The organism is Aquimarina sp. AD10 (assembly GCF_003443715.1).
Lineage (GTDB): Bacteria > Bacteroidota > Bacteroidia > Flavobacteriales > Flavobacteriaceae > Aquimarina > Aquimarina aggregata.
Genome location: NZ_CP031965.1, coordinates 230,685 through 288,355 on the forward strand (window position 1 = coordinate 230,685; position 57,671 = coordinate 288,355).

The window sequence follows — 57,671 nt, forward strand, 5'->3', positions numbered from 1 at the left end:
TATCTCATTGTAATATTCTAAATAAGAAAGAAAATTTAGTTCTTTAAGTCATACAAAATGAAAAGGAATCAATTTTCAAAAATAAATTTGGTACAAATAGGATAATTGTGTCATATTTGCATCATAATTAAGAATAAAAAACAAGTTTTAAACCTATGATATTATTTTTAACACATAAAAAGGACGCTGAAGAGCTGTTTTTAAATCACGATTATAGGTAGCAGAACTAGAATAAGATATAAAATCAGAAGCGTCCAAGAAATTGGGCGCTTTTTTTATGATCTTTTTTTAGAAAACTACTTGTATCTAATCAAATACCATTTGAGAGATAAGTTTAAGAGTAACAGTTGATTGTAGATTTAGAATATATTCGTAAAAATACGGATAGGGATTGTAGTGACTTTTTTTTAACATAAGTATTTGATTATCAGTAAAATAAATTTGTTTTTTATTTGTGTAATTCAAAAACTAGATTCATATTTGCACCGCAGTTCGAGAGTTGCCAAAAAATAAACCTTTAATAACCGAAGTATTATGACTTTTATAAAATTATATACGATTACTCCAAAAGGACAAGGTCTTTTTTTGAGTATGCTTCGGGACTTCACTTGTAAATAAGTTTCATTATATATGAAAAGAAGTCCGAAGCCTAACTAAAGTTTCGGATTTTTTTATTTATGCTTAAAAATTTCTGAAACCTAATATCAAACTTGATAAATGATATATTACATATAATCGTAATATATGGGTAAGAATAAAATTAAGTTTTTAAAAGAATAGTATACATGTGACTTTAAGTCATATAAAGAATAAGAAGATGAACAATTTATTAGATAAGTATTTATTTCAGGCATTAGATGCATATCCATATAGTTTAGAAGAAGCGGTAGAGTGTTTAAATTATGCATTGTCTTATGATGACAAGAATCCGATTGCGCTATGTTTAATGGGGCAGATATATGCAGAAAGCTTAAAAAACTATGAAACAGCAAAAGAGTATTATCAACAAGCATTAAGTGTGGATTTGTATGCTTTAGAGGTTTATCCAAAATATATAGATGTATTATTATGGAATGAAGATTATGAGGAAGCAGATAAATTAATTGATTTTGCATTAACAGTAAAAGGTACAGATAAAGCCGTTTTATATTTAAAAAAAGCAATTCTTTTTGAACAGAAGAAGAAGTATAAAAGCGCACTTGAGTTCCTGAAAATGGCAAAACAAAATGCCTACAACAATCAATTTATTAACGATTTAAAAGAAGAAAAGACAAGAATAAAAGAAAAGATGCCCAATAAAAAGAAGCATAAAACTTCTAAAACATCTTCTAAAAAATCAAAGAAAAAAGTATCATAGGATATTTGTAATTATGGACTAGTGAATTAATTTGGAAATTAATAAAAAATTCCTTATATTATATAGATATATATGAAACAAAATAAAACACATATCGAACCGAGATTCCTGTTAAATCAGTGTGATACTCGATGGGTAATAAAAATATCCATTCGAAGAGGGACGTATATTAGTTATCATCAATTTTTTAAATGATTATATTTAAAAGAACAAGATATACCTAAAAGGCGTCCAAGAAATTGGACGCCTTTTTTAATGATTTTAATTAGACTGAATACAAATGAGTGAATACATAAAAAGTAGTATAATTTTTGGGGAGTAAATATCTGAGACATAAATGATTACAAAGTGTCCAGAATTCGTGAAAAAACGAACAGGAATTCTTTTGCTTTATTTGTTTTTAACTACTTGATTTTCAGTAAAATAAATTCAAAATCATTTGTTAATTTCAAGAAAAATATTCATCTTTATATCATAATAACAAAACAATTTATCATCTCTTTTTTTCAACTACGTAAAAAGAATGCGTAGTACCCTAAGAGATTTGTATAACATTTAATTAATAAGTAACAAACAACTAACAAAATTAACAATGAAGTATCATCAATTTTATAACAAGGATCAGGAAGCTAAAAAGCACCTGTTGGCCGATGCATTCGGAAGCATCCTTGGAGTTGGGTTGCATACTTCGGTTGTTAACCCTCTTCCAAAAATGATATCCATAATACATGGTGTCAAAAAAAAGAAAAGAGCACTTTTATCCCTGTGTGAATACTCTCATGAAACTATACGTAAAAGTTATAGTACTTGTAATAAAGCTTTTATTTCATAAGCCTTTATTAAAGAGAATTACATAAAAGTTTAAGTACTCTAACAAAGATGGCCCTTTTTGAGTCATCGTAGTTATCAACTAACCAATATTTTCAACATTGATTTGCCTTTATAGGTTACTTTCATGATTTAAGAGCCCATTCTCTTGAAAAATGATACAGCTATAAATGCGTATAGTCCTCAAACATTTATTCTAGATGAATGCTTGAGTATAGACTAGAGTTCCAATAGAAAATATTAAAAGCTGATCCACCAAAAAAATCCAATAACAGCGCGCTATTATCCGAAAAGGGGAAAGTAGGGTAGGGCGACTGTATAGGATTTACTTTCCCAAAACGATCAATTATTTCCCATAGGAGTAGGATGTGTATTGCATATCTAACTGGGGTTTAATCCTATGGGCGTACCCCAAATTTAGGAAAACAAAAAAAACAAACAATCAATTATGAAAACTCTAAAATATGTATTACTAGCCGTTCTATTAGGAATCAACCTTATCTCTTGTGAAGCTCCTCCTCTAAATGAAGAGGTTGGTATCGAAAAAGTTGAAGTAGAGGCTTTTTTGACAGAAGATGAAGGAAATGAAGATATCCCTCCACTGGGTTAGGGCTATTGGAATATTTAACAAATAAAGGACAGTATTTTACTGTCCTTTCTATTTTAAAAAAAATAACTTTAGATTTTAGATATATATGTTGTTCTCCTTAAATTAGTAATTTTTATCCCTAATTAGTAAATGACTTATCAATTTTTTATAAAATTATTTTTTTTTGCTCTCGTATTTTCTATGGTGTCATGTAATAAAACTATAGAAAATAATAAACGCAGTAGCGAACAAAAAGAGGCGATTGATATATATATTAAGAAAGCTAAGAATAAACCAAAATCTCATAGATTAGTTGATATTAATACAGCTATGAAACTTTCAAAAAAACTAAAAAATGAGGAAGAAACAAAAGAGGTTTTGTCGGTTATAAGTTTGGAATATTATTATATGAAAGAATATGACCTGTTTAAAGATGCTAGTTTAGACATGTTACAACTATCCGTAAAGTCAAGAGATTCTATTAGGTTAGCGAAAGCTTACAGTAATCTTGGTTCATATTATAATAGAAAGAATACTCCAGATAGTGCATATTATAATTTTAACAAAGCAATTACTATATATAAAATGCTTGATAAAAAATATGAACTAGATTTAAATTCGACTAAATTTTTTGGAGCTGCATTATTTAATAGAGCCTTGATCAAACATCAATTTAAGGACTTTAATGGAGGAGAAGCTGGTTTAGTTCAGGCAATTGAACAATTTGAAAAAATCAAGGCTAATCTTTATTTATTTTTTTGTTATAATAATTTAGGGATAATATCAAAAGATTTGGGTAAAAGTAATGAAGCACTTGAAAATTATCAAAAAGCTTTAGGTTATGCTAAAAAAATAAATAATAATAAATATAGTGAGATACAAACTTTAAATAATATTGGGGTAGTTTATAAAAATCAGAAAAGATATAAGTTAGCTATTAAAACTTTTGAAGAAGCTTTAAATCATAAAATTATATTAAAAGAGAAACCACATACCGAGGCAACTTTAATAGACAATATGGCGTATGCCAAATTTCTATCAGGAGAGAGAAAGGATATTTTGAAAAGCTTTTTGAAAGCCTTAAAAATACGAGATAGTGTAAATGAAAAGTCAGATTTGATAACAAACAATATTCATATTGCAGAATACTACAAGTCAATTAATCAGGATAGTACAGCTATAAAATATGCCAAGGAGGCAAAAAGAATTGCAGAACTAACAGGGTCTATCAAAGAATTGCTAAAATCATTATTATTCTTAAAAGATTTTGAAGGGAATAAAGAAAGTTTAGATTTTGCAAATACTTATATCAAATTAAATGATAGTCTGCAAAATGAAGAAAGAATAAGTAAAGACAAATTTGCTAGAATACGTTTCGAAACCGATCAAAAAGAACAACAAATTATAGAGGTTCAAAATCAAAACACAATCTATCTTTTAGGGATGTTGCTTTTATTATCTGGGATAGGCTTTGCTATTTACTTTTTTAGACAGCGTACACAACATTTGGCACAACAAAATAAAATGGTGCAGTTTCAGGCCAGTTATGAGACAGAAACACGCATTTCTAAACGCTTACATGACGAACTAGGAAATGATATTTTTCAAGTAATGCTGCAATACCAAAATGATCCTCACGATCCCCAAATTAAAGAAAAACTGAATACCTCATATCTTAAAGCAAGAGACATCTCTAGAGAAAACAATGAGTTTGAAACAGATGAGACATTCTCTGAAGAATTAAACAATATGCTTCATAATTATACTCAAAATGGGATACAATTAATGGCAAGAGGTTTGGATAGAATAGATTGGGATCACATAAGTAAACCCATCAAAATAACAGTGTATAGAGTACTTCAAGAATTGATGACCAATATGCAAAAACACAGTAAAGCCAAGTTGGTGGTTTTAATTTTTTCTAATATCGATAACATATTACGTATCAAGTATTCTGATAATGGAGTGGGAGTTACCAAAGAACATCTTCAATCTAAAAATGGACTCCGAAATACAGAAAAGCGTATTCAAGCTATACAAGGAACACTTATCTTTGAATCCGAAAAAGATAAAGGTTTCAAAGCTGAAATTAAAATCCCTAATTAAAACGCTAGAAAAATGTTTACTAAAGTATTGGTTGCAGAAGACTATGAAATTGCCAATCAAGGAATTATAAGGATACTAAACGATCAAATTGGAATTCATAATATTCAAGAAGCCAAGTATTGTGATGATGCCTACCTTAAATTTCGAAAAGCTTATAATGATAACGATGCTTTCGAATTGTTAATTACAGATCTTTCCTTTAAACAAGACCATAAAGTACAAACAAGAACTTCGGGTATTGAACTTATACAAGATATTAGGAGTATACAACCTGATATTAAAGTGATTGTTTATTCTCAAGAAAACCGACCTGATAAAATTAATATGCTCTTCGAAAAATATCATATTAATGGGTATGTCTGCAAAGGTCAAAATGCTATTAAAGAGCTAATATCCTGTGTTAATGGCGTATATCAAAATCAAAAAATAGTACCGCCAGAGTTGAGTAATAATCCAGATTCTGGTAGTATGATTCATCTTGACGATTTGGATATGTTACTTTTAGAAGAATTGTCTTATGGATATACCAAAAAAGAAATTAGGTTAAAATTAATAGAACAAAACATTACACCTAACGGAGAAAGCTCAATAGATAAAAGAGTAAGTAGACTTTTTGACAATTTTAAAGCTAAAAACACTACACATTTAGTTGCAATTGTAAAGGATCTAGGGCTGTTATAGCATTTTAATACACGTATTTATACCGTACACCTTATAAAAATGTATTTGGATAAAGCATATCTGAAAGATTGTTGTATTGGGTTTTTTTTAAGAAAAAATTTAGTTTTTCTTAAAAAAGAATCCAAAATACAGAAATCTGTAAGGACATTTATGCTAGTCGATTTATGTTTGTACCGCGATAGAAAATGAGTGTTAGGAGACGATAAATTTATTCTTAATCAGGAAGAGATACAAACCAACTATAATGAAGCATAGTGATCAAATTATCCTAACTGGAATCATTGATGGAAATGAAAAGATATTAACTCGTTTTTATAAGGAAAATATACGATATGTTCAAGGGTATATCTTGCGCAATTATGGGAATACAGAAGATGTAGAAGATGTTTTTCAAGATGCTTTAGTGGTACTATTTCAAAAAATGAAATCAGGTTTATTAGAAATTCATGTACCACTAAAAACCTATTTTTACGGAATTTGTAAAAACCTATGGAGAAACCGGCTAAGGAAAAAGAAAAGGTTGATTATGGAAAATAATGAAATACTTTATGAAAATCAAAGACATTTAGAAGAAGGAGATAACGATACTATAGTAGCTGATATAGAAAATAATGATAGAGAACATCTATATAGAAAACATTTTCAGAAATTAAGTAATGATAATAGAAAGTTACTACATCTTTTTTTTGAGGGCAAATCAATGAAAGAAATATCAGTACTTACTGGATATACAGAAGCTTATACCAGAAAGAAAAAGTTTTTAGTTAAAAAACAGCTACTAGAAATGATTGAAGAAGATCCAATGTATGAAGAGTTAAGAGCTATCTGTTGATTGAACATTGATAAAAATTATTAATCATCTAGTATCGGAAACTTATTAAAAGAACTTTATCGAGTAACTCTGATTTAATAAACATTTTATTTACCATTAACATATAAATAACCAGATAACATTCTTGTTATTCCATTAAAATCCACATATCTAATTACATAAAAATAAGTGCCAGCGGGTAGTCCTCTTGAATCATTTATAGTTCCTCTTACTTCAGAAAAGCCTTTAAATGCATTGTCTTTGTTATTATATTGTTCCTTTTCATAAACTAACTGTCCCCATCTGTTAAAGATCTCAACTTTATTATCGGTATAACATTCTATACCTTCTACTCTAAAGATATCATTACTGCCATTCTCATCAGGGGATACTGCATTATATACCTTAATTTCGCACCCTCTAAGAATTGTTTCTGTTGGTGTATCTCCAAAATTATCTTCTCCATCTGATAAATCTTGTACAATATTACCTAAGCTGGTTGTGCCATAGACGGTGGCTTGATTGATTACTTGTTGATTCGAAATATCTTCTACAGTAATTGCATAGGTACCAGTAAAACTAATATCATCTGATTCTCCTGGTGCTAAGGTAATAGGAGTTCCAGAAAGAACTAGTCCAGGTAGATTATCTTCTATCATCACATCAAATAAAGTAACATTACCTGTATTTGTAATGGTAAAGTTATACGTTATAGTTTCTCCTATTTGTGAAATACTGTCTCCATTTTCGTCATTGAAACTAGCAGTTTTAATAAGAGCGATGTTCTCTGTTTGTACTAATTGGACTATCGTTGGATTGTCATCACCATCTTCAACAATACCATTATCAGAAATATCATCTACAGTTGTGTTTAATACTGTATCGATGGCAAATACAAAGGCTGTATTAGTGACATTACCGGCATTAATATCTTCTTGTGAAATTTGATAATCTCTTGAAATAGATATTTGTTCGCCAATTTGAAGTAAACCTTCTACTAGAATAGGATCGGCATCCAATAAAGGATCATTTATTTCGATAAAATCAAGAGCTACATTACCAGTATTACTAACTGTAAAGTTGTAAGTAATGGTATCATCTAACTCGCTATTTTCTTCTAAGTTAGCCGTTTTTATTAACTCAATAGCCGGATTTGGTATTTCATCGTCTTCTATTAGTATTGTTGCTTGATTTTGGGACCCGATGGTTAAAATATCTTCAACACTTTCTAATATAATTGTCATTGTTTCACCATTGTACTCTACAATGTTGTCGTCAATTATTTCTATTGGAATACTAATAGTGGTGGTATTGGCAGGAATGTTTATCGTTCCACTAAGTCCAACATAATCTAAATTTGAAGTTGCGACACCATCAACGATATAACTAACTATTGTGTTTATAGTAACAGGTTTATCAAGAAAAATTTCAAATTCCCCATTGATAGATGGCTCACTGCCGTTTGTAATAGCCCGAATATTTATTTCTGCCGTATCATTATCATTTATATTAACAGTAGCTTCATTAACGGTACCTATTAGTACTGCATTATTAGTACTCATTAGCGTTACAACTACGGATTCTATTCCTTCTACTTCTGTATCATCTAGAACGGCTACATCGATTGTTCCAGAAGTGTTTCCTGCAGCAATAGTTATGACTCCATTTAGAGCGGTAAAATCTTCATTGGAAACTGCGGTTCCAGATACGCTATAATTTATTGTCGTTGCAGTCGATACTGGGTTACTTAGGTTAATAGTAAATAATCCATCTGTATTTGGTTCGTTTGCTTGGCTAGTCGATAGTATACTAACTTCTGAACTATCATCATCAGATATTGTTACAATAGCTTCATCCATGGCACCAATAATTACAGAGTTGTCTGTTCCGGTTATTGTAACGATAACGGTTTCTTCTAATTCTAAAATAGTATCATCTAGTACAGGGACACTAATAAATCCTGAAACATCACCTGCTTCTATGGTAAGACTTCCACTTAATGCAGTATAGTCTTCATTCGGAATTGCTGTTCCAGAGATAATATAATTGATAGTAGTTGATGTAGAAATAGGGTTACTTAAGTTTATCGTAAATAGGCCATTAGTACTTGGTTCAGATGCTATGTTAGTTGTAATAATAGTTGCAATAGATCCGTCATTATCATTAATGGTACTAGTTGCAGTAGGAGTTGTAATAGTTGCTTGTTGTGCATTTGTATTAGTAATAGCTATAGTTCCTGTAAGTGTTTCTGTAGGCTCAACTATTACGTCTCCTAATATAGCTATAGGAAGATTCATAGTGGTATCTCCAGCAAGTATGGTATAGGATTGCGCTGTTTGTGTTGTATAATCTTCAGCTTCACTAGTTGTTATATGTGCTGTTGTGAGTGTAAAGGTAATATCTTCTTCAGCGGCTATGTTACTTGTTACAGTAAAGTTAGCAGTTTGTGTAGCTTCTGTTTCAGTGATTGTAAATCCGGCAATACTAAGTTCCAGACTATCATTATCAATTATTTCACCTTCTCCCTGATTGTCCAGAATAGTGATCCCCGTTTGTCCGTTTGTTACTAGATTGTCTAGATTAATAAAATATGTTTCGGTAGGTTCAGCGATGGTGTTTTCAAGAATAGTTACCTGAAAGGTTTGTGTATTATTATTGGTTCCCCCAAAGGTTAATGTAGTTGAGGGAATGGCTGTGTAATCACTACTAGCGATAGCTGTATTATTTGCTGTACTATAGTCTAGAGTAAAGTTATTTTGTACATTTCCTGTTAGTGACACCGTAAAAGTAGCCGTTCCATCCCCTTCATTTACACTTACATCATCGATACTTAAAGTAGCAGTGTCATTATCATTAATGGTACTAGTTGCGGTAGGAGTTGCAATAGTTACTTGTTGTGCATTAGCATTTGTAATAGCTATTGTTCCGGTAAACGTTTCTGTAGGTTCCACAATCACATCCCCTAATATGGCTACCGGAAGATTCATAGTTGTATCTCCAGCAAGTAGCGTATAGGATTGTATAGTTTGTGTTGTAAAGTCTGTTGCTTCAGTAGTTGTTATATGTGCAGTAGTAAGTGTAAATACAATATCTTCTTCAGCGGCTATGTTACTTGTTACGGTAAAGTTAGCAGTTTGTGTAGTTTCTGTTTCAGTGATTGTAAATCCAGCAATACTAAGCTCCAGACTATCATTATCATTAATAGTACTAGTTGCGGTAGGAGTTGCAATGGTTACTTGTTGCGCATTAGCATTTGTAATGGCTATTGTTCCGGTAAACGTTTCTGTAGGTTCAGCGATAAGATCTCCTAATATAGCTACAGGAAGATTCATAGTTGTATCCCCTGCAGATAAGGTATAGGATTGTGCAGTTTGTGTTGTAAAGTCTGTTGCCTCAGTAGTTGTTATATGTGCAGTGGTTAGTGTAAATACAATATCTTCTTCAGCAGCTATGTTACTTGTTACAGTAAAGTTAGCAGTTTGTGTGGCTTCTGTTTCAGTGATTGTAAATCCAGCAATACTAAGTTCTAGGCTATCATTATCATTAATAGTACTAGTTGCAGTAGGAGTTGCAATGGTTACTTGTTGTGCATTAGCATTTGTAATAGCTATTGTTCCGGTAAACGTTTCTGTAGGTTCAGCGATAAGATCTCCTAATATAGCTACCGGAAGATTCATAGATGTATCCCCTGCAGATAAGGTATAGGATTGTGCCGTTTGTGTTGTAAAGTCTGTTGCTTCAGTAGTTGTTATATGTGCAGTAGTAAGTGTAAATACAATATCTTCTTCAGCGGCTATGTTACTTGTTACAGTAAAGTTAGCAGTTTGTGTAGCTTCTGTTTCAGTGATTGTAAATCCGGCAATACTAAGTTCCAGACTATCATTATCATTAATGGTACTGGTTGCAGTAGGAGTTGCAATAGTTACTTGTTGCGCATTAGCATTAGTAATCGCTATAATTCCGGTAAACGTTTCTGTAGGTTCAGCAATAAGATCCCCTAATATAGTTACGGGAAGATTCATAGATGTATCCCCTGCAGATAGGGTATAGGATTGTGCAGTTTGTGTTGTAAAGTCCGTTGCTTCAGTAGTTGTTATATGTGCAGTAGTAAGTGTAAATACAATATCTTCTTCAGCGGCTATGTTACTTGTTACGGTAAAGTTAGCAGTTTGTGTGGTTTCTGTTTCAGTGATTGTAAATCCAGCAATACTAAGTTCCAGACTATCATTATCAATTATTTCACCTTCTCCCTGATTGTCCAGAATAGTGATCCCCGTTTGTCCGTTTGTTACTAGATTGTCTAGATTAATAAAATATGTTTCGGTAGGTTCTGCAATTGTATTTTCAAGAATAGTTACCTGAAAAGTTTGTGTATTATTATTGGTTCCCCCAAAGGTTAATGTAGTTGAGGGAATGGCTGTGTAATCACTACTAGCGATAGCTGTATTATTTGCTGTACTATAGTCTAGAGTAAAGTTATTTTGTACATTTCCTGTAAGAGAGACCGTAAAGGTAGCTGTACCATCCCCTTCATTTACACTTACATCATTAATACTTAAGGTCGCACTATCATTATCATTAATAGTACTAGTTGCGGTAGGAGTTGCAATGCTTACTTGTTGCGCATTAGCATTTGTAATAGCTATTGTTCCAGTAAACGTTTCTGTAGGTTCAGCGATAAGATCCCCTAATATAGCTACAGGAAGATTCATAGATGTATCCCCTGCAGATAGGGTATAGGATTGTGCAGTTTGTGTTGTAAAGTCTGTTGCTTCAGTAGTTGTTATATGTGCAGTAGTAAGTGTAAATACAATATCTTCTTCAGCGGCTATGTTACTTGTTACAGTAAAGTTGGCTGTTTGTGTAGTTTCTGTTTCAGTGATTGTAAATCCGGCAATACTTAAAATAGCAGTGTCATTATCATTAATGGTACTAGTTGCAGTAGGAGTTGCAATGGTTACTTGTTGCGCATTAGCATTTGTAATCGCGATTGTTCCGGTAAACGTTTCTGTAGGTTCAGCGATAAGATCTCCTAATATAGCTACGGGAAGATTCATAGTTGTATCTCCTGCAGATAAGGTATAGGATTGTACAGTTTGTGTTGTAAAGTCTGTTGCCTCAGTAGTTGTTATATGTGCAGTAGTAAGTGTAAATACAATATCTTCTTCAGCGGCTATGTTACTTGTTACGGTAAAGTTAGCAGTTTGTGTGGCTTCTGTTTCAGTGATTGTAAATCCAGCAATACTAAGTTCTAGGCTATCATTATCATTAATTGTACTAGTTGCGGTAGGAGTTGCAATGGTTACTTGTTGTGCATTAGCATTTGTAATGGCTATTGTTCCGGTAAACGTTTCTGTAGGTTCGGCGATAAGATCCCCTAGTATGGCTATTGGAAGATTCATAGATGTATCCCCTGCAGATAGTGTATAGGATTGTGCAGTTTGTGTTGTAAAGTCTGTTGCTTCAGTAGTTGTTATATGTGCAGTAGTAAGTGTAAATACGATATCTTCTTCAGCGGCTATGTTACTTGTTACGGTAAAGTTAGCAGTTTGTGTAGTTTCTGTTTCAGTGATTGTAAATCCGGCAATACTAAGTTCTAGGCTATCATTATCATTAATGGTACTGGTTGCCGTCGGAGTTGCAATGCTCACTTGTTGTGCATTAGCATTAGTAATCGCTATTGTTCCGGTAAATGTTTCTGTAGGTTCAGCAATTATATCCCCTAATATAGCTACGGGAAGATTCATAGTTGTATCCCCTGCAGATAAGGTATAGGATTGTGCAGTTTGTGTTGTAAAGTCTGTTGCCTCAGTAGTTGTTATATGTGCAGTGGTTAGTGTAAATACAATATCTTCTTCAGCGGCTATGTTACTTGTTACGGTAAAGTTAGCAGTTTGTGTAGCTTCTGTTTCAGTGATTGTAAATCCAGCAATACTAAGTTCTAGGCTATCATTATCATTAATTGTACTGGTTGCCGTCGGAGTTGCAATGGTTACTTGTTGTGCATTAGCATTTGTAATGGCTATTGTTCCGGTAAACGTTTCTGTAGGTTCGGCGATAAGATCCCCTAGTATGGCTACAGGAAGATTCATAGATGTATCCCCTGCAGATAAGGTATAGGATTGTGTCGTTTGTGTTGTAAAGTCTGTTGCTTCAGTAGTTGTTATATGTGCAGTAGTAAGTGTAAATACAATATCTTCTTCAGCGGCTATGTTACTTGTTACAGTAAAGTTAGCAGTTTGTGTAGTTTCTGTTTCAGTGATTGTAAATCCGGCAATACTAAGTTCCAGACTATCATTATCATTAATAGTACTAGTTTCTGTAGGAGTTGTAATAGTTACTTGCTGTGCATTAGCATTTGTAATGGCTATTGTTCCGGTAAACGTTTCTGTAGGTTCAGCAATAAGATCCCCTAATATAGCTACCGGAAGATTCATAGATGTATCCCCTGCAGATAGGGTATAGGATTGTGCCGTTTGTGTTGTAAAGTCTGTTGCCTCAGTAGTTGTTATATGTGCAGTAGTAAGTGTAAATACAATATCTTCTTCAGCAGCTATATTACTTGTTACAGTAAAGTTAGCAGTTTGTGTGGCTTCTGTTTCAGTGATTGTAAATCCAGCAATACTAAGTTCTAGGCTATCATTATCATTAATAGTACTAGTTGCAGTAGGAGTTGCAATGGTTACTTGTTGCGCATTAGCATTTGTAATAGCTATTGTTCCGGTAAACGTTTCTGTAGGTTCAGCGATAAGATCTCCTAATATAGCTACCGGAAGATTCATAGATGTATCCCCTGCAGATAAGGTATAGGATTGTGCCGTTTGTGTTGTAAAGTCTGTTGCTTCAGTAGTTGTTATATGTGCAGTAGTAAGTGTAAATACAATATCTTCTTCAGCAGCTATGTTACTTGTTACGGTAAAGTTAGCAGTTTGTGTAGTTTCTGTTTCAGTGATTGTAAATCCAGCAATACTAAGTTCTAGGCTATCATTATCATTAATAGTACTAGTTGCGGTAGGAGTTGCAATGGTTACTTGTTGCGCATTAGCATTTGTAATAGCTATTGTTCCGGTAAACGTTTCTGTAGGTTCAGCGATAAGATCTCCTAATATAGCTACCGGAAGATTCATAGATGTATCCCCTGCAGATAAGGTATAGGATTGTGCAGTTTGTGTTGTAAAGTCTGTTGCTTCAGTAGTTGTTATATGTGCAGTAGTAAGTGTAAATACAATATCTTCTTCAGCGGCTATGTTACTTGTTACAGTAAAGTTAGCAGTTTGTGTAGCTTCTGTTTCAGTGATTGTAAATCCGGCAATACTAAGTTCCAGACTATCATTATCATTAATAGTACTAGTTGCGGTAGGAGTTGCAATGGTTACTTGTTGTGCATTAGCATTTGTAATGGCTATTGTTCCAGTAAACGTTTCTGTAGGTTCAGCGATAAGATCCCCCAGTATGGCTACGGGAAGATCCATAGATGTATCTCCTGCAGATAGGGTATAGGATTGTGCGGTTTGTGTTGTAAAGTCTGTTGCTTCAGTAGTTGTTATATGTGCAGTGGTTAGTGTAAATACAATATCTTCTTCAGCGGCTATGTTACTTGTTACGGTAAAGTTAGCAGTTTGTGTAGTTTCTGTTTCAGTGATTGTAAATCCAGCAATACTAAGTTCTAGGCTATCATTATCAATTATTTCACCTTCTCCCTGATTGTCCAGAATAGTGATCCCCGTTTGTCCGTTTGTTACTAGATTGTCTAGATTAATAAAATAGGTTTCGGTAGGTTCTGCAATTGTATTTTCAAGAATAGTTACCTGAAAAGTTTGTGTATTATTATTAGTTCCACCAAAGGTTAATGTAGTTGAGGGAATGGCTGTGTAATCACTACTAGCGATAGCTGTATTATTTGCTGTACTATAGTCTAGAGTAAAGTTATTTTGTACATTTCCTGTTAGTGACACCGTAAAAGTAGCCGTACCATCACCTTCATTTACACTTATATCATCGATACTTAAGGTCGCACTATCATTATCATTAATTGTACTAGTTGCGGTAGGAGTTGCAATGGTTACTTGTTGCGCATTAGCATTTGTAATGGCTATTGTTCCGGTAAACGTTTCTGTAGGTTCGGCGATAAGATCCCCTAGTATGGCTACAGGAAGATTCATAGATGTATCCCCTGCAGATAAGGTATAGGATTGTATAGTTTGTGTTGTAAAGTCTGTTGCTTCAGTAGTTGTTATATGTGCAGTAGTAAGTGTAAAGGTGATATCTTCTTCAGCGGCTATGTTACTTGTTACGGTAAAGTTAGCAGTTTGTGTAGCTTCTGTTTCAGTGATTGTAAATCCGGCAATACTAAGTTCTAGGCTATCATTATCATTAATGGTACTGGTTGCAGTCGGAGTTGCAATGCTTACTTGTTGCGCATTAGCATTTGTAATGGCTATTGTTCCGGTAAACGTTTCTGTAGGTTCAGCGATAAGATCCCCTAGTATAGCTACAGGAAGATTCATAGATGTATCCCCTGCAGATAGGGTATAGGTTTGTGCAGTTTGTGTTGTAAAGTCTGTTGCTTCAGTAGTTGTTATATGTGCAGTAGTAAGTGTAAATACAATATCTTCTTCAGCGGCTATGTTACTTGTTACGGTAAAGTTAGCAGTTTGTGTAGCTTCTGTTTCAGTGATTGTAAATCCAGCAATACTAAGTTCTAGGCTATCATTATCATTAATAGTACTGGTTGCAGTTGGAGTTGCAATAGTTACTTGTTGCGCATTAGCATTTGTAATGGCTATTGTTCCGGTAAACGTTTCTGTAGGTTCGGCAATAAGATCCCCTAGTATGGCTACAGGAAGATTCATAGTTGTATCCCCTGCAGATAAGGTATAGGATTGTGCAGTTTGTGTTGTAAAGTCCGTTGCTTCAGTAGTTGTTATATGTGCAGTAGTAAGTGTAAATACAATATCTTCTTCAGCGGCTATGTTACTTGTTACGGTAAAGTTGGCTGTTTGTGTAGTTTCTGTTTCAGTGATTGTAAATCCAGCAATACTAAGTTCTAGGCTATCATTATCATTAATAGTACTAGTTGCGGTAGGAGTTGCAATGGTTACTTGTTGTGCATTAGCATTTGTAATAGCTATTGTTCCGGTAAACGTTTCTGTAGGTTCGGCGATAAGATCCCCTAGTATGGCTATTGGAAGATTCATAGATGTATCCCCTGCAGATAGGGTATAGGATTGTGCCGTTTGTGTTGTAAAGTCCGTTGCTTCAGTAGTTGTTATATGTGCTGTTGTAAGTGTAAAGGTTATATCTTCTTCCGCAGCAATAGTACTAGTTACAGTAAAGTTGGCTGTTTGTGTAGCTTCTGTTTCAGTGATTGTGAACCCTGCGATACTAAGTTCCAGACTATCATTGTCATTAATGGTACTGGTTGCCGTCGGAGTTGCAATGCTTACTTGTTGTGCGTTAGCATTAGTAATCGCTATTGTTCCGGTAAATGTTTCTGTAGGTTCGGCGATAAGATCCCCTAGTATGGCTACAGGAAGATTCATAGTTGTATCTCCTGCAGATAGGGTATAGGTTTGTGCGGTTTGTGTTGTAAAATCTGTTGCTTCAGTAGTTGTTATATGTGCAGTAGTAAGTGTAAATACAATATCTTCTTCAGCGGCTATGTTACTTGTTACAGTAAAGTTAGCAGTTTGTGTAGCTTCTGTTTCAGTGATTGTAAATCCGGCAATACTAAGTTCTAGGCTATCATTATCATTAATGGTACTGGTTGCAGTCGGAGTTGCAATGCTTACTTGTTGCGCATTAGCATTTGTAATGGCTATTGTTCCGGTAAACGTTTCTGTAGGTTCGGCGATAAGATCCCCTAGTATGGCTACAGGAAGATTCATAGTTGTATCCCCTGCAGATAGGGTATAGGATTGTGCAGTTTGTGTTGTAAAGTCTGTTGCTTCAGTAGTTGTTATATGTGCAGTAGTAAGTGTAAATACAATATCTTCTTCAGCAGCTATGTTACTTGTTACGGTAAAGTTAGCAGTTTGTGTAGTTTCTGTTTCAGTGATTGTAAATCCAGCAATACTAAGTTCTAGGCTATCATTATCAATTATTTCACCTTCTCCCTGATTGTCTAGAATAGTGATTCCCGTTTGTCCGTTTGTTACTAGATTGTCTAGATTAATAAAATATGTTTCGGTAGGTTCAGCGATGGTGTTTTCAAGAATAGTTACCTGAAAGGTTTGTGTATTATTATTGGTTCCCCCAAAGGTTAATGTAGTTGAGGGAATGGCTGTGTAATCACTACTAGCGATAGCTGTATTATTTGCTGTACTATAGTCTAGAGTAAAGTTATTTTGTACATTTCCTGTAAGAGAGACCGTAAAGGTAGCTGTACCATCCCCTTCATTTACACTTACATCATTAATACTTAAGGTCGCACTATCATTATCATTAATAGTACTAGTTGCGGTAGGAGTTGCAATGCTTACTTGTTGCGCATTAGCATTTGTAATAGCTATTGTTCCAGTAAACGTTTCTGTAGGTTCAGCGATAAGATCCCCTAATATAGCTACAGGAAGATTCATAGATGTATCCCCTGCAGATAGGGTATAGGATTGTGCAGTTTGTGTTGTAAAGTCTGTTGCTTCAGTAGTTGTTATATGTGCAGTAGTAAGTGTAAATACAATATCTTCTTCAGCGGCTATGTTACTTGTTACAGTAAAGTTGGCTGTTTGTGTAGTTTCTGTTTCAGTGATTGTAAATCCGGCAATACTTAAAATAGCAGTGTCATTATCATTAATGGTACTAGTTGCAGTAGGAGTTGCAATGGTTACTTGTTGCGCATTAGCATTTGTAATCGCGATTGTTCCGGTAAACGTTTCTGTAGGTTCAGCGATAAGATCTCCTAATATAGCTACGGGAAGATTCATAGTTGTATCCCCTGCAGATAGGGTATAGGATTGTGCCGTTTGTGTTGTAAAGTCCGTTGCTTCAGTAGTTGTTATATGTGCAGTAGTAAGTGTAAATACAATATCTTCTTCAGCGGCTATGTTACTTGTTACGGTAAAGTTAGCAGTTTGTGTGGTTTCTGTTTCAGTGATTGTAAATCCAGCAATACTAAGTTCTAGGCTATCATTATCAATTATTTCACCTTCTCCCTGATTGTCTAGAATAGTGATTCCCGTTTGTCCGTTTGTTACTAGATTGTCTAGATTAATAAAATATGTTTCGGTAGGTTCAGCGATGGTGTTTTCAAGAATAGTTACCTGAAAGGTTTGTGTATTATTATTGGTTCCCCCAAAGGTTAATGTAGTTGAGGGAATGGCTGTGTAATCACTACTAGCGATGGCTGTATTATTTGCTGTACTATAGTCTAGAGTAAAGTTATTTTGTACATTTCCTGTTAGTGACACCGTAAAAGTAGCCGTACCATCACCTTCATTTACACTTATATCATCGATACTTAAAGTAGCAGTGTCATTATCAATGATTTCTCCAATAGACGAAAGACTGCCGACACCACCATTTAAGATGATATCTTGACCATTCGTGATTAAGTTATTTATAATACCATTGAATGTTTCGGTAGGTTCAATTATGTTATCATTATTTATTGTAACACTAATAGTTTGGCTTTCAGCATTAATTCCTCCAAATGTTAATAGTGTAGTTGGTACCGCAGTATAATCCGATCCTGCAAGTGCCGAAATATCTGCAGTTGTGAATTCTAATGTAGTTTCGTTTTGTATTGGTTGGCTGGTTGAAATTGTAAAATTTGCGGTTCCAACATTTTCATTGACGCTAAAACCTGTAATAGAAATTGTAGCCTCATCATCATTAATAATCGTACCCGTAGCCGAGTTGTTACTAAAAGTAATTGATGAATTGGGAGCCGATACCGGAACTATATTGCTTAAGTTTATTGTAAAAGATTCGTCTAATTCAATGATTTCATCTCCATTAATAGTAATCTCAATAGTTTCTTGTTCGTTTGCTAAGCCATCAAAGGTTAACGTTCCTGAATTTGCAATATAATCAGAATTAGCAGTAGTTGCAGTTCCATCTACAGTGGTATAATCAATAGTTAAACCATCTTCAACCTCTCCGCTTAACTCTACAGTGAAAGTAAGTGTTGATGTTCCTGTATTTCCTTCTGAAATTGATGCGTCTAAAATAGAAACTGTAGTACTGTCATCATTGATAATAGTTCCAACGCCTGTCTTACCAGAAGGGTCAATAGTAATGTTTTTTCCTGGCGCAATAATACTATTAAGAACAACATTAAACCGTTCATTAATTTCTACTGCTGTATCTCCATTAACTGAAATAGTAATATTTTGAGTTTCACCTATTGCACCCGTTATAAAATCAATGCGACCTCCGTTTGCAGTAAAATCTGATGGAGCCCTGGCTTCAACATTAGAAGTAAAAAATGTAACACCATATCCACCAACAACTTCTGCTCCCGAATGAGTAATCGTAAATATATAGTCGATAGTTCCTGAGTTACCTTCTGTTTCTGTTACACTATCAATCGATAATGTAGCTGTGTCATCATCAGTATTGTTCACTGCTACGTCATCAGGATTTAATCCATCGTAATTATTATCTGTAGTCAAGGATGTGTCTATTGTATTTATAATAGAATAAGAAATACTACCATCAACAAGAATATCATCTACACCCGTTACCGTAACAGTTTGTGGATTATCCCAATCTGCAGCTGTAAAAGTTAAAGATGATGTATTTACGGTTCCTTCATTTGTATTGCTACTAACGACATTTACAACGACTACAAAATCTTGTGTATCTGTTGCTGGTTTACTGTCTAAAACTACTGTGAATGTTGCTGTTCCACCAGCTTCTGAAGTAGTTAACGAAGTAGGAGTAACTGTAACTCCGACATTATCGTTATCCTCGTTTATTATTGTAATATCATCAACAACTAATGACGTATATTTTGGATCTAGAGAAGAGGTATTACTAGTAACAATTGTATAGGTTACATCACCATCAACAATATCATCATCTTTACCGGTAACTGTTATAGTTTGGGGAATATCCCAATCTGTTGAAGTAAATGTTAATGATGTAGGAGTAAAAGTATCACTTTCGGATAGATCATTACTAGAAAGAGTAACTGTAACATTTTCTGTAGGTTCAGTATCAAGAACAATAGTAAAGGTGGCCGTACCATTATCTTCTGTAGTATTTCCAGAAATGGTGGATACGGTTACTCCAGCAATGTCATTGTCTAAGTTAATTGCTGTAACATCTGATGGATTAACATTTTCATACCCCGATAAATCATCGGTAGCAGCTTGATCAGTAGTAAGAATAATAGTATAACCAATATCATCATCATCTAAGTCATCATTTACTCCTGTTATAGTTACTGTTTGTGGAATATCCCAATTAGACGAATCAAAAGTTAATGTACTTGTAGATACGGTACCTTCGGTTAAATCATCACTAACAACATTAAAGACGACAGTACCCGATGGTTCAAAAGGTAGTACAACTGTAAAAGAATCTGTGGTTAAATCTTCTGAAGTTTGAATAGAAGTTTCCGAAACAATAACTGTATTATCAGGAAGGGCATTTACTGTAACTAAGAAATCGCACGTTTCTGTATTGCCTGCTGCGTCTTCAACAATGTAAGTAACAGTAGTTGTTCCTAAATTGAAATTACTACTACTTAATTCATTAATTCCAGAGACTTGAGGTGCTGCTATGGTGGCTCCAGAAAGCTCATATGTAAGTTTGGTAACCGCACAATTATCAGAGTATACCGGAGCAGAAATACCAGATACTGTAACTGATGAATCGCCGCCATTATCAACATCTTGAGTTATATTGCTAGGACATGAAATGGTTGGGTTCTCATTATCAGTGACAACAACATCAAAAGTTACTGTTCCTGTATTCGAGGGAGTAGCGTTATCAGATACCGTCCACGTAACGGTAGTCGTTCCTGGTTCGAACACTTGACCATCTAATGTGATATTGGATCCTGTGATCACAGTAGTGGCTCCCGATAATGTATAGGTAATGGTCGGTGTACTATCACAATTATCTGTAGGATTCCATGTATCATCCATATGTGTATATGTACAAATATTGGTATCCGTAACCACGTTTCTGTCAGTTACATCATCCAGAGTAGGAGATTGTGTGTCTTGGATTGTTATGATCGTACTGCATACATCTATCCGCCCAGAAGAGTCGGTAACTCGTAAATATGCCGTATTACTGCCTATTTCTGGACAAGTATATGTTAGAGAGGAACTAAATGAGATATTGTCTTTTGATATTTCATATGTTGAAATAGCACAATTATCAGTCGAACCATTATTAATATCGGTTGGGATTAAAGATACAGTACCATCTCTTTGTAATTGAAGAGTAACAGCTTGGCATATTGCTATTGGATCTTCGGTGTCGGTTACATTTATAGTATACGAACAACTATTAGTGTTACTTTCACTATCAGTAACATTCCATGTTACTGTGGTTATTCCTTGTTCAAAGATTTGACCATTTAGAGTTGTATTTACACCTGTAACTATTGTAGTTGCACCAGTAAGGCTATACGTTAACGATGGAGTTGAATCACAATTATCAGTTACTAATGGATTTAAACTATTATCTGTATGTGTATAAGTACATGCTCCATTATCTGTAACCACTGCTTGGTTTGATGGACATGAAGTGAATACAGGAGAGATATTGTCTTCAACTGTTACGATAGCATTACAAGTAGATTCATTTCCGTTATTATCTCTTACCGTTAAAACAACAGTATTAGGTCCCAAATTAGAGCAACCAAATGTATTTTCGTCAACTGTTAGGACATTTATTCCGCAAGAATCTGAAGAACCATTATCGATATCTTCAGCTAAGATACTGGCATCTCCAAATTCGTCTAATTGAATTGTAATATTTTTACAAAGTGCTATTGGTGGTGTGTTATCTTCGACGGTTACAGTAGTAGTACAACTATCTATATTACCTGCTATATCTGTGATTGTAAGTGTAACTGTATTTGTACCTACCATTGCACAATCAAATGAGTCCGGAGATACACTTGCAGTGAAGTTAGGACAATTATCAGATGAACCAAAGGCAATTGTATTTATATTTGAGTTTGATAATGTATAATTTCCAGTTGCATCTAACTGAATAGTAATTGGTGTACAGGAAGCTAATGGAGCTGTAGTATCCTCGACAGTTACCGTTGCATTATCTGTTGAAATATTTCCATTAGTATCTGTAACAGTTAAGGTAATAATATTAGAACCAAAATCTGCACAAGAGAAATCAGTTGTACTTATAACCAAACTTTGTATCGCACAATTATCGGTAGAACCATTATTGATATCATTTGCTGTAATACTTGCAGTGCCAGCAGCATCTAGCTGAATAGAAATATTTTGAGCGATTGCAATGGGAGGGGTATCGTCATTTACCGTAACTGTAAAAGAACATTGAGATGAAGTACCACTACCATCTATAGCAGTCCAAGTTACTGTGGTAACACCGCTATTAAAGAGTTGTCCATTAAGAGTAGTATTGATTGGATTATCCGCTAAAACAGTTGCTCCCGATAAACTGTAAGTTAGATTGTTTATAGCTACGCAACCATCTGATGCAGTAGCATCCCAATTAGTTCCGTTATGTGCATAACCGCATTTATCACTATCTGTTCCTACAATTTGTGATGTTGTGCAAGTTATAGTAGGAGCAATATCATCTTCAACAGTGACTAAAGCAGTTGCTGTAGCTACATTATTGTTCACATCGGTAACGGTAAGAGTTACTGTATTTGTTACTGGATTTGATCCTAAATTAGAACAGTCAAAACTGGTTTTATCTATATTAATAGTTGCAATACCACAACTATCAGAGGATCCATTATCTATATCTAGAGCTGTTATTGTAGCATTACCAGTAGTATCTAAGTTTATGGTAATATCTTGAGCGATGGCATTTGGCGGAATAGTATCTACTACTGTTACGCTAGCTGTACAAGTATCCGAATTCCCAGCGCTGTCTGTAACAGTTAACGTTATCATATTAGAACCAATATCTGTACAGTCAAATGAACTTTTACTTAACGCTCTAGTTAATGTACCTTGACAATTATCAAAAGAACCGTTATCAACATCTAATCCTGTTATACTTGCATTACCCGTTACATCTAATGAGACTGTAATATTTTGACAGACTGCAACGGGATTAATATCATCTAGAATTGTAACTGTAGCATCACAAGTACTACTATTTCCATTTATATCAGTAACGGTAAGAGTTACAGTGTTGATTCCTAGATTAGTACAATCAAAAGTAGTTTTATTGGCACTCAAACTTACTGATCCGCAAGTGTCTGACGATCCATTATCGATATCTTGAGGAGTAATATTTACGTTTCCAAATGCATCTAAAACAAGTGATATTGGTTTACATGACGCTACAGGAGGTGTTGTGTCTTGTACAGTTACAGTTGCATTACAACTTGCAATATTACCATTATTGTCTGTAACTGTTAAAGTGACTGTATTTGCACCAGTTTCAGAGCAGGTAAATGTGTTTGGTGTTACCACGGTGCTAGCTATACCACTAGGGTCTGAACTTCCAAGAGCTATTGCATTAATATTGGCTGTTGTTAAGGAATAATTTCCTGTATTGTCAAGCTGAATAGTAATGTCATTACATACTACAGTAGGATCTTCTGTATCAGTAATAATAACTTGATATGTACCGGTATTGGTATTTCCATTAACATCTGTAGCTTCCCACACAACTGTATGCGAACCAACTCCAAAGGTTTCACCAATAATAGAGGTTGAAAGATCACTTCCAACAACGCTTCCACTATCGATTTGATATGTTATCGTCTTTAAACTACAGTTATCCGTTGCAGGAATATTCCATGATATATCTGCTGGATTTTTGGCTGTGTATGTATTGGCTCCAATATCTAGACTTCTTGTTTGTGTAGAAATCGTTACAAATGTAGGGTTCTGCGTATCTGTTATTGTAAATTCTGAAGTACAGGTTGCACTTACATTATCACTAGTATCATACAAACGCCAAAGCACAGTTGTAGTAGGATTAGCCAAAGTTCCTACTGGTATTTGTTCTCCTGATAATGTAGTACCCAAATTCGTTCCGACTTCTGCAGCTCCGTCTATAGAATATGTTAGTCGTGATAGTCCAGCATTGTCTTCGAAAGAGAAAGGGTCAAATTCTGATCCTACTATTTGGTAGTAGCATTCACCCGTTTCTGCTGTCCGGCTAATATTAGTATCAGGGCAATTGTTAATTATAGGTAATTCAACATCTGTAACCACTATATCAATACTACAAGAGGAACTATTGTTACTATCATCTATAGCTGTCCAAACAACCGTTGTAGTTCCTATGGGAAATGTTTCACCAGCTAACGAAGTTTTATTATTATAATCATTGCTTACTTCGACATCGCAGTTATCGCTAAAATTTGTTGGATCAAACTCTGTTGTCACTGTGGTGTAAAAAGCTTCTCCATTGTCTGTATTTCTATTAAATTGATTACCAGAATCACCAATAGGACAAATGATAGTAGGAGGTATATTGTCTATTACAGTTACTGTAAAATCATAACCAAATGTATTACCCGCTTCATCTGTTATTGTATAAGTAATATTAGTATCTCCTAATGGAAATTCATATCCAGGAACTGCGACAGAAGGAGTCACAGTTATACTTAAGTCTCCTTGAGCCGTTACATTGTCTGTAAAAGTTGGAGCAGTGTAATTTACCTCTGCGCTACAACCACTCGATATATTTACTGAAATATTGCTTGGTGCAACCAAAAGACGTGGTTCTTCTGTATCTATAACTGTAACAGTAAAAACTGCAGTACCAATATTACCACTATCATCTGTAGCTTGCCAAGTAATGGTATTATCTCCTAGAGCTAACTGTTGGCCATCTAATGTAGTAACATTGAATTCATTTACAATTTTAGTAACGATACCACAATTATCAGAAGCCGTTACATTATCAAATTCTGCTCCTTGAACAGTATAAAAGTTTTGATTTAGATCTGTAGGTCTTATTTGGTTTCCTTGAACTACTATAATTGGGGGTTCATTATCATTAATGGTTAATATGTAAGAGCATGTACTCGTTTGACCACCTGAATCTTCTGATGACCAGTTGATTGTTACTTTACCCGTATTGATGCCATTTTCTGGACCTCTAGGAATAGTTACTCCTGAAAGTGTATTTGTTCCTGTGACTAAAGTATTAGTTTCGGGATTTACAAAACTCCATGTAACAACCGGAGTAGTGCAATTATCAGTTATCTCTATAGGATCTAGTTCATTTCCTACCACTGTATAAGAACAACTTCCAGAATCTACGTTTCTTAGTTGATCTGATACACAGGTAATTGTTGGAGGGGTATCTGTAACAGTAACATCAAAAGTACAGTTAGAAATATTACCATTATTATCAGTCGCCGTATAAATAACAGAAGTAGTTCCTACAGGAAATAGACTACCAGATGTAAAGTTTGATATAAAAGAGGCTACTCCTGAACAATCGTCATTTACAATTAATGCCGGCCAATTTACAACAGCTTGACAAGAAGCTCCGTCTGCGTTGACAATTATTTCGGTACTAGGACAATTAGTAATTATAGGGGCTTCATTATCAATAATTGTTACATTTTGATCATAAATAGTTTGATTACCAGCTTCATCGGTTAACGCCCATCGCACAATGGTAAGCCCTATAGGGAAAGTTGCAGGAGCATTACTGGTTATTGTGATGTCCCCAGGTGCAGAACAATTGTCGGTTGCTGTAGGTGGTGTAAGCGTAGTTGTATTATTACAAGCTCCGGGTGTAATATTTAAAGTTACATCTTCAAAAGGTGTATCTAAAACAGGTGCTTCTTCGTCTTCTACAGTAAAATTAAAATTACATGTGCTTGTATATGTAGTCCCCCCAATTGTTTGAGTTGCTGTCCAAGTAATAGTGGTAGTTCCTACCGGTATGTCGGCTCCAGCTAAGGTTGTGTTAGAAGGTGCTCCTGGTAAATCATGAGTAAGTGTTCGCGATACTCCTGCAGAAGAAACAAATGTAGTATCATAACTGGAGTCTCCATTTGGTATAGTAAAAGTACAGGAACCGGTATCAGAATTTGCCGTAGCATTCCCAGAACATTCAATTTCTGGCTCAAGAGCGTCAACAACCACAACATTAACATCACAGACTGTAGTATTTGTTCCGTCACTAGCAGTCCAGGTAAATGTATAATTACCAGCACTTAGTTCTTCGCCATTGAGAAAACCCGTTCCTGTTCGGTTATTTGTATAAGAAGTTACTTCACAGTTATCAGATACTGGTGGTGTAAATTCGTTTCCATTAACATAGTAAAAATCTACATTAGGGTTTGTGTACTCTCTATAATACGTAACAGTGGGACAAGTGATTACTGGAGCTTGATTATCTGTTACCACAACTCGTTGAGTATGAAACTGTAGATTACCTCTTACGTCTCTAGCTCGCCAATAAACTAAAGTTTCACCCAATTCAAAAGTAGTTTCATTAGTTGATTGGGTATAGCTAATATTGGCAGGGCCATCACAATTATCTGTTGATGTGGGTGTACCTAAGTTTACACCAGTAGCAACGCAGTCATTTAAATCTGCATTTAAGTTTAAATCAGGAGGCCACATAATTGATGGATCTTGATTGTCTATTATAAATATGCTATATGTGCAATATGAATTAGAATTAGAGCCGTTATCTGCTGTCCATGTCACGACTGTTTCTCCTCTGTTTAAAACAATATTTGCTAAACTTGAAGAACCAGTTCCTGTTGTAGCTCCTGTTAACGTATAAGTAAATGTTACTCCAGTTGCAGTCGAAGAAACATCCATTTCTGCTCCTTGAATGGTATATGTACAAATGTCAATATCAGTATTCCTAATTTGATTTGCCCTACAAGTTACTGGGGGTGAAGGGTCTGTATTATCATTGATGGTAATAGTCATTATACAGGTAGAAGTATTACCTAATGCATCTGTAAAAGTCCAGATAACAGTTGTTGTACCTATGGGAAATTGAACTCCTGATAGACTAGCTGTATTATTAAAGTCATTGGTTGTTGTAAATGTAGAACAATCAGAAATTCTAAAAGGCTTAAATTCATCTCCAAAAACGGTATAATAATTCTGTCCTTCATCTGCTCTTCTGGTGATTGATGACCTACAATTAAATGTAGGAGGATCGTCATCTACAACAGTTATATTTTGCATTGTTGAAGATATGTTTCCGTGGATATCCTCAACGAACCATGTGACTGATTGTGTACCCAAACTATAACTATTATCTATAGCGTTGTTCCATACTCTTAAAACGCCACAATTATCGGATGTATTTGGAGTTCCTAGTGAAGATACTTGAGCTGAACAAATACTTGTGGTTCCTACAGTAATATCTGCCGGAGGCGTAATCGATGGAAGTTCATTGTCTTCTACGATAACATAAAAATTACAAGTATCTGTATAGGTTACACCATCAACTACTTGAGAAGCAGTCCATGTCACCAAAGTATCACCTTCTGGAAAAACGGCTCCGTCTAAAGTAGCTAAATTATTATAATCATTAATTAAAGTTGCACCTACAGTAGATGCAAAAGGATCAAATTCTGTTCCTTGTGCTGTATAAGAACACTGATTTGTATCGGTATCCTTTACTTGATTATCAACACAGCTTAACGATGGAAATAAACTAGAAGTTACGTTAACTGTTATTATACAAGTTTGAGTATTTGATGGCACAGCATTATCAACAGCAGTCCATGTAAGAATATTCATCCCCAGATTTAACTGTACTCCGGTAATATTTGTGCCAGAACCTGTGGTTGCTCCAGATATAGAATAGGTATATGAACTTATCCCACAATTATCATCAACATTAGGTCTTAGTTCTCTATTTCTTACAGTATAAAAGGATTCTCCTCTGTCTTTTACTCTTGTAAGTGTGCTAGATGGACAATTGATTACAGGTTTTACATCATCAACAACGGTTATTTCGAGCGTTTTCGTTGTCGTATTTCCTGCATTATCGGTAATACTCCAATTTACAGCAGTTGTCCCTACTGGAAAAGTAGCGAAGTCTAGTGAACGATAATTGTTATAATCATTTGTAATTGTAAAGTTATCCAAAGTACAGTTATCTATAATAGCTTGTGGATCAAATTCTGCACCTACGGTTTCATAAAAACAATCATTAGTATTAGTGGATTTTGAAACAGTAACAACGGTGTTAGAGTTTGCGATTAGTTCAAAATCAGGTGGGCTAATATCTAAAACCTCGACTTGATACTCCATGGTGGTAACATTTCCACCTGCATCGGTTGCCGTCCATACAACTATGTTAATACCTACGGGAAATGAAAACCCATCAAGAGTATTGGTGCCATTTTGATTGTTTGTAAGCGTAACACCAGGGCAATTATCTGTTACTGTAGTAGGATCAAACTCTGTGCCTACAACCGTATAAACACAACCGCCAGGAGCTGCATTTTCAGTTTGATTAGCAACCGTAGAAATAGAAGGGGCTTGTTCGTCTATTATCGTAATGTTAAACTCACAACTAGAGGCATTTCCAATACTATCCGTAATTGTCCAGATTATTGTATGTTGACCTGCAGGTAATATTTCGTTTTCTAGTGAGCTCGATACACCGCCAGAAACTCCATCCAGAACATAGGTAACACTTAAATCTGTAGAAATATCACAATTATCGCTTAGAGATGTTGGGTCAAATTCGGTTCCTTGTACTGTATAATTGCATGATGAACCTGGAATATTTCTTGTAACATTACCATTACATACAAATGTCGGAGCTTGATTATCAGACACTGTTATGGTAAATGTATTTGCAATTACAGCATTTCCATTAATATCACTTAAAGTCCATTGAATGACATAAGGGTCGGTTTCATCTTTAGGTAATTGTAGACCTGATAGAGAAGTGGTTCCTGTAAAAACAGTTGTTGCATTTTTAGTTATTATATAAGTTGGATTTTGTAAATCACAATTATCACTAAGGTTTTGTAAATCAAATGTAGCATCATTTACGGTAAAATAACATTGTGTAGGATCAGTATTTCTATCAAAATTTCCAGTAGGTGCTGTAAATGTTGGATCTTGATTATCCTCTACAGAAACATAAATACTACAACTAGAACTGTTGCCATTTTCATCGATTGCTGTCCATGTAATAGTGGTAGTTCCTACAGGTAATTTTTTATTGGCTAAGGTTGTAGTGCCATCAAACGAGTTGGTAGCAGAATCTACTTGGCATCCATCATCTGTGGTAGGATCAAACTCTGTTCCTTGGACAGTATAGAAACAATCTCCAGTATCCGCCTCACGAATAAACGGATTCCCTAAAGTACTTCCGGATACGCAAGTTAGTACAGGAGGTGTTAAATCATTAACGGTAACATCAAAATTCATAGTTGCCGAATTTCCTGAAGCGTCGGTAGCTCTATAAATAATAGTTGTTGTACCAACAGGAAAAGCAGATCCATTAGATAAACCATCTATTTGTGTTAAAATAACTCCTGAACAATTATCCGTTACCGAGGGTTCGGTCCAATTAATAACCTTATCACATCCAGTTGTAATATCTTCGCTAATATCTGCAATTGAAGAAATTTCTGGGCTTTCATTATCTGTAACAGTTACTCTAAAGCTAGTGGATCTTGTATTTGTACCATCACTTGCTGTCCAAACAATTGTATTTAAACCGATAGGAATAGTAACTCCGTTTAACGTAGAGGCTACTACTGGTGTATCAGAATTTATGGTATAGGTAATCGAAGTAATACCGCAATTGTCAGAGAAAATAGGATCAAATTCATTCCCCGATACAACGTACCCACATACTCCCAAAGTGTTATCTTTAAATTGATTACTTACCGCTGTAACTGTTGGTTGCTGATTATCTACAACTGTTTTAGTAAATATTAAAGAAGAAGATGTATTTGTTCCGTCCGAAGCAGTCCAGGTAATAGTATTATCCCCTAATAACAAATTTTCCCCTGCTAGTGAACCAGTACCTGTTAAAGTTGTGGCTCCTGTTACGGTATATGACAGTATACTACCAGGACAATTGTCAGTAACTGTAGGATCGAATTGTGATCCTTGAACTGTATAAGCACATAAACCTATATCGGTATTTACTATACCATTAGCGGTTTGGGCACTTGGATTTAAAATAGGGGTAGTAGTATCAATAATAGTCACTGTAGTATTACAGGTACTTGAATTACCAGCTTCATCAGTTACTGTAACTATTACTGCATTGGCTCCTAAATCTGAGCAATTAAAAGTTGTCTGACTAAAAGTAAACATCAAATTATTAGAGGTAGTACAATTATCACTAGATCCACCGTCTACTAAGATATCAGTAAGAGTTGCATTTCCTGATGTATCTAAACTAAGTGTTGGTGTTGCACAAACGGCATTCGGTGCTTCATTATCATCTACTGTAATTATAAAACTACAGATAGCACTATTATTTCCAGATTCGTCTGTTGCCGTATATGTAACTGTTGTGGTTCCTGTAGGAAAAGTATCGCCAGAGTTATGTGATTTAACCCAAATAATATCTGTAGATCCCGTACAATTATCATTAACATTAGGTTCTGTCCAGGTTACTGTTGCAAAGCATTCACCAGTATCAACATTTGTAGTAATATCGATAGGACAATTACTTAAAACCGGAGCTTCTAAATCTTCTACTAGGATATCGAATGAACAAGTAAGACTATTATTCCCTGCTTCATCTGTTGCAATATAAGTAACTGTAGTAGTTCCAACAGGAAAGGTATCTCCTGGAGAATGTGATTTTGTCCAAACAATATTTCCAGAATTACTACAATTATCAGTGGCACTAGGCTCAGTCCAACTTACCATTGTAGAACATATTCCTAGGTTGCTAGGTTTACTAATGTTAGAAGGGCAGTTCTGAATTATAGGTGCTTGTGCGTCATTAATAGTAATTGTAAAACTTCCATTAATACTGTTTCCAGAGGTGTCGGTTGCTGTATATGTTACTACAGTATCTCCAATCGGGAAAAAAGAACCGTTGCTATTTCCGGAAGTTTGAATACTACTGCTACCCGAACAATTATCTGCGGCTGTAGGCTCTGTCCAATTTACAATAGCACCACAACTATCAAAATCATTATTTTGAATTATATCTGTTGGCAAGTTAACAATCGTAGGGTTTTCTATATCAGTAATAGTAATATCAAAACTACAAGTAGTCGAATTTCCAGCGGCATCGGTAATTTCAAAAGTATTTGTAGTTGTACCTACAGGAAAAGTAGCTCCAGAAGGTAACCCAGCTATTTGCAAAGTCGTTGATCCAGGGCAATTATCAGAACCAGTTGGAGGTGTGTAGGTTACAACTGAACCACAAATACCTATAGTCGAATTATGTGTAATATTTGAAGGACAATTAATTTGAGGGTTTTGATTGTCAACTACAGTTATGTTAAAACTTTCTGAGATACTATTACCATTAGTATCCTGTGCAGTATATGTAATTATAGTGGTTCCAACAGGAAAATCACTTCCATTAATTAAGCCTGTTGTAGGAGAAGATGTTTGCGTCAAACTTTGGATACTACAATTGTCGGATGCTGTAGGTTCTGTCCAGGTTATAGTTCTGGTACAAGAATTTATAGTGGTATTAATATTTACATTAAGAGGGAGGTCAATAATAGTAGGAGCTTCAGAATCGTTGATTGTAACCGTAAAGCTGCATGTGTCATTATTTCCCGAGGCATCTGTCGCAGTAGTTTGAACTACTGTTACTCCTTGATTAAAGGAAACTCCATTTAAGGTACTCGAAATTGTGTTTATAGTAGCACCAGTAAGTACATAAGAAACAGAAGGAATCCCGCAATTATCATTTGTAGAAACATCCCAGGTATTGTCTGTTTTTGTGAAAAAACATTGATTATTATCAGTGTTTTCAGTTTGATTAGAGACACAATTTATGGTTGGATTAGTAGAATCAGTTACTTCTACAGTAAAACTACAATTAGAAATTAAACCAGCAATGTCTGTAGCAGTCCATGTAACTGTCGTAACTCCTTGAGAAAAGGTAATACCATCTAAATTTATTCCTGTTCCGGTACTCGCACCACTTAATGTATAAGTTAAAGAATTTATAGCACAATTATCACTAGCGGTAGCATTCCATGTAGTGCCTGAGTAGGTATATTCACAAGAGACATCACCTACTTCAGTTTGATTTGTAACGCAGCTAATATCTGGGTTTTGGTTATCTATAAGAGTGACGTTAAAATTATATATGTTCTCATTTCCGGATTCATCAGTTGCCGTAATAGCGACAGCTTGTATTGTTCCATGATCATTTATAACTAAGCCTGGTAATGGGTTTTGAGTTAAGGTAATATTACTTGTTAAGGAACAATTATCCGAGACCGTAACTGTAGATCGGTAATCAGGAAGTGTTTGACTACAATCATTAAGGTTTGGATTAATAATTTTATCGCCTTCGCCACTAATAGTTGGAGGAGTATTTTCTAGAACAAGGTTTATCAATTCTGTTGATATACAACCAGCAGAGCTTATAGCTCTTACGGTATAGTTTGTGTTACTAAGAATTGAAATATTAATTGGGATATCTCCAATTTTTGAGGTATTAGTTTCGTTCCATAGTTCATACGTACTTGCATTCATTGCACTAACATCAATCAAAAAAGGAGTGTTATAACAAATAGGGTTACCTGAATTTATTGTTGTATTTATATTCGAGGGAAATGGATTTACTGTTATTGTTACTGTAGATGAATTTACAGGTAATGGAGTGTTAAAAGGATCAGTAACACTAACTAAAGAATAGGTGGTGGTAACTAATGGAGTTACGAAAATAGGATCTCCCCCAAAAGTTGGACTATCAGGATCCCCATCGCTGTTATAATTGTTTATCGTAAAATTACTTGTACCATCAGAATAAACTACAGAGTAAGGATTTACACTCGCTCCAATAATAACTTGTAAAGTAGTTGTTTCGCCAATACATATTGAGGTAGGACCATCTGCTAATATTTCGGCGTCTTGAGCATTTATAAATGAAGAAAACCCTAATAAGAAAAAAAAGATAATGTATAAGCAATGATTTCTTGAAATGCGAGAAGCACAAAATAAATAATTAGCGGGGTAAATAATTAATTTAAGCATTAGGTATTGTATTAAATTACTTCAATCTAAATTTCAAATTAGTTTGTGAACCTTAAGATTGTATATTTTGACTTCGTGGTTGAATTGGTAGGCTTACTTTTTACCTATAGTGGTTTGGTATTTGATTATTGAATTTTTTCAGAAAATCACTAAAAAGAATAGATAATGACACAGGTCAATAGTGAATAGTGGATGGAAGAAGTATGAAACAAATGAATAAATACAACAATCTGTTAATAGACCCGAGGTATTTATAGTTTTTTATGTTTAAGAAAAAAGCATATACTTCCATAACTTAGTTGATTAAAGTTATTTTAAAATAGTTTATAAAAATTCTTCCTTAGTAAGAATCTAATAAGTATTCAAAATAGTAAAAGCAACAAATGCCTTAATAAATTGAAAGATGCATTTTTTCTCAAATGGGGTAAATTATTTATGAGAATTATGTGAAGTGTTTACTCTTATAAATGTATACTTAAAATATTGTATTAACAAAAAATTAAGTAAAAAATAGTTGAATAACACTCTTTCTATCGATGATAGATGGTTTTTCTATGTTTAAAATAAGGTAAAACCATTGTTTTTTTAGTTGTCCCTATAGTTTTAAATAAATACAGCTTAAATGATCTAGATCATTTAAGCTGTATTGTTGTCATTCTATTTTAGTTGTCTTTCATCATTTTGTCAGAATAATGCGGTTTCTAATAGAATGTTTACCCAATTGTATTACATAAAGATATACACCAGCAGGTAATAATCCATCTTCATTGAAAGTAACCTGATACTTTTTGTTTGCTTCAACTTTTATATCCGAAATCGTATGTGTCAAAATACCGGTCATTGAATAGACTTTTACGGTTGCTTTTCCACTTTGAATACTATTAAAATCAATAGTCACCCTATCTTTTGAAGGATTTGGATAAGCTTTAGAATTTAATCGAGTTGAAGATTTAATAGAAGAATTAGATAAACTTTGTGGTTCACCATTTCTTTGCTCACAAGTTGAAACAACCAGTACTGTTTCTCTTGAGGTACATCCCGTTATTGTATTGGTTGCTGTAACGATATATTGCCCTTCTGAACTCACATTGACTGGATTTTCACCTGCAGTAAACCCGATCCAACTAAAGCTCACATTAGGAGTTATTGAAGTTGCAGTTAAAGTTACTTCTGTTACATCGCAAGTGATCGTTCCGCTAGCTGTTGCTTGCAGTTCTGGTTTGGTACGATCCGCAGTAACAAGTACCGTTTGTTGTGAAGTACACCCTGTCGCAGTATTGGTTGCTGTCACGATATATTCCCCTTCAGAGCTAACACTGACTGGATTTTCACCTGCAGTAAATCCTTCCCAAGAGAAAGTCACATCAGGAGTCATTGAAGTTGCAGTTAAAGTAACTTCTGTTACATCACAAGTAATCGTTCCGCTAGCCGTAGCTTGTAATTCTGGTTTGGTACGATCTGCAGTAACAAGTACTGTTTGTTGTGAAGTACACCCTGTCGCAGTATTGGTTGCTGTCACGATATATTCCCCTTCAGAGCTAACACTGACTGGATTTTCACCTGCAGTAAATCCTTCCCAAGAGAAAGTCACATCAGGAGTCATTGAAGTTGCAGTTAAAGTAACTTCTGTTACATCACAAGTAATCGTTCCGCTAGCCGTAGCTTGTAATTCTGGTTTGGTACGATCTGCAGTAACAAGTACTGTTTGTTGTGAAGTACATCCTGTAGCGGCATTGGTTGCTGTCACGATATATTCTCCTTCAGAGCTTACGTTGACTGGATTTTCACCAGCAGTGAATCCTTCCCAAGAGAAAGTCACATCAGGAGTAGTGGAGGTAGCAGTCAGAGTTACTTCCGTTACATCACAAGTGATCGTTCCGCTTGCCGAAGCTTGTAATTCTGGTTTGGTACGATCTGCAGCAACAAGTACTGTTTGTTGAGAAGTACATCCTGTAGCAGCATTGGTTGCTGTCACAATATATTCCCCTTCCGAACTTACATTTACTGGATTTTCACCTGCAGTAAATCCTTCCCAAGAGAAAGTCACATCAGGAGTCATTGAAGTAGCAGTAAGGGTTACTTCTGTTACATCACAAGTGATCGTTCCGCTTGCCGAAGCTTGTAATTCTGGTTTTGTACGATCTGCAGTAACAAGTACTGTTTGTTGAGAAGTACATCCATTCAGAGTATTTGTCGCTGTCACGATATATTCTCCTTCAGAGCTTGCATTGACTGGGTTTTCACCAGCAGTGAATCCTTCCCAAGAGAAAGTCACATCAGGAGTTATTGAAGTTGCTGTCAAAGTAACTTCTGTTACATCACAAGTAATAGTTCCACTAGCTGTTGCCTGCAATTCTGGTTTTGTACGATCTGCAGTAACAAGTACTGTTTGTTGTGAAGTACATCCTGTCGCAGCATTGGTTGCTGTCACGATATATTCTCCTTCAGAGCTTACGTTGACTGGATTTTCACCAGCAGTAAACCCGATCCAACTAAAGCTCACATTAGGAGTTATTGAAGTTGCTGTCAAAGTAACTTCTGTTACATCACAAGTAATAGTTCCACTAGCTGTTGCCTGCAATTCTGGTTTTGTACGATCTGCAGTAACAAGTACTGTTTGTTGAGAAGTACATCCTGTCGCAGCATTGGTTGCTGTTACAATATATTCCCCTTCAGAGCTTACATTGACTGGGTTTTCACCAGCAGTGAATCCTTCCCAAGAGAAAGTCACATCAGGAGTTATTGAAGTTGCTGTCAAAGTAACTTCTGTTACATCACAAGTAATAGTTCCACTAGCTGTTGCCTGCAATTCTGGTTTTGTACGATCTGCAGTAACAAGTACTGTTTGTTGAGAAGTACATCCTGTCGCAGCATTGGTTGCTGTCACGATATATTCTCCTTCAGAGCTTACGTTGACTGGATTTTCACCTGCAGTAAATCCTTCCCAAGAGAAAGTCACATCAGGAGTCATTGAAGTAGCAGTAAGGGTTACTTCTGTTACATCACAAGTGATCGTTCCGCTTGCCGAAGCTTGTAATTCTGGTTTTGTACGATCTGCAGTAACAAGTACTGTTTGTTGAGAAGTACATCCATTCAGAGTATTTGTCGCTGTCACGATATATTCTCCTTCAGAGCTTACGTTGACTGGATTTTCACCTGCCGTAAATCCTTCCCAAGAGAAAGTTACATCAGGAGTCATTGAAGTTGCTGTTAATGTTACTTCTGTTACATCACAAGTGATCGTTCCGCTCGCCGAAGCTTGTAGTTCTGGTTTTGTACGATCTGCAGTAACAAGTACTGTTTGTTGTGAAGTACATCCTGTAGCTGTGTTGGTTGCTGTTACAATATATTCTCCTTCAGAACTTACGTTGACTGGATTTTCACCTGCCGTAAATCCTTCCCAAGAGAAAGTTACATCAGGAGTCATTGAAGTTGCTGTTAAAGTTACTTCTGATACATCACAAGTTATAGTTCCGCTCGCCGAAGCTTGTAGTTCTGGTTTTGTACGATCTGCAGTAACAAGTACTGTTTGTTGTGAAGTACATCCTGTCGCAGCATTGGTTGCTGTCACGATATATTCTCCTTCAGAGCTTACGTTGACTGGATTTTCACCAGCAGTAAACCCGATCCAACTAAAGCTCACATTAGGAGTTATTGAAGTTGCTGTCAAAGTAACTTCTGTTACATCACAAGTAATAGTTCCACTAGCAGCAGCTTGCAATTCTGGTTTGGTACGATCTGCAGTAACAAGTACCGTTTGTTGTGAAGTACATCCTGTCACAGCATTGGTTGCTGTTACAATATATTCCCCTTCGGAGCTTACACTGACTGGATTTTCACCCGCCGTAAATCCTTCCCAAGAGAAAGTTACATCAGGAGTCATTGAAGTTGCAGTTAATGTTACTTCTGTTACATCACAAGTGATCGTTCCACTAGCAGCAGCTTGCAATTCCGGTTTTGTACGATCTGCAGTAACAAGTACAGTTTGTTGAGAAGTACATCCCGTTATTGTATTGGTTGCTGTAACGATATATTCTCCTTCAGAGCTTACACTGACTGGATTTTCACCTGCCGTAAACCCTTCCCAAGAGAAAGTCACATCAGGAGTCATTGAAGTAGCAGTAAGGGTTACTTCCGTTACATCACAAGTGATCGTTCCACTAGCAGCAGCTTGTAGTTCTGGTTTGGTACGATCTGCAGTAACAAGTACTGTTTGTTGTGAAGTACATCCTGTCACAGCATTGGTTGCTGTCACGATATATTCACCTTCGGAGCTAACACTGACTGGATTTTCACCTGCCGTAAATCCTTCCCAAGAGAAAGTTACATCAGGAGTCATTGAAGTTGCTGTTAATGTTACTTCTGTTACATCACAAGTGATCGTTCCGCTCGCCGAAGCTTGTAGTTCTGGTTTTGTACGATCTGCAGTAACAAGTACTGTTTGTTGTGAAGTACATCCTGTAGCTGTGTTGGTTGCTGTTACAATATATTCTCCTTCAGAACTTACGTTGACTGGATTTTCACCTGCCGTAAATCCTTCCCAAGAGAAAGTTACATCAGGAGTCATTGAAGTTGCTGTTAAAGTTACTTCTGATACATCACAAGTTATAGTTCCGCTCGCCGAAGCTTGTAGTTCTGGTTTTGTACGATCTGCAGTAACAAGTACTGTTTGTTGTGAAGTACATCCTGTCGCAGCATTGGTTGCTGTCACGATATATTCTCCTTCAGAGCTTACGTTGACTGGATTTTCACCAGCAGTAAACCCGATCCAACTAAAGCTCACATTAGGAGTTATTGAAGTTGCTGTCAAAGTAACTTCTGTTACATCACAAGTAATAGTTCCACTAGCTGTTGCCTGCAATTCTGGTTTTGTACGATCTGCAGTAACAAGTACTGTTTGTTGAGAAGTGCATCCTGTCGCAGCATTGGTTGCTGTTACAATATATTCCCCTTCAGAGCTTACATTGACTGGGTTTTCACCAGCAGTGAATCCTTCCCAAGAGAAAGTCACATCAGGAGTTATTGAAGTTGCTGTCAAAGTAACTTCTGTTACATCACAAGTAATAGTTCCACTAGCTGTTGCCTGCAATTCTGGTTTTGTACGATCTGCAGTAACAAGTACTGTTTGTTGAGAAGTACATCCTGTCGCAGCATTGGTTGCTGTCACAATATATTCCCCTTCGGAGCTAACACTGACTGGATTTTCACCTGCAGTAAATCCTTCCCAAGAGAAAGTCACATCAGGAGTCATTGAAGTTGCAGTTAAAGTTACTTCTATTACATCACAAGTGATCGTTCCGCTAGCCGTAGCTTGTAATTCTGGTTTGGTACGATCTGCAGTAACAAGTACTGTTTGTTGGCTAGTACATCCTGTAGCGGCATTGGTTGCTGTCACGATATATTCCCCTTCAGAGCTTACATTGACTGGATTTTCACCAGCCGTAAATCCTTCCCAAGAGAAAGTAACATCAGGAGTTATTGAAGTTGCAGTTAAAGTTACTTCTGTAACATTGCAAGTAATAGTTCCACTAGCTGTTGCTTGCAGTTCTGGTTTCGTACGATCTGCAGTAACAAGTACTGTTTGTTGAGAAGTACATCCTGTCGCAGTGTTGGTTGCTGTCACGATATATTCCCCTTCAGAGCTTACATTCACTGGATTTTGACCTGCCGTAAACCCTTCCCAAGAGAAAGTCACATCAGGAGTCATTGAAGTTGCAGTCAGAGTTACTTCCGTTACATCACAAGTGATCGTTCCGCTTGCCGAAGCTTGTAATTCTGGTTTTGTACGATCTGCAGTAACAAGTACTGTTTGTTGAGAAGTACATCCATTCAGAGTATTTGTCGCTGTCACGATATATTCTCCTTCAGAACTTACGTTCACTGGATTTTCACCTGCCGTAAATCCTTCCCAAGAGAAAGTTACATCAGGAGTCATTGAAGTTGCAGTTAAAGTTACTTCTGTTACATCACAAGTGATCGTTCCACTAGCTGTTGCTTGCAGTTCTGGTTTGGTACGATCTGCAGTAACGATTACCGTTTGTTGTGAAGTACATCCTGTAGCTGTGTTGGTTGCTGTCACGATATATTCTCCTTCAGAACTTACATTGACTGGATTTTCACCTGCCGTAAATCCTTCCCAAGAGAAAGTTACATCAGGAGTCATTGAAGTCGCAGTCAGAGTTACTTCTGTTACATCACAAGTGATCGTTCCACTAGCTGTTGCTTGCAGTTCTGGTTTGGTACGATCTGCAGTAACAAGTACCGTTTGTTGTGAAGTACATCCTGTAGCTGTGTTGGTTGCTGTCACGATATATTCCCCTTCAGAGCTTACACTGACTGGGTTTTCACCCGCCGTAAATCCTTCCCAAGAGAAAGTCACATCAGGAGTTATTGAAGTTGCAGTCAGAGTTACTTCTGTTACATCACAAGTGATCGTTCCGCTAGCAGCAGCTTGTAGTTCTGGTTTTGTACGATCTGCAGTAACGATTACCGTTTGTTGAGAAGTACATCCTGTTGCAGCATTGGTTGCTGTCACGATATATTCCCCTTCAGAGCTTACGTTCACTGGATTTTCACCAGCAGTGAATCCTTCCCAAGAGAAAGTCACATCAGGAGTCATTGAAGTTGCAGTTAAAGTTACTTCTGTTACATCACAAGTGATCGTTCCACTAGCCGTAGCTTGCAATTCTGGTTTGGTACGATCTGCAGTAACAAGTACCGTTTGTTGTGAAGTACATCCTGTCACAGCATTGGTTGCTGTTACAATATATTCCCCTTCGGAGCTTACATTCACTGGATTTTGACCTGCCGTAAATCCTTCCCAAGAGAAAGTCACATCAGGAGTCATTGAAGTTGCAGTAAGGGTTACTTCCGTTACATCACAAGTGATCGTTCCACTAGCAGCAGCTTGTAGTTCTGGTTTGGTACGATCTGCAGTAACAAGTACCGTTTGTTGTGAAGTACATCCTGTCACAGCATTGGTTGCTGTTACAATATATTCCCCTTCGGAGCTTACACTGACTGGATTTTCACCTGCCGTAAATCCTTCCCAAGAGAAAGTCACATCAGGAGTCATTGAAGTAGCAGTAAGGGTTACTTCCGTTACATCACAAGTGATCGTTCCACTAGCAGCAGCTTGCAATTCTGGTTTGGTACGATCTGCAGTAACAAGTACAGTTTGTTGAGAAGTACATCCCGTTATTGTATTGGTTGCTGTAACGATATATTCTCCTTCAGAGCTTACACTGACTGGATTTTCACCTGCCGTAAATCCTTCCCAAGAGAAAGTTACATCAGGAGTTATTGAAGTTGCTGTCAGAGTAACTTCTGTTACATCACAAGTGATCGTTCCACTAGTAGCAGCTTGTAGTTCTGGTTTTGTACGATCTGCAGTAACGATTACCGTTTGTTGGCTAGTACATCCATTCAGGGTATTTGTTGCTGTTACAACATATTGACCGCTAAATTGTACTTCAACTGGATTTTGACCTGCAGTAAATCCTTCCCAAGTAAAGCTTACATTAGGCGTCATAGAAGAAGCCGTTAGAGTTACTTCTGTTTTATCACAGCTAATAACGCCATCTGCGGTTGCTTGTAAATCTGGTCGGGTTCGTTCAGTTTCTACTTCTATTATTTTTTGTTTGGTACATCCATTTAACGTATTTGTAGCTGTTACAACATATTGTCCTCCATAATTTACTTCGATAGGGTTTTCTCCATCCGGAAAACCATCCCAAGTAAAAGTTACATTGGGCGTTGTGGATGTAGCAGTTAATGTTACCTGTCTATTAATACAAGTAATGGCCCCATCGGCAAAAACATCCAGATCAGGTCTGGTTCGTTCAGTTTCTACAAATACCACTTTTTGATTACTACAACCCGTAAGAGTATTAATAGCTGTTACAACATATTGTCCTCCATAATTTACTTCGATAGGGTTTTCTCCATTAGGAAAACCATCCCAAGTAAAAGTTACATTGGGCGTTGTGGACGTAGCAGTTAGTATTACCTGCCTGTTAATACAAGTAATGGCTCCATTTACTGATGTTTGAATGTCTGGTCTATTACGTTCATTCTTAACAGTTACCGTTTGTTGTGAAATACACCCTGTAGTAGTGTTCGTTGCGGTCACACTATATTCGCCTCCAGAACTTACGTTCACTGGATTTTCACCAGCCGTAAATCCTTCCCAAGAGAAAGTAACGTCAGGAGTAGTGGAGGTAGCAGTTAAAGTTACTTCTGTTACATCACAAGTGATCGTTCCGCTAGTAGCAGCTTGTAGTTCTGGTTTAGTATTATCAGCAGTAACGATTACTGTTTGTTGGCTAGTGCATCCTGTAGCAGCATTGGTTGCTGTCACACTATATTCCCCTTCTGAACTTACATTTACTGGGTTTTCACCTGCAGTAAATCCTTCCCAAGAGAAAGTAACATCAGGAGTTGTTGAAGTTGCTGTCAGAATTACTTCAGTCATATCACAAGTGATTGTTCCACTAGCCGTAGCTTGTAGTTCTGGTTTGGTATTATCAGCAGTAACAAGTACTGTTTGTTGAGAAGTACATCCCGTTGCAGTATTGGTTGCTGTTACACTATATTCACCTTCCGAACTTACATTGACTGGATTTTCACCAGCCGTAAATCCTTCCCAAGAGAAAGTAACGTCAGGAGTAGTGGAGGTAGCAGTTAAAGTTACTTCTGTTACATCACAAGTGATCGTTCCGCTAGTAGTAGCTTGTAGTTCTGGTTTGGTATTATCAGCAGTAACGATTACTGTTTGTTGGCTAGTGCATCCTGTAGCAGTATTGGTTGCAGTTACACTATATTCCCCTTCCGAACTTACATTGACTGGATTTTCACCTGCAGTAAATCCTTCCCAAGTAAAAGTAACATCAGGAGTTGTTGAAGTTGCTGTCAGAGTTACTTCTGTTACATCACAAGTGATCGTTCCGCTAGCAGCAGCTTGTAGTTCTGGTTTGGTATTATCAGCAGTAACGATTACTGTTTGTTGGCTAGTGCATCCTGTTGCAGTATTGGTCGCTGTCACACTATATTCCCCTTCCGAACTTACATTGACTGGATTTTGACTTGCCGTAAATCCTTCCCAAGTAAAAGTAACATTTGGAGTTGTTGAAGTTGCTATCAGAGTTACTTCTATTACATCACAAGTGATTGTTCCACTCGCAGCAGCTTGTAGTTCTGGTTTGGTATTATCGGCAGTAACGATTACTGTTTGTTGAGAAGTACATCCTGTCGCAGCATTGGTTGCTGTCACAATATATTCCCCTTCAGAGCTTACATTGACTGGATTTTGACCTGCCGTAAATCCTTCCCAAGAGAAAGTTACATCAGAAGTTGTTGAAGTTGCTGTCAGAATTACTTCAGTCACATCACAAGTGATTGTTCCACTAGCCGTAGCTTGTAGTTCTGGTTTGGTATTATCGGCAGTAACGATTACTGTTTGTTGGCTAGTACATCCTGTTGCAGTATTGGTTGCAGTTACACTATATTCCCCTTCCGAACTTACATTGACTGGATTTTCACCTGCAGTAAATCCTTCCCAAGTAAAAGTAACGTCAGGAGTAGTGGAGGTAGCAGTTAAAGTTACTTCAGTCACATCACAAGTGATCGTTCCGCTAACAGCAGCTTGTAGTTCTGGTTTGTCAATATTTTGAGTTACAATTGCAGTTGCAAATCCAGTACAACCAGCAGCATTGGATACTTTTAATATGTATTCTCCAGGTTCATTTACATTTATCACTTTTGTGTTTGCAGAGAAGTTATTAGGACCTGTCCAGGAATAGGTAACATTATCTGTTAAAGATGATCCGGTAATTTTTACAGAATTTTGAGCACATGTAAGTTCACCATCTACAGATGCTGATGCATCAATTACTGCTTGGTTTTTTGCTGTAACTTTGACATTATCGAAATAATAGATCTCTCCCGAAGTTGTTGTGCGCGATTTAATTATGATCTCTAAACTTGTACCTTTTAAGGAACCGATTGAAACTTCTGTTCCCGAGGTGCTATTGCCATTTATTGATCCAGAATTTTTACTAAAAAGAATTTTTGGACCACCATCAAGTCGATAATATAAATCTATAAAATCCAGATTTTGACCTTCGCTTTCCATATCACCTGTACTGCATAAATGCACAGAAATAGTTACATCATTTTTATCCGAAATATTGATTGATTCAGAAGTCCAAATCCCTTTTTTATCATTTCCTGTATTTTCAACTTTGAATATATTATTGTGTACTTCAAATCTCCCTGAACTTGGGTTTTGTGTTGTCCAACTTGTAATTCCAGTATCTAATGTTGTCCCATTAGGTAAATTAAATTTTTCTAACCAAATGTCTGTTTCTGTAGTATCAGAATTTATAACATTTACTACAAAAGAAGAAGAGCAACCATTGCTTGTATCAGTAACTGACACTGTGTAACTTCCTGATTGATTTGTAGTTGGGTTTTGTAGTGTAGAGTTAAAACCGTCAGGTCCAGACCAGTTATAGGTTACATTAGGAGTTGTAGAATTAGCTAGAAGTGTAACTTGAGATACAGAACAGCTTAGTGTTCCGTTTACAGAGGCTGACACATTAGGTTTAACGATATTTTGAAGAACAGTAACGGTCGTATGTCCCGTACATCCTGTATTGTTAGATACGTTCAAAGTATACTCTCCTGGTTTATTTACCTGAATTACTTCTGTGTTTGCTGTAAAACCATCTGGCCCAGTCCATGAATAATTTACATTATTTGAAGAAGAGGAACCTGTAATGGTCACTGATTCATTAGCACAAGTTAAAATTCCATCTACCGAAGCTGTTGCGTCTATAATAGCGGGATATATTTCTGAAACTTTGACATTATCAATATAGTACAATTCGTTAAAAGCGGTAGTTCTGGATTTAATTATAATCTGTAAACTAGTACCACTTAATAAGCCAATTGATACCTCGGCACCAGAAAGATCATTCTCATTTATTGGCCCAATATTTTCACTAAAAAGGATTTTCTGACCTCCATCTAATTTATAATAAACATTTACATAATCAAGTAGTTCACCAAAACTATCGATGGTACCTTCACTTGCTAAATGCAATGATATCCTTACATTATTTTTCCGTGAAATATCAATTACCTCAGATGTCCATATACCTTGTTTGGTTTTTCCCATATTTTCAACAATAAATTGATTGTCTAATACATTAAGATTACCAGAACTTGGATTTTGGGAAGACCAGCTTGTTGTACCTGTGTCGGAGGTTGTGCCATTGGGTAAATTGAATTTTTCTAACCAAAGAACATTTTCTGTACTATCAGAGTTTAGTACATTAATTATATACGAAGAGGTACACTCACTATCCGGATCAGTTACCTGTAATACATAGGTTCCTGCTTCATTTACCGTAGGATTTTGTATCGTTGAACTAAAGCCGTTAGGTCCTGACCAGTTGTAAATCACATTTGGGGTAGTAGAGTTACCTGATAATATAACTGAAGATATCGAGCAGCTTAAAGTACCATTGACTGAAGCTGATATATTAGGTTTTCGGATATTTCGTTTTACAGTTGCTGTTGCAAACCCTTTACAACCTTGATTATTGGTCACTTTTAATCTGTAATCCCCAGGCTCATTTACATTTATTACCCTTGTATTTGCAGAAAAATTATTGGGTCCTGTCCATGAATAAGTTACATTATTTGCAGAAGATGCTCCTGTAATAGTTACGGATTGATTTTTGCAAGTAAGTATATCATCTACTGAAGCCGAAGCATTAATGTTTCCTTTTCCCGTTACTTTAACATGATCAAAATAATAAAATTCATCAGACGCTGTAGTCCTTGATTTGATTATAATTTGTAGACTATTTCCATTCAATGAACCTATAGAAACGACCTTACCAGAAGCACTATTACCATTTATAGATCCCGAATTTTCACTAAAAAGAATTCTTTGACCTCCATTTAGTCTATAATAAAGATCAATAAAATCTAGACTTTCGCCAGAGTTTTCTAAACCACCTGTACTATGCAAATGAACAGAAATGCTCACATTGTCTTTACCAGTAATATCAATTGATTCAGAAGTCCATATTCCTTTGTTATTCTTTCCTGTATTATTAACTTTAAATCTATTGTCTCTTACATGAAAATTACCAGAACTTGTATTTTGAGTAGTCCAAGCTGTGGATCCAGAATCAGATGTTGTTCCGTTGTTTAAATTAAATTTTTCTAACCATATAGTCTCTGAACAATTAGTAGTTAGATTAGATGTTTTTGTGTTTTCATAATGTTTAGTTTTCTGATGGTTGTTTAACTTTTTGCTAAAAAAGAAGTCACTTATAGTATCATTATTAGTATACCGCTTTGTGTTTTTTGGATTAAATGTATTTTCAATTATAAATCCAATAGAATCTTCTTCATGTATAGGGTGTTCGGGGCTTGCCTTTATGTGATTTATCAATAGCCCTATAAGTATTGATAGAATAAAAGGTTTTAAGTAATTTTTTTTCATTTTTTAGGGGGTTGGTTAGTTAGAAAAAATAGTTATATACTACTAGTATTTCATACATGATATTCTGTTTTATGATACTAGTATAAAATTTGTGAATGATCTATACTGAAAGTAAAAGTGTATTACTTTTGCTTATTCTTTAATTTAGTGTTCTATTGGTTTTTAGATCGTATTATTTGACAATGATGAACTCACTTCGTCTATTTTTTTGGTGCTCTTCTTCTGAACAAGGAACCCCATCTCCACAATCGTTGAACAATCTACGCTCTCCATATGCTCTACCTCGTATACGTCGCCAATTAATGCGACCTTTTTCTGTAATATAATTTAGTGTAGCTCTCATTCTTTTTACACTAAGTTGTTTGTTATACCAATAACTTGATCTGCTATCTGCATGCGAGTGAACTTCCATTTTCATACTTTGATACGTATTCATAAGTTCGATAACTTTTGTTAGTCCAGTTTCAACTTCGGGGCGTATTTCTTCAGAATTAAAATTAAAGTGAATTGGTAAGGGAACAACCATCATTAGTTTTAGTCTTTCTTCTGGTTTTATGGTGTTTTTGGATACTCCTTTTGCGCTTAATCGGTACTCCGGTATTCCTTTGTCAATTAAATACAGTTTAATTGCTTCAGCTTGATTTTGAGCAATTACATTGTCACTATTGTTATCGTAAGTATATGATTTTATATCGGTGTATACTTTTGGATATTTTTTCATTAAGAGGATTAATTCATCTAATTTATCCTTTGATTTGTTTGAAATATTTGTGAAGTCATTTTGAAAATGTATGGGGTCTATTATCAATTCAAAATTGAAAACATTTTCCAGTTCATTAGAGTTTTTGTTTACTTTTTCTAGAGCAAGATCTTTATCGTAATTCTTTTCTAGTTTAATAAGTTTTTCATAAACATCGGCAAACTCCTCCTTATAAATAATATGTTCATAAGGCTTATATCCGGTTTTATTTACCGTAATTAGATATGCATCTTTTAATTTTTCATTATCAGAAAAGATATAATTACCATTATCTACCGAAACTTTTTCTTGTATGACATTGTTTTCATTATCATAGATAGTAATGGTTGCATCATTTAAGGCTTCGTCATTATCATTATCTATGATTGTGCCTAAAACTGTGGTAAGATCAAAACTTCTAATCGGTTTTAATTGTAATACACTATAAATATCATCACCACCTTTTCCGTCACTTCTATTAGAAGAAAAGTACCCTTTTTCGGTTTGAGTGTTTAGTACAAAAGAAAAATCATCTTGTGGACTATTTACAGGTCTTCCAACATTAATAATATCTAAAAAAGGAGTGTTGATTTTTGTAACGAAAATATCTAAACCTCCTAATCCCGGATGTCCATCTGAAGAAAAATACAATTCATCTTGTGTTACAAATGGAAAAGTTTCTTTTCCTTCTGTATTTATTTGGTTACCCAAATTAATTGGCATACCAAAGCTCCCGTCATTATTGATAGCGATAGAATAAATATCAGACATCCCATATCCTCCGGGCATATCTGAAGAAAAATATAGTGTTTGCCCATCTGGACTAATTGATGGATGAGAAGTGGAATAGGTATTATCATTAAAAGGCAGGTCTTCGGGAATAGTCCATTCACCATTATCATTTTTGTAAGACCTATATATTTTTAATCGAATCATTTCGTTTTTATTGGTAATGTCATGGTTTCGTGTAAAGTATATGGTACTACCATTATTTGTAAACGCAGGAGTAGATTCATGAAATCTTGTACTTAACTCTTTTGAAAACGGTTTAGGATCTGAATATAAATTGTTTTCTGGATCATATTTTGTGAGATACAACTCTAAGAAAGACTCCTCGGTCCATTTATGTACTCTTTTGTTAAAAAGCAATGTATCTCTTGATGAGCTAAATACAATTGCATCTTCATAGTAGGTTGCTCCAAAATCAGTAAAGCTAGAATTAATAGCTAAATTATCTATTTGATACCGCCCAGATTGATATTCGACTCGTTGAAGATAATCTCTTTTCTTATCAAATAGGTTGGCCCGTTGATCCTCTGGTCGTGATAACAGTAGTTGATCCATATAGTTATCGGCACTGTTATAATCCTGTATAGATTTTAGAGATTGAGCATATTTAAAAAAGTACTCGGGTTCGACCTGATCCGCATAAGATTCTATAAATTCTTTGTACCATTTTGCAGCATTTTCAGGTTGTCCATTTAGGTAGTAACTATCTCCAAGATTTTTTAAGGTTTCTGCATTTTTATATTGTCGTTCTACTGCTTTAAGGTAAGCTTCTTGTGCACTAACATATTTATGTTGATCAAACATTTTGTTAGCGATATTTACTATTCTTTGTTGTGCTATTCCTGAACCTCCCCAAAGTGAGGTGATAAAAATAATAAGTGGGGTATATATTACTTTGTTCATTGGTGTATTGAATTTGTTAAAAGAATCTAGGCGTTAGAAACTGATGATGGTTGTTTTTTAATTCAAAACGCAGTATGGCTTCATAAGATCCATTATTAAAACGTGTTTGCCCTAGATCAGTGATTTCTCGATCATACGAAAACCCTATCATTAAACTGTCTGAAATTTGAAATCCTGCAATAGCACTAACTGCTTTACTCCATCGATAAGCTGTTCCTATAGTAAATTTCTCGTTAAACATAAAGTTTGCAGATGCATCAAATTGAATTGGGCTTCCTTCTATATATTTAGCTAATACTGCAGGCTTAAATTTTATGTAGGGGACTATTTCGAAAACATGACCGGTTATGAAGTAGTAATTCACGCGTTCTTTAGCAAAAACACTTACTTGATTATCAATGTTTGATAAGATGTCTTTGTTGAAATGATTTGTTTCTAATAGATTAGGAGTACTGATGCCTAAATAAAAGCGATTTGTATGATAATAAAAACCTACCCCAACATTAGGGCTAAATTTATTGTCAATGTTATTTTCAAGTAATGAATCATCAGGGTTAAATCTTCTTAGTGTTATGAGGTCTACATTTAATAAATTTCCTCCGGCATTTACACCAAAATTTAACTTACCAATTCTTGATACAGGAATAGTATAAGAAATACTTGCATTAAAATTTGTTTCGTTTGTAGCACCGATTGCATCATTTATGATGGATAATCCGATACCTAATTTATTCTTTTCGTTTATAGGAGAATTTAAAGTAAGAGTTTGTGTACTTGGAGCTCCATCTAATCCTACCCATTGAGTTCGGTATAATCCCATTATGCTAAGTATTCCTCTACTACCTGCATAGGCAGGGTTAACACTAATGGTGTTATACATGTATTGCGTATATTGACTATCCTGTTGTGTATAGCATACAGCAGGAATAGAACAAGTAATTATGGATATAAAAAGTAATAGTTTTTTCATAAGCGGTAATTTTTGTTGATTGATATAGGGGTAATGTCATTTTTTAGTTGATGTGTATAAACCCAGATTTACTAGATGAATTGCCAATTGTATTTTGATATTGTAATGTGAAGAAATAGGAACCTGTTGGGAGTACTTTTTTTTCTCCTTTGGCAATTCCATTAAATAAAGGGACACCTTTTTGTTCATAGCCGCTTGCTTCAAAGACTTTAGCACCCCAACGATTATATATGATTATGGTATTATTTGGAAACTTGGTTAATCCGGAAATCCTTAGTTCATCATTTAATCCATCTCCATTTGGAGTAATTATTTCATATACAATCAATTCATCTTCAATAATAAGATCAGTAATTGTTGGGTCTTCACCATCGCCATCATTGTCATCATCAATATTGGTATCGTTATTTGGATCATCAGAAAAGTCAATTATTTCCATATTTAATGGATCTATACCAGTTACAAAAGCCTGATTTATAACACTACCCGTAAGAATATCATTTTCGGTAAGTTCATATATTGCAGTAAATGTTGAATTATCAATTTCGCCAGAATCAAGATTAATTGATTCTCCATTCAAAATAATCCCAGGTAATGGATCGGTAAGCCTAATATTGGTAATTGTTTCAGTACCATTATTTTCAATAGTAAAAGTGTATACAATTTGGTCTCCTAGATTTAATACGCCATCATTATTTGAGTCTTCATAGTTCCCGATTTTTGATAATGCTAAATTGGGGTTTGGTGGAATATCATCATCTGTTATACTTGCGGTAGCTGATGATGCATTAATTGATCCGATATTTGGAAATGATATTGTAGCAATAATAGTTTCTAGTGGTTCTACTTCGGTATCATCAATAACAGGAACTACTACTGTTTGGGTAGTACTACCGTCAGGAATTGAGAATGTCACTACGTTTGTATAATCTACTCCGTTACTTGCTGTTCCTGTAAGTACTATCGTTCCTGTAATAGGAGATCCGGTTTGATTGGTTACTCCGTTATCTAAGCTTATCGTAAAATTCACATCAGAAAACCCTTCTACCGCATCTATCGGGGATCCAATAGAAATAGTGAGCGAAGTACTTTCATCATCAATTATATTAGCTATGGCGCTAGTATTGTTAATATTTATTGCTCCAATATTTGGTGCAGATATTGTTGAAATTATAGTTTCTATAGGTTCTACTAAGGTGTCATCAATGACAGGAATAGTTACTATCAAATTAGAAGCTGCATCTGGAATTGAGAAAGCCATTATGTCTGTATAATCAATACCATTAATTGCCGTACCACTATAGGTAATCGATCCGATAATAGGGCTTCCTGTTTCATTGCGTAATCCGTTGTCTAAGCTTACTATAAAAGTAGCATCTGATGTACCTTCGACAGCATCTACTGGTGATCCAATCGAAATAGTTAATGATGTACTGTCATCGTCTGCGATAATCGCAGTATCTGTAGTATTTGTAGAATTTATATTTCCTATACTTGGATTAGAAATTTCGGCAATGATAGTTTCCGGTAATTCTACTGCGAGATCATCGATTATCGGAATGGTAACTATCACACTAGCACTTCCGTTTGGAATTGAAAACCCTGTTACATTGGTATAATCAACTCCGTTAGTAGCAGTACCACTAAATGTAAATATGCCTGTGATAGGCATTCCGGTAGTATTAACAATTCCTCCATCAATACTTACGGTGAAAGAAGCATCAGAAGTACCTTCAATGGCGTCTGTTGTTTTGGTAATAGAATAGGAGAGTGCCGATGCATCATCATCTGTTATGAATGCAGTATCAAAATTGTTCAATGTATTTATAGTCCCTAGACTTGGTGAAGATATTGTGGCAATAATAGTTTCTTGTGGTTCTATCTCATTGTCATTAATTACAGGAATGGTTATCGTTGCGGAAGTACTCCCGTTTGGAATTTCGAACAGACTCACATTGCTATAATCTGCTCCGTTAGTGGCAGTACCTGTAAGTGTAAGTGTTCCAGTAATTGATGTACCGGTATTATTACTCACACCGTTATCTAAGTTAACAGTAAAAGTAGCATCAGAAGTTCCTTCGATAGCATCTACAGGAGATCCAATAGAAATAGTTAAAGATGCACTATCATCATCTGTTATTGTTGCAATAGCGGTATTATTTGTAGCATTTATATTACCAGTATTTGTGGTAGATAAAGTGGCAATAATTGTCTCGAGTACTTCTACTTCTGTATCATCAATTACCGGAATGGTGACAATAGTATTGGTATCTCCATTAGGAATAGAAAATGTAGTTACATCTGTATAATCTGAGCCATTAGTGGCGGTACCTGTTAGTGTAAGTGTTCCTGTAATAGGGGCTCCGGTAGTGTTGATTATTCCTCCATCAATACTTATCGTAAATGTAGCGTTTGAAGTGCCTTCAATCGCATCTGTAGTTTTAGAAATGGAAAAGGCTAATATTGATGAGCACCCCAATCTATCCCCATTAATAGTCCATAAATCGTTGTTGATTAATCGGTTTCTTTCATTTCCGGCCAAGCAGTATGTTAATCCATCTGCACCTAAAATTACATTAGTTAATACGGTTTGACTTTCCCATCCTATTAATGTAGCATCATAATTTTGTGTAGATAAACCAGAATTAGAAAGTGCATCAGACATTGATGCTACCTTACTAATATTCCAACCACCAAGATCTTGATTAAAAGCAGTTGCTGCATTAAATATGGCACTCATATCAGTTACATTATCCGTAATCCAACTACCAATATTTTGATTAAATTCAGGAGCATTGTTAAACATGTTTGACATATCGGTGACAGTATTTGTGGACCAGTTGCTTATATCCCGATTAAATACAAGAGCATTATTAAACATAAAGCTCATATCATCCACTTTGCTTGTATCCCAACTTGTACCTGATGTTCTGATATTTTGATTGAAAACAATTGCATTGTCGAACATAGCATCCATTTTTAAGACATTACTTGTATCCCAACTGCTAATGTCCTGATTGAATGTTGTAGCATTGTTAAACATAGAACTCATACTTTCGACATTGGCTGTATTCCATGTACTAATGTTTCCATTAAAAGCTGTAGCACCAAGGAAAGTTCTATTCATACTCTGGATAGTGATGACATTCCACCCTGAGAGATCAGCATTTACTGTAGTTGCACCATTAAACAAGTTATCAAACGAAGTTACTCTTGATAAGTCTGGCGCATTGATGTCGTTTATTTGAAAATTGATAGCATCTTTGAAGTTAAGTTTTGATACTAACAAATTTCCCCATTGTTCTACAGATAAGATATTTGTAGTATTGTTAGGAACCGTTTCAAAATCAAAACTCTCGAACTGCCCATCAATAGTGACTGTGTATACACCAGGTATAGCGTAGGTGTGTGTCATATTAGGAGTGGTAACATTGGTTTCAATAGCTGTGCCATCTCCCCAATCAATACTAAAATTATATTGTAGTGATCCATTACCATTGTCATTAGGTAAAGTGATCATTTCACTTGTAGTGTTGGTTTCCCAAGTGGTTATAAATATAGAAGAACAATCCAACCCATCATCAGTTATTACCCATAGATTTGGAGCATTTGTTAGTGTATTTCGGGCAGTTTCTCCTAAACAGTATGTTAATCCATTTGCTCCTAAATTAAGTCCAGATTGTACTGTCTGATTGGCCCATCCTATCAATGTTGCATCATAATTTAAGGTAGATAAACCAGTGTTTGATAAAGTATTGAATAGTGATGTAACCTTACTGATATTCCAATTTGCTAAACTTTGATTAAATGCAATGGCACTATTAAACATAAATGACATACTAAGTACATTAGCGGTATCCCAACCACTAATATTTTGATTAAACGCTCTAGCATTAGCGAACATAAATGCCATTCTTTCTACTTTAGTAGTATCCCAACCTCCAATGTTTTGATTAAACCTTAAACTACCAGAAAACATACTGCTCATATCCCTCACTTCACTAGTAATCCATCCGCTAATATCTTGATTAAATGTTGATGCACTTGCGAACATAAAGGTCATGTCGGTTACCATACTTGTATTCCAACTACCAATAGTTGCATTAAATGCTGTAGCTCTAAAAAACATAAAACTTAAGTTAGCTACCTTACTTGTATTCCAGCCACCAATATTTTGATTAAATCTAGCAGCACCGTTAAACATTCCTGTCATATTAAGTACTTCATTAGTAACCCAACCGCTTATATCTTGATTAAATATTAAGGCGTTAAAAAACATAGTTGACATGTCGGTTACTTTAGCAGTATTCCAACCAGAGATATTTTGATCAAAAGCAGAGGCTCCAGAAAAAGTGTCTACCATACTCGTTACCTCACTTGTATTCCAAGTACTAACATCTCCATTAAATGCTATAGCATCACGAAAGGTTCCGTTCATACTTGTAATTCCTGAAACTATCCAACCAGATAAATCAGCGTTTACTGTAGAGGCACCACTAAATAGGTTGTCAAATGAAGTTACATTGGTTAAATCTGGATTATCGGTTGCTGTAATTTGAAATCTGCTTGCACCACTAAAATTAAGTTTAGATACGGCTAAATTTCCCCACTGGTTAACAAATAATAAATTGTTGGCACTTGGACTTGTTGGGGTACCAGTAAAATCAAACTCTTCAAATTGCCCGCTAATCCTTACTATATATGTACCAGGGGTTATATATGTATGCTGTTTTCCGGGAGTATTTACATTTAATTCAATCGGTGTTCCATCTCCCCAATCTACAGTAAAATTATAATCTGCAGCCATTCCACTATTGGGTAGTGTAATAATTTCATTTGCAGTTGTTGTTTCCCATGTAGTAATAAAATCCTGAGCATGGATTGATGTTCCAAATATCCAAAAAAGGCAAATAATTATTGTACGTTTTTTAGCTATTAGTAATACTTTACTCGGTTGTAGTTTCTTTCTAAAATTTATGGAATTATGTTTATGTTTTAAAAGTATTTTTTTTGTCATATACTATTGATTTAACGGGGTTTATTAAAACAAAATAGGTGACCCAAACATTAACGGTAGCGACAATACCGTATATTTAACCATCTCTTTCTAATTAAGATAGATGTATAGAAGTATTGCGTTCCACTATGCAAGTAGTACGATTATTTTATTTGTGGTAGTAGTTTCTCAAGTGTGAATAAAATCTTGAGTAGTAACTAATAAACCTTTTTAAAAAAGCAGATAGTTATTTGGTGTTTTCATTACATTTTTGGTTGGTACTTAGTATATTTTATGTAAGAAGACTGTCTAAATAATCCTTGTGTTTTAAAAGGTTTTAAGAGTATTTTCTTGCCATATAGTATTGGTTTAATGGGGGGGTTAATTAAAACAAAATAGCTGTTATATGGTTTATTAGTATAACAGTAAATACCATTCGCTCATTGCACGACTAAATGTATGGTAATAGTAAAGGGGTTGCCATATCATTTTAGTATAACAATGGTCATTTCGATATAAATTTTCTGTGATCAGTCTGAACTGATATTGCTATAAAATGAAGAGTAATTACTTCAAGCTGTCTCTTAATTTTATGTATAGAAATAAGAGAGCTTTAGTGATTATATCTTATAGGTAGTAGTGTATTTTTTTGCCATATGATGTTGGTTTATTGGGGTTTTAAAAAAGCATGTCTTACAAATAGTTTATACTAGTTGTAGTTTTTTGTATTTATTCCTTTAACAAATGAAAAACTAAAAGATGGCTATTAGTATCATAGTCTTAATAAAAGTATTTTTCTTGTAGTTTGAATAAATTAGTGTGTCTATAAAAAAGAAGATAATTATTTTACATTTTCTTTACACATCTAAGAGAGTAATTGTGATGTGTTGTAAAAGAATTTTGATAATTAAATTTAAATCTTATAGGGTTTAAGAGTATTTTTCTTGTCATATATTACGTTTGTTTAATTAGGGGTTTATTAAATCAAAATGATGTACTATGATGCGTTAAAAGTATATGTTTATCGATTTGAATCCTAGTGATTTTATGTTTTTATTATGTTTTTTAACGTTATTTTAAGAAAAAACATTGAAAATCAATACATTAAATGTTAATTATATCTTTATGTGTCTGATAATTAACATTTTAATAAAATTCAAAAAACATAATCTTTTCTTATCAAAACCAAATTAAAAATAACTTTTCTATATGAAAGAACTAGTTGTTACAATAAACAATTATTTTAATATAAAATAAAATAAATAGGGTAGTAGTATGTATGAGATTTTTAAAAATGAAATCATTTCATTGATAAAATTTATTTGTTTTAGGTGTCTTTTTAATGATGTTTTACCATTTTCGTATTGCAAATAACTAATACTTTGTTAAGGATAATATAACATAAAAGTTGGGCGCATTATCATGTATTCAAAAAGTGTTGTTATCGTTCTTTATAATTTCCAAGAATTCATTTCGTAAAGAAACTTCTTTAAACTGCCCCCCATATTCTAAGGTTGTTGTAAAACTACTTTTATCTTTGATTCCACGGGAAGAAACACATAAATGTTTCGCATTTATCACCACAATAACATCTTTGGTTTCTAAAGTTTGTTGTAAGTCTTTTAGAATTTGTAAACAAAGTCTTTCTTGTACCTGCGGACGATGAGAATAATAATCGACAAGTCGGTTAATTTTTGACAATCCAACTACTTTATCTTTTGGGATATATCCAACATGGGCAGTGCCAACTATCGGTAAGAAATGATGTTCACAAGCAGAATCTATGTTGATATTTTGTTCTACTAACATCTTTTGATATCCATATTTGTTTTCAAAAGTCGATATTTTTGGTCTATTGTGAGGATTTAGACCATAAAAGAGCTCTTTTACATACATTTTAGCAACCCTATAGGGTGTACCTCGAAGACTATCATCGGTTAAATCAAGTCCTAATTCTTTCATGATTTCCGAAAAATGATGTTGAATATTTTTAATTTTATCATTATCGGATGTTTCAAAAGCATTCTTAACCAAAGGAGTGTCCACGCTGCTAGAAATATGTGCATCTCCTTCATATTCTATTTTTTCTCTATTCATTTTGTTCATATTTCAATTAATTAGCACAACACTTTTCACGTTTACAACCGCAGTATTTTTTATTATAAAAATGTAATCCTACTAATAGTATGGATACTATGTAAATAACTTCTTCAAACAAAGGAAACAAGGATAGCTTTTCATTGACTATAATACATAATAGTAATACCCAATTTATCCAAAAAGCATATTTTATTGTTGGATTTGTAGTTGTTTTAGTAGATCGATGAATCGCTATAAAGGAGAGTGCTAAAAAGACGATGTCTAATGATTTCCACAAAACAGAATATCCATCTTGATATAGGACAGATCCCGTATGGGCAATAAATAAAAAAGGAGTAAACAAGCAGTGTATTAAACATAAACTACTGGCTATAATTCCTAAGATGTCTGAGTGAGTGCGTTTGTATAAAATGTTCAAAATAAAAGAATATGTGTTTTAATGAGGGGCAAAGATAATACATATTTTATTAATGCAACTTTGTTGCATTAATAAAATTTATTTATTTTTGGCAAAAATGATTTTATGGTCCGAACGACATCATTAAGTTTTGCATATCAAAATTCAAAAAATCATACTTTTTATTTCCCTCGTATAGATTTAACATCTAAAGAAAACGCTTTAATTATAGGACCTTCTGGTATCGGGAAAACCACTTTACTTCATCTTATGGCAGGTCTTTTGATTCCGAAAAAAGGAAATGTATATATTGGTAATACGCTTATACATCAACTCACAAGAAGTCAATTAAACGATTTTAGAGGGAAGCATATTGGGTTAATTTTTCAAAGAGCATATTTTATTAAGTCTTTGACTGTACAAGAAAATCTAAGCATGCGTGAAAAACTGTCTAGAAAAACAATAGATCTACACAGAAAAAAACAATTAATCGAACAATTAGAATTGACTGAAATTAAAAACAAAAAAGTACATGAAATAAGTGAAGGACAGCGGCAGCGACTTTCTATTGCCCTTGGTGTTGTACATAAACCAAAAGTGATATTAGCAGATGAACCTACCTCTAACTTAGATGATGCGAATTGTGAAAGGGTGATTTCTCTGCTAAAAAAAGAGGCTCAAATTTGTAAAAGTAATTTGGTAATTATTACCCATGACCAAAGAGTTAAATCACATTTTAAGAAACACATAACTTTATAAAATTGTTACACTTAGCTTTCAAAAATCTTATTTCCAAGCCTTTGAATACTGTTTTGAGTATTTCACTTTTAACATTAAGCATTGTGTTAACTACTTTTGTTTTACAAATAAGTAAACAACTTAATCATCACTTGCAGGAAAATAGTAAACCATTTGATATGGTAATTGGTGCAAAAGGAAGTCCATTACAATTAGTATTATCAGCAATACTACATATAGATAATCCAACAGGTAATATATCTCTGGATGAAGCTTTAGGAGTACTTAAAAATCCTATGATAAAAGATGCTATACCAGTTTCTTATGGTGATAATTATAAGGGGTATAAAATTCTAGGTACTTCAGACAAATATTTACTTAGGTATAGAGCTACTCTAAAAGAGGGAGCACTAAATGTACAAGACTTTGAAGCAGTTTTCGGTTTTGAAGTAGCAAAAAAACTGAATATTCGTATAGGGGATTCTGTTGTAAGTTCTCATGGATTATTACAAAATGAAATAGAAGTACATGATGAAAAACCTTTTATAGTGACAGGTATCTTGGCGCCTACAGGAACAGTAATAGATAACCTAATAATCACAAACCTTGAAAGTATTTGGAAAGTTCATGATTTTGAAGATGAGCATGAAGAATATAGTGAAGAACATAAAGAAATTACAGCGTTATTGTTAAACTTCAGGAATCCCATTGGGGCATTGCAATTTTCCAGATTTATCAATAAAGAAACGGGATTACAGGCGGCATTCCCAAAATTCGAAATTGATCGGTTATTAAAGTTTCTAGGTATTGGTTTTCGAACGATAAATAGTATTGCGATAGTAATATTTCTGATTGCGGGCTTAAGCAT

Annotated in this window: 15 protein-coding genes (1 of these 15 only partly in view); 8 read left to right on the plus strand and 7 right to left on the minus strand. The window is 35.0% G+C overall.

The features are described 5' to 3' along the window. Positions 1-817 precede the first annotated feature (817 nt). The 6 genes from D1816_RS00880 (at position 818) to D1816_RS00900 (ending at position 6,393) form a co-directional block, all read left to right on the plus strand. Positions 818-1,357 (plus strand): hypothetical protein, encoded by a 540-nt coding sequence (locus tag D1816_RS00880; protein WP_066314723.1) that lies wholly within the window; start codon positions 818-820, stop codon positions 1,355-1,357. Between the two features lie 592 nt (positions 1,358-1,949). Beyond that, positions 1,950-2,189 carry a hypothetical protein gene (locus tag D1816_RS00885; RefSeq protein WP_066314725.1) on the plus strand — a complete coding sequence of 80 codons (240 nt, stop codon included), beginning with the start codon at positions 1,950-1,952 and terminating at the stop codon, positions 2,187-2,189. A 444-nt stretch (positions 2,190-2,633) separates the two neighbouring features. Further along, positions 2,634-2,795 (plus strand): hypothetical protein, encoded by a 162-nt coding sequence (locus D1816_RS25495; RefSeq protein ID WP_158597739.1) that lies wholly within the window; start codon positions 2,634-2,636, stop codon positions 2,793-2,795. A 129-nt stretch (positions 2,796-2,924) separates the two neighbouring features. Then, positions 2,925-4,880, plus strand: a complete 1,956-nt coding sequence (locus D1816_RS00890) for a tetratricopeptide repeat-containing sensor histidine kinase (protein WP_118500834.1) — start codon at positions 2,925-2,927, stop codon at positions 4,878-4,880. 12 nt (positions 4,881-4,892) lie between these two features. Beyond that, positions 4,893-5,561, plus strand: coding sequence for a response regulator (locus D1816_RS00895; RefSeq protein ID WP_066314735.1), 669 nt, complete (start codon positions 4,893-4,895; stop codon positions 5,559-5,561). 244 nt (positions 5,562-5,805) lie between these two features. Beyond that, positions 5,806-6,393 carry an RNA polymerase sigma factor gene (locus D1816_RS00900; protein ID WP_118500835.1) on the plus strand — a complete coding sequence of 196 codons (588 nt, stop codon included), beginning with the start codon at positions 5,806-5,808 and terminating at the stop codon, positions 6,391-6,393. Between the two features lie 86 nt (positions 6,394-6,479). Here the strand turns inward: D1816_RS00900 and D1816_RS00905 are convergent, their stop codons facing one another. From D1816_RS00905 to D1816_RS00935, 7 genes are all read right to left on the minus strand, one after another. Continuing rightward, positions 6,480-32,651 carry a Calx-beta domain-containing protein gene (locus tag D1816_RS00905; RefSeq protein ID WP_118500836.1) on the minus strand — a complete coding sequence of 8,724 codons (26,172 nt, stop codon included), beginning with the start codon at positions 32,649-32,651 and terminating at the stop codon, positions 6,480-6,482. A gap of 676 nt (positions 32,652-33,327) precedes the next feature. Next, positions 33,328-45,171, minus strand: a complete 11,844-nt coding sequence (locus D1816_RS00910) for a T9SS type A sorting domain-containing protein (RefSeq protein ID WP_118500837.1) — start codon at positions 45,169-45,171, stop codon at positions 33,328-33,330. A gap of 172 nt (positions 45,172-45,343) precedes the next feature. Next, positions 45,344-47,602 (minus strand): OmpA family protein, encoded by a 2,259-nt coding sequence (locus D1816_RS00915; RefSeq protein WP_118500838.1) that lies wholly within the window; start codon positions 47,600-47,602, stop codon positions 45,344-45,346. Positions 47,603-47,618: 16 nt separating this feature from the next. Next, positions 47,619-48,572, minus strand: a complete 954-nt coding sequence (locus tag D1816_RS00920; RefSeq protein ID WP_198403806.1) for a type IX secretion system membrane protein PorP/SprF — start codon at positions 48,570-48,572, stop codon at positions 47,619-47,621. A gap of 43 nt (positions 48,573-48,615) precedes the next feature. After that, on the minus strand, positions 48,616-53,589 hold the full coding sequence (locus D1816_RS00925) for a BspA family leucine-rich repeat surface protein (protein WP_118500839.1): 4,974 nt from the start codon (positions 53,587-53,589) through the stop codon (positions 48,616-48,618). Positions 53,590-54,996: 1,407 nt separating this feature from the next. Then, entirely contained in the window at positions 54,997-55,665 is a 669-nt protein-coding gene (folE, locus tag D1816_RS00930) for a GTP cyclohydrolase I FolE (protein ID WP_066312009.1), read from the minus strand. A gap of 16 nt (positions 55,666-55,681) precedes the next feature. Further along, positions 55,682-56,086 carry a MerC domain-containing protein gene (locus D1816_RS00935; protein WP_232517362.1) on the minus strand — a complete coding sequence of 135 codons (405 nt, stop codon included), beginning with the start codon at positions 56,084-56,086 and terminating at the stop codon, positions 55,682-55,684. Between the two features lie 105 nt (positions 56,087-56,191). Here D1816_RS00935 and D1816_RS00940 point away from each other — a divergent pair, with 105 nt between their 5' ends. Continuing rightward, positions 56,192-56,824 carry an ABC transporter ATP-binding protein gene (locus D1816_RS00940; protein ID WP_118500840.1) on the plus strand — a complete coding sequence of 211 codons (633 nt, stop codon included), beginning with the start codon at positions 56,192-56,194 and terminating at the stop codon, positions 56,822-56,824. 83 nt (positions 56,825-56,907) lie between these two features. Further along, positions 56,908-57,671: the 5' portion of an ABC transporter permease gene (locus tag D1816_RS00945; RefSeq protein ID WP_118500841.1), read on the plus strand. Its footprint extends 343 nt past the window's final position; only the first 764 of its 1,107 coding nucleotides appear in the window; it begins with the start codon at positions 56,908-56,910; its stop codon lies beyond the right edge, outside the window.

Coding starts and splice junctions, on each gene's coding strand:
- D1816_RS00880 (WP_066314723.1), top strand. CDS start 818: ATGAACAATTTATTAGATAAGTATTTATTTCAGGCATTAGATGCATAT.
- D1816_RS00885 (WP_066314725.1), top strand. CDS start 1,950: ATGAAGTATCATCAATTTTATAACAAGGATCAGGAAGCTAAAAAGCAC.
- D1816_RS25495 (WP_158597739.1), top strand. CDS start 2,634: ATGAAAACTCTAAAATATGTATTACTAGCCGTTCTATTAGGAATCAAC.
- D1816_RS00890 (WP_118500834.1), top strand. CDS start 2,925: ATGACTTATCAATTTTTTATAAAATTATTTTTTTTTGCTCTCGTATTT.
- D1816_RS00895 (WP_066314735.1), top strand. CDS start 4,893: ATGTTTACTAAAGTATTGGTTGCAGAAGACTATGAAATTGCCAATCAA.
- D1816_RS00900 (WP_118500835.1), top strand. CDS start 5,806: ATGAAGCATAGTGATCAAATTATCCTAACTGGAATCATTGATGGAAAT.
- D1816_RS00905 (WP_118500836.1), bottom strand. CDS start 32,651: ATGCTTAAATTAATTATTTACCCCGCTAATTATTTATTTTGTGCTTCT.
- D1816_RS00910 (WP_118500837.1), bottom strand. CDS start 45,171: ATGAAAAAAAATTACTTAAAACCTTTTATTCTATCAATACTTATAGGG.
- D1816_RS00915 (WP_118500838.1), bottom strand. CDS start 47,602: ATGAACAAAGTAATATATACCCCACTTATTATTTTTATCACCTCACTT.
- D1816_RS00920 (WP_198403806.1), bottom strand. CDS start 48,572: ATGAAAAAACTATTACTTTTTATATCCATAATTACTTGTTCTATTCCT.
- D1816_RS00925 (WP_118500839.1), bottom strand. CDS start 53,589: ATGACAAAAAAAATACTTTTAAAACATAAACATAATTCCATAAATTTT.
- folE (WP_066312009.1), bottom strand. CDS start 55,665: ATGAATAGAGAAAAAATAGAATATGAAGGAGATGCACATATTTCTAGC.
- D1816_RS00940 (WP_118500840.1), top strand. CDS start 56,192: ATGGTCCGAACGACATCATTAAGTTTTGCATATCAAAATTCAAAAAAT.